51 protein-coding genes (2 of these 51 cut by a window edge) are annotated in these 57671 nt (G+C 72.8%); 25 read left to right on the top strand and 26 right to left on the bottom strand.

Annotated features, from left to right (window positions below):
* A protein-coding gene (locus F4692_RS05285) for a hypothetical protein (protein WP_179618543.1) crosses the window boundary here: on the top strand, positions 1 to 268 show its 3' portion. Its footprint begins 191 nt before the window's first position; only the last 268 of its 459 coding nucleotides appear in the window; the start codon falls outside the window, past its left edge; the stop codon is at positions 266 to 268.
* A 60-nt stretch (positions 269 to 328) separates the two neighbouring features.
* Complete coding sequence (locus F4692_RS05290; RefSeq protein ID WP_179618544.1) at positions 329 to 1687, top strand: glycoside hydrolase domain-containing protein; 1359 nt, start codon at positions 329 to 331, stop codon at positions 1685 to 1687.
* A gap of 107 nt (positions 1688 to 1794) precedes the next feature.
* On the opposite strand, the gene F4692_RS05295 is transcribed toward F4692_RS05290, so the two are convergent.
* From F4692_RS05295 to F4692_RS05320, 6 genes are read right to left on the bottom strand one after another with little or no spacing between them, the layout of a single operon-like run.
* Complete coding sequence (locus tag F4692_RS05295; RefSeq protein ID WP_179618545.1) at positions 1795 to 2250, bottom strand: DUF3817 domain-containing protein; 456 nt, start codon at positions 2248 to 2250, stop codon at positions 1795 to 1797.
* Positions 2247 to 2915 carry a phosphoribosylformylglycinamidine synthase subunit PurQ gene (gene purQ, locus F4692_RS05300; RefSeq protein WP_179618546.1) on the bottom strand — a complete coding sequence of 223 codons (669 nt, stop codon included), beginning with the start codon at positions 2913 to 2915 and terminating at the stop codon, positions 2247 to 2249. The genes F4692_RS05295 and purQ overlap by 4 nt, the downstream gene beginning before the upstream one ends.
* Positions 2912 to 3178: a phosphoribosylformylglycinamidine synthase subunit PurS gene (gene purS, locus F4692_RS05305; RefSeq protein ID WP_179618547.1), complete on the bottom strand. Its 267-nt coding sequence runs from the start codon at positions 3176 to 3178 to the stop codon at positions 2912 to 2914. The genes purQ and purS overlap by 4 nt, the downstream gene beginning before the upstream one ends.
* 60 nt (positions 3179 to 3238) lie before the next feature.
* On the bottom strand, positions 3239 to 3802 hold the full coding sequence (locus F4692_RS05310; RefSeq protein WP_179618548.1) for a hypothetical protein: 564 nt from the start codon (positions 3800 to 3802) through the stop codon (positions 3239 to 3241).
* Positions 3799 to 5553, bottom strand: a complete 1755-nt coding sequence (locus F4692_RS21540; protein ID WP_179618549.1) for a M91 family zinc metallopeptidase — start codon at positions 5551 to 5553, stop codon at positions 3799 to 3801. Before F4692_RS21540 ends, F4692_RS05310 begins: the two co-directional genes overlap by 4 nt.
* Positions 5553 to 5897: a hypothetical protein gene (locus F4692_RS05320; RefSeq protein WP_179618550.1), complete on the bottom strand. Its 345-nt coding sequence runs from the start codon at positions 5895 to 5897 to the stop codon at positions 5553 to 5555. The genes F4692_RS21540 and F4692_RS05320 overlap by 1 nt, the downstream gene beginning before the upstream one ends.
* A gap of 136 nt (positions 5898 to 6033) precedes the next feature.
* Between F4692_RS05320 and F4692_RS05325 the strand changes: the two genes are divergently transcribed.
* Positions 6034 to 6861 carry a DUF72 domain-containing protein gene (locus F4692_RS05325; RefSeq protein ID WP_308645162.1) on the top strand — a complete coding sequence of 276 codons (828 nt, stop codon included), beginning with the start codon at positions 6034 to 6036 and terminating at the stop codon, positions 6859 to 6861.
* Here the strand turns inward: F4692_RS05325 and F4692_RS05330 are convergent.
* From F4692_RS05330 to F4692_RS05355, 6 genes are all read right to left on the bottom strand, one after another.
* Entirely contained in the window at positions 6777 to 7928 is a 1152-nt protein-coding gene (locus tag F4692_RS05330) for a hypothetical protein (RefSeq protein WP_179618552.1), read from the bottom strand. The two genes, F4692_RS05325 and F4692_RS05330, sit on opposite strands and share 85 nt — an antisense overlap.
* Positions 7929 to 8147: 219 nt before the next feature.
* Positions 8148 to 8333, bottom strand: a complete 186-nt coding sequence (locus tag F4692_RS05335) for a hypothetical protein (protein ID WP_179618553.1) — start codon at positions 8331 to 8333, stop codon at positions 8148 to 8150.
* The gene (locus F4692_RS05340) at positions 8333 to 9898 is read right to left on the bottom strand and encodes a long-chain-fatty-acid--CoA ligase (protein WP_179618554.1); all 1566 of its coding nucleotides are present in this window, start codon (positions 9896 to 9898) and stop codon (positions 8333 to 8335) included. Before F4692_RS05340 ends, F4692_RS05335 begins: the two co-directional genes overlap by 1 nt.
* A 32-nt stretch (positions 9899 to 9930) precedes the next feature.
* Positions 9931 to 10491 (bottom strand): SRPBCC family protein, encoded by a 561-nt coding sequence (locus F4692_RS05345; RefSeq protein WP_308645163.1) that lies wholly within the window; start codon positions 10489 to 10491, stop codon positions 9931 to 9933.
* Positions 10380 to 11285, bottom strand: a complete 906-nt coding sequence (locus F4692_RS05350) for a phosphoribosylaminoimidazolesuccinocarboxamide synthase (RefSeq protein WP_179618556.1) — start codon at positions 11283 to 11285, stop codon at positions 10380 to 10382. The genes F4692_RS05345 and F4692_RS05350 overlap by 112 nt, the downstream gene beginning before the upstream one ends.
* 9 nt (positions 11286 to 11294) lie before the next feature.
* Positions 11295 to 11753, bottom strand: a complete 459-nt coding sequence (locus tag F4692_RS05355) for a hypothetical protein (protein WP_179618557.1) — start codon at positions 11751 to 11753, stop codon at positions 11295 to 11297.
* Between the two features lie 147 nt (positions 11754 to 11900).
* Here F4692_RS05355 and F4692_RS05360 point away from each other — a divergent pair, with 147 nt between their 5' ends.
* From F4692_RS05360 to F4692_RS05375, 4 genes are read left to right on the top strand one after another with little or no spacing between them, the layout of a single operon-like run.
* Positions 11901 to 12815 (top strand): hypothetical protein, encoded by a 915-nt coding sequence (locus F4692_RS05360; protein WP_179618558.1) that lies wholly within the window; start codon positions 11901 to 11903, stop codon positions 12813 to 12815.
* Positions 12812 to 13555 (top strand): hypothetical protein, encoded by a 744-nt coding sequence (locus tag F4692_RS05365; RefSeq protein WP_179618559.1) that lies wholly within the window; start codon positions 12812 to 12814, stop codon positions 13553 to 13555. Before F4692_RS05360 ends, F4692_RS05365 begins: the two co-directional genes overlap by 4 nt.
* A gap of 25 nt (positions 13556 to 13580) precedes the next feature.
* Positions 13581 to 13997 carry a hypothetical protein gene (locus F4692_RS05370; protein ID WP_179618560.1) on the top strand — a complete coding sequence of 139 codons (417 nt, stop codon included), beginning with the start codon at positions 13581 to 13583 and terminating at the stop codon, positions 13995 to 13997.
* On the top strand, positions 13994 to 14512 hold the full coding sequence (locus tag F4692_RS05375; protein ID WP_179618561.1) for a hypothetical protein: 519 nt from the start codon (positions 13994 to 13996) through the stop codon (positions 14510 to 14512). Before F4692_RS05370 ends, F4692_RS05375 begins: the two co-directional genes overlap by 4 nt.
* Before the next feature lie 24 nt (positions 14513 to 14536).
* On the opposite strand, the gene F4692_RS05380 is transcribed toward F4692_RS05375, so the two are convergent.
* A complete protein-coding gene (locus tag F4692_RS05380) occupies positions 14537 to 15085 on the bottom strand; it encodes an antibiotic biosynthesis monooxygenase (protein ID WP_179618562.1) in 549 nt (182 codons plus the stop codon).
* 132 nt (positions 15086 to 15217) lie between these two features.
* Between F4692_RS05380 and F4692_RS05385 the strand changes: the two genes are divergently transcribed.
* A complete protein-coding gene (locus F4692_RS05385) occupies positions 15218 to 16216 on the top strand; it encodes a sulfotransferase family protein (protein ID WP_179618563.1) in 999 nt (332 codons plus the stop codon).
* Here the strand turns inward: F4692_RS05385 and F4692_RS05390 are convergent.
* Complete coding sequence (locus F4692_RS05390) at positions 16200 to 17078, bottom strand: hypothetical protein (protein ID WP_179618564.1); 879 nt, start codon at positions 17076 to 17078, stop codon at positions 16200 to 16202. The two genes, F4692_RS05385 and F4692_RS05390, sit on opposite strands and share 17 nt — an antisense overlap.
* A 41-nt stretch (positions 17079 to 17119) precedes the next feature.
* A complete protein-coding gene (locus F4692_RS05395; protein ID WP_179618565.1) occupies positions 17120 to 17389 on the bottom strand; it encodes an acylphosphatase in 270 nt (89 codons plus the stop codon).
* 35 nt (positions 17390 to 17424) lie between these two features.
* Here F4692_RS05395 and F4692_RS05400 point away from each other — a divergent pair, with 35 nt between their 5' ends.
* On the top strand, positions 17425 to 18858 hold the full coding sequence (locus F4692_RS05400; protein WP_308645164.1) for an MFS transporter: 1434 nt from the start codon (positions 17425 to 17427) through the stop codon (positions 18856 to 18858).
* A gap of 9 nt (positions 18859 to 18867) precedes the next feature.
* Here the strand turns inward: F4692_RS05400 and purB are convergent, their stop codons facing one another.
* From purB to purD, 3 genes are read right to left on the bottom strand one after another with little or no spacing between them, the layout of a single operon-like run.
* Positions 18868 to 20286 (bottom strand): adenylosuccinate lyase, encoded by a 1419-nt coding sequence (gene purB / locus F4692_RS05405; RefSeq protein WP_179618566.1) that lies wholly within the window; start codon positions 20284 to 20286, stop codon positions 18868 to 18870.
* A gap of 3 nt (positions 20287 to 20289) precedes the next feature.
* Positions 20290 to 20835, bottom strand: coding sequence for a ribonuclease FAU-1 family protein (locus F4692_RS05410; protein WP_179618567.1), 546 nt, complete (start codon positions 20833 to 20835; stop codon positions 20290 to 20292).
* On the bottom strand, positions 20828 to 22096 hold the full coding sequence (gene purD, locus F4692_RS05415) for a phosphoribosylamine--glycine ligase (protein WP_179618568.1): 1269 nt from the start codon (positions 22094 to 22096) through the stop codon (positions 20828 to 20830). Before purD ends, F4692_RS05410 begins: the two co-directional genes overlap by 8 nt.
* Before the next feature lie 143 nt (positions 22097 to 22239).
* On the opposite strand from purD, the gene F4692_RS05420 reads away from it, so the two are divergent.
* Positions 22240 to 24393 (top strand): protein kinase domain-containing protein, encoded by a 2154-nt coding sequence (locus F4692_RS05420; RefSeq protein WP_179618569.1) that lies wholly within the window; start codon positions 22240 to 22242, stop codon positions 24391 to 24393.
* Positions 24394 to 24406: 13 nt separating this feature from the next.
* Here F4692_RS05420 and F4692_RS05425 read toward each other — a convergent pair whose 3' ends face one another.
* A complete protein-coding gene (locus tag F4692_RS05425; protein ID WP_179618570.1) occupies positions 24407 to 25693 on the bottom strand; it encodes an adenylosuccinate synthase in 1287 nt (428 codons plus the stop codon).
* Positions 25694 to 25850: 157 nt separating this feature from the next.
* On the opposite strand from F4692_RS05425, the gene F4692_RS05430 reads away from it, so the two are divergent.
* Positions 25851 to 26768: a diacylglycerol/lipid kinase family protein gene (locus tag F4692_RS05430; protein WP_179618571.1), complete on the top strand. Its 918-nt coding sequence runs from the start codon at positions 25851 to 25853 to the stop codon at positions 26766 to 26768.
* A 10-nt stretch (positions 26769 to 26778) separates the two neighbouring features.
* Here the strand turns inward: F4692_RS05430 and F4692_RS05435 are convergent, their stop codons facing one another.
* A complete protein-coding gene (locus tag F4692_RS05435; RefSeq protein WP_179618572.1) occupies positions 26779 to 27771 on the bottom strand; it encodes a helix-turn-helix transcriptional regulator in 993 nt (330 codons plus the stop codon).
* Positions 27772 to 27953: 182 nt separating this feature from the next.
* On the opposite strand from F4692_RS05435, the gene lysS reads away from it, so the two are divergent.
* The 6 genes from lysS (at position 27954) to F4692_RS05465 (ending at position 35214) form a co-directional block, all read left to right on the top strand.
* On the top strand, positions 27954 to 29657 hold the full coding sequence (gene lysS / locus F4692_RS05440) for a lysine--tRNA ligase (protein ID WP_179618573.1): 1704 nt from the start codon (positions 27954 to 27956) through the stop codon (positions 29655 to 29657).
* Positions 29658 to 29896: 239 nt separating this feature from the next.
* The gene (locus F4692_RS05445) at positions 29897 to 30949 is read left to right on the top strand and encodes a type IV toxin-antitoxin system AbiEi family antitoxin domain-containing protein (RefSeq protein ID WP_179618574.1); all 1053 of its coding nucleotides are present in this window, start codon (positions 29897 to 29899) and stop codon (positions 30947 to 30949) included.
* 167 nt (positions 30950 to 31116) lie between these two features.
* On the top strand, positions 31117 to 31536 hold the full coding sequence (locus F4692_RS05450) for a DUF3151 domain-containing protein (protein ID WP_179618575.1): 420 nt from the start codon (positions 31117 to 31119) through the stop codon (positions 31534 to 31536).
* Between the two features lie 99 nt (positions 31537 to 31635).
* The gene (locus F4692_RS05455) at positions 31636 to 31920 is read left to right on the top strand and encodes a DUF3311 domain-containing protein (RefSeq protein ID WP_308645165.1); all 285 of its coding nucleotides are present in this window, start codon (positions 31636 to 31638) and stop codon (positions 31918 to 31920) included.
* Positions 31917 to 33647: a monocarboxylate uptake permease MctP gene (gene mctP, locus F4692_RS05460; protein ID WP_179618576.1), complete on the top strand. Its 1731-nt coding sequence runs from the start codon at positions 31917 to 31919 to the stop codon at positions 33645 to 33647. Before F4692_RS05455 ends, mctP begins: the two co-directional genes overlap by 4 nt.
* Positions 33648 to 33732: 85 nt before the next feature.
* The gene (locus tag F4692_RS05465; RefSeq protein WP_179618577.1) at positions 33733 to 35214 is read left to right on the top strand and encodes a DHA2 family efflux MFS transporter permease subunit; all 1482 of its coding nucleotides are present in this window, start codon (positions 33733 to 33735) and stop codon (positions 35212 to 35214) included.
* Positions 35215 to 35220: 6 nt separating this feature from the next.
* Here the strand turns inward: F4692_RS05465 and fbaA are convergent, their stop codons facing one another.
* Complete coding sequence (gene fbaA, locus F4692_RS05470) at positions 35221 to 36255, bottom strand: class II fructose-bisphosphate aldolase (protein WP_179618578.1); 1035 nt, start codon at positions 36253 to 36255, stop codon at positions 35221 to 35223.
* Between the two features lie 158 nt (positions 36256 to 36413).
* On the opposite strand from fbaA, the gene F4692_RS05475 reads away from it, so the two are divergent.
* Genes F4692_RS05475 through F4692_RS05485 form a run of 3 tightly spaced genes read left to right on the top strand, consistent with a single transcriptional unit; the run spans position 36414 to position 38839 of the window.
* Positions 36414 to 37520, top strand: a complete 1107-nt coding sequence (locus tag F4692_RS05475; RefSeq protein WP_179618579.1) for a hypothetical protein — start codon at positions 36414 to 36416, stop codon at positions 37518 to 37520.
* Entirely contained in the window at positions 37517 to 37999 is a 483-nt protein-coding gene (locus tag F4692_RS05480; RefSeq protein WP_179618580.1) for a SigE family RNA polymerase sigma factor, read from the top strand. Before F4692_RS05475 ends, F4692_RS05480 begins: the two co-directional genes overlap by 4 nt.
* Before the next feature lie 54 nt (positions 38000 to 38053).
* Positions 38054 to 38839: a septum formation family protein gene (locus F4692_RS05485; protein WP_179618581.1), complete on the top strand. Its 786-nt coding sequence runs from the start codon at positions 38054 to 38056 to the stop codon at positions 38837 to 38839.
* Between the two features lie 22 nt (positions 38840 to 38861).
* Here F4692_RS05485 and F4692_RS05490 read toward each other — a convergent pair whose 3' ends face one another.
* Positions 38862 to 39554, bottom strand: a complete 693-nt coding sequence (locus F4692_RS05490) for a TrmH family RNA methyltransferase (RefSeq protein ID WP_257029506.1) — start codon at positions 39552 to 39554, stop codon at positions 38862 to 38864.
* A 37-nt stretch (positions 39555 to 39591) separates the two neighbouring features.
* Between F4692_RS05490 and F4692_RS05495 the strand changes: the two genes are divergently transcribed.
* Entirely contained in the window at positions 39592 to 40362 is a 771-nt protein-coding gene (locus tag F4692_RS05495; RefSeq protein ID WP_308645166.1) for a DedA family protein, read from the top strand.
* 198 nt (positions 40363 to 40560) lie between these two features.
* Positions 40561 to 51711 carry a DUF11 domain-containing protein gene (locus tag F4692_RS05500; RefSeq protein WP_179618583.1) on the top strand — a complete coding sequence of 3717 codons (11151 nt, stop codon included), beginning with the start codon at positions 40561 to 40563 and terminating at the stop codon, positions 51709 to 51711.
* Here F4692_RS05500 and pyrE read toward each other — a convergent pair.
* Positions 51698 to 52228, bottom strand: coding sequence for an orotate phosphoribosyltransferase (pyrE, locus tag F4692_RS05505; protein ID WP_179618584.1), 531 nt, complete (start codon positions 52226 to 52228; stop codon positions 51698 to 51700). The genes F4692_RS05500 and pyrE overlap by 14 nt on opposite strands.
* Positions 52229 to 52238: 10 nt before the next feature.
* Positions 52239 to 52928: a class E sortase gene (locus F4692_RS05510; RefSeq protein ID WP_179618585.1), complete on the bottom strand. Its 690-nt coding sequence runs from the start codon at positions 52926 to 52928 to the stop codon at positions 52239 to 52241.
* Between the two features lie 42 nt (positions 52929 to 52970).
* Between F4692_RS05510 and F4692_RS05515 the strand changes: the two genes are divergently transcribed.
* A complete protein-coding gene (locus F4692_RS05515; protein ID WP_179618586.1) occupies positions 52971 to 54155 on the top strand; it encodes a pyridoxal phosphate-dependent aminotransferase in 1185 nt (394 codons plus the stop codon).
* 12 nt (positions 54156 to 54167) lie between these two features.
* Here F4692_RS05515 and F4692_RS05520 read toward each other — a convergent pair whose 3' ends face one another.
* Together F4692_RS05520 and F4692_RS05525 are read right to left on the bottom strand one after the other, a co-directional pair.
* Complete coding sequence (locus F4692_RS05520; RefSeq protein ID WP_179618587.1) at positions 54168 to 54935, bottom strand: DUF2304 domain-containing protein; 768 nt, start codon at positions 54933 to 54935, stop codon at positions 54168 to 54170.
* A gap of 33 nt (positions 54936 to 54968) precedes the next feature.
* Entirely contained in the window at positions 54969 to 56042 is a 1074-nt protein-coding gene (locus tag F4692_RS05525; RefSeq protein WP_179618588.1) for a hypothetical protein, read from the bottom strand.
* 143 nt (positions 56043 to 56185) lie between these two features.
* Between F4692_RS05525 and F4692_RS05530 the strand changes: the two genes are divergently transcribed.
* Together F4692_RS05530 and F4692_RS05535 are read left to right on the top strand one after the other, a co-directional pair.
* The gene (locus tag F4692_RS05530; RefSeq protein WP_179618589.1) at positions 56186 to 57082 is read left to right on the top strand and encodes an ATP-binding cassette domain-containing protein; all 897 of its coding nucleotides are present in this window, start codon (positions 56186 to 56188) and stop codon (positions 57080 to 57082) included.
* Positions 57079 to 57671: the 5' portion of an ABC transporter permease gene (locus tag F4692_RS05535; RefSeq protein ID WP_179618590.1), read on the top strand. It continues 235 nt past the right edge of the window; only the first 593 of its 828 coding nucleotides appear in the window; the start codon lies at positions 57079 to 57081; its stop codon lies off the right edge, out of view. The genes F4692_RS05530 and F4692_RS05535 overlap by 4 nt, the downstream gene beginning before the upstream one ends.

The raw sequence follows: 57671 nt of genomic DNA on the forward strand, positions 1-57671 counted from the left end.
GCTGGTCGAGAAGATCAAGGGCGGCGAGGACACCTGGGAGAACGTGTTCTCCGGCGAGTCCCCCCACGGCAACCTGCTCCAGGGCCACCTCACCGCGATGTTCGAGGAGCACAAGGAGGACATCGCGCTCGCGTTCGAGGAGCTCATCGAGGAGGAAGAGGCCAAGGGCAACTTCATCTTCGACGACGTGCCGACCAGCGACTCCCGAACGCCGCCCTCGAACTACACATCTGTAGTTCAGACGAAGCGCTGTTACCCGTGTGACTGATGTGGTTCTCTGGCACCTGCCTGCCCCCGCCACACCTTCCCCGCACCGCTGGAGCTCCCCATGCGTCGCCTCGTCCTGGCCGCCCTCACGCTCGTCCTCGTCGCCCCGGTCCTCGGGTCCTCGCCCGCGACGGCCGACGACGCTCCCACCGCCTCCAGCCCACGCAAGCAGCTCGCGTCGCAGCGCCAGATCGCGCTCGCCACGCCCGGCGACTTCACCGGGCACGGCTTCGACCAGTGCCTGGCCCCCACCCAGGCCGCGATGGACACGTGGTGGAGGAAGTCGCCCTTCTCCGCCGTCGGCATCTACATCTCCGGCGACTCGCGCGCGTGCCGCTCGCAGCCCAACCTGAGCTCCACGTGGGTCGCCACCCAGGTTGCGCGCGGGTGGCGGCTCCTGCCGATCGCCCTGGGGCCGCAGGCGTCGTGCCAGCCCCGGTTCCCGCGCTACGCCGACGACTTCACGATCTCCCCCAAGCCCGCCGGCGGGTACGCCGCGGCTGCCGCCCAGGGCACCGCCGAGGCGGACAAGAACGCGACCGACGCGACGGCGTACGGCATCGGCCCGGGCAGCACGATCTGGTACGACCTCGAGGGCTTCAACCTCGCCGACACCCACTGCCGCGAGTCCGCGCTCGTCTTCACCTCGGCGTGGGTGAGCCGGATCAAGGCGCTCGGCTACGTCGCCGGGTTCTACTCCAGCGCGAGCTCGGGCATCAAGATGCTCGACGACGCGCGTCGGCTGCGCCCCGGCCAGTTCGCCCTGCCGGACCGGATCTGGATCGCTCGCTGGGACGGCAGGGCCGACACCTCGACGACCTACATCCCCGAGGACGGCTGGCGCCCCGGTGGCCGGATGAAGCAGTACCGCGGCGGCCACAACGAGACGTGGGGCGGCGTGACGATCAACATCGACAGCAACTGGATCGACCTCGGCTCCGGCTCGCAGCCGCGGCCCGAGGGCCGGTGCCCGGGCACCCGCCTGGGCTACTGGAAGTACCCGACCCTCTCCCCCGGCGCCGCGAAGGCCACCCGGGTCAAGGTGCTGCAGTGCCTGCTCACCGAGCAGGGGACCTACTCCGGACCGGTGAACGGCGCGTACGACGGCGCGACCGTCGCGGCGGCCCGCGCGTGGCAGACGGCGCGGAGGTTCACCCCGACCGACCGCTTCGAGAAGCGGCACTGGGTGGCGCTGCTGTCGGCGGGCGCCCGCACGGTCGTCAAGCGCGGCTCGGCCGACGAGTCGGTCCACCGCCTCCAGCGGGCGCTCAACGCCGCGGGCGCGGGGCGCTTCCGGGCGACCGGGGTCTTCGACGCGAAGACCGAGGCGGCGCTGCGGACCTACCAGTCGCGCCTCAATATCTCAGTGTCCGGCGTCGCCACCCCGCAGACCTGGAACAAGCTGCAGCGCGGGCTGTGAGGGCGGGCGTCCGTTTCCCATCATGAGCGGCCATATGGTCGCTCAGGCGCAGGCGTGACGCCGCTCGGGCGACCATATGACCGCTCAAGTCAGGAAATGGACGACCCTCAGACCGGCGGACCGACGACCAGGGCGACCCCGGTGAGCCCCGCGACGGCGAGCAGGCCGACGAGCGCGCCCTGGGCGGGGCGGCGGATCAGCCAGGCGGCGGCCTTCTCGAGCGGCCCGGCGGGCGCCTCGGACCGCAGCCGCCAGGTGTCGCCGAGCAGGCCGGCGCGCTCGGCGTACGACTCGAAGGGGACCGTCGCGAAGGGCGGTACGGCGCAGAGCAGGCCGAGGGCGAGGCGGCCGATCGACCAGCGCTGGTCGATCGCGAGCAGCACGGTGGTCAGGCCGTAGGCGATGAAGACGACGCCGTGCACCATGCCGAAGACCTGCACGCCGAGCTCGGTGGTCTCGGTGACGTACTTGAGGAACATGCCCGTCAGCAGCAGCGCCCACGTCACCGCCTCGGCGCGGGCGACGAGACGGTAGAGGCCGACGGGTCGCGAGAGCCGGTTCATGCGAACGCGGCGGCGGCGAGCGAGGTGAAGAAGCCGAGCCCGTCGGTGCCGGGGCCCGTGAGCTCCTCGACCGCGTGTTCGGGGTGCGGCATCAGCCCGACGACGTTGCCGCGCTCGTTGGAGATGCCGGCGATGTCGCGCAGCGAGCCGTTGGGGTTGTCGTCGAGGTAGCGCGCGACCACGCGCCCCTCGCCCTCGAGCAGGTCGAGCGTCGCCTCGTCGGCGACGAAGCCACCCTCCCCGTTCTTGAGCACGATGGTCACCTCGTCGCCAGCGGTGTAGGCCGACGTCCAGGGCGTGTCGACGCGCTCCATGCGCAGCCGCTGGTCGCGGCAGACGAACTTGCGGTGGTCGTTGCGGATCAGCGCACCGGGCAGGAGGTGCGACTCGCAGAGGATCTGGAAGCCGTTGCAGATGCCGAGCACGGGCATGCCCTTGCCGGCGGCCTCGATGACCGAGGTCATGACCGGCGCGAACCGCGAGATCGCGCCGCAGCGGAGGTAGTCGCCGTAGGAGAACCCGCCGGGCAGCACGACCGCGTCGACGCCCCGGAGGTCCTCGTCGCCGTGCCAGAGGGCGACGGCCTCGTTGCCACCGATGGCGACCGCGCGGCGCGCGTCGACGTCGTCGAGCGAGCCGGGGAAGGTGACGACGCCGACCTTCATGCCCACGCGCCCTCGGACTCGCCCTGGAGGTGGACCTCGAAGTCCTCGATCACCGGGTTGGAGAGCAACGTCCCCGCCATCGCGCGGACCTCCTCGAGGAGGGCGTCGCTGGGCTCGCCCTCGAGCTCGATCTCGAAGCGCTTGCCCTGGCGTACGTCGCTCACGCCGGCGAAGCCGAGGCGAGGGAGCGCGCCGAGGACGGCCTTCCCCTGGGGGTCGAGGATCTCGGGCTTGGGCATGACATCGACGACGTAACGAGCCACGGGGGCGCTCCTGCACTGCATGGGCGGGACGGATGCAGCACCCATCCTAGGGACGTTCGCTCACCCGAGCGGGACGGGGTCCGAGCACAGGACGTGCTGCGCTACGACGGCGCCGCCGCCGTGGGCGAGCAGCACCACGCCGTCGACACGTTCGAGGCCCCAGGACGGCTGGGGCTCGCCGGTCACGACACCCAGGCAGTACTGCACGGACGTGACCGGGTCGGGGAGGCGGATCGGGCCGAAGCCGATGTCGTCCCCCCACGGTGAGGAGCGCACCAGCGGCAGCGGGACGGCGACCTCACGCGCCAGCGACGCGCCGGCCGCCAGCTCGGTCGCGCCGACCCGCGGCGGCCGGGCCCACGACATCCGGTCCGTCTCGGGCAGGGGGAACAGCCGGGAGGCGACCTGCACGAGACCGTCGCCGGCACCCACGACGTACGCCGTCCGCGGGTCCCAGGCGAGCGACGCACCGGAGGGCCGCGGCACCCGGTCGACGACCAGCAGCGGCTCGTGACCGGCGTTGGTGAGCGTCCAAGCGACCACGAGCAGACCGGCGCGCCCCGTGCCCTCGACGCCGACCTCGACGCCGAGCTCGACGTCGGGCCGCGCGGCGTACGCCGTCACTGGCCGTAGTGGTCGCGGTTGGGCAGGCCCATCTCGTCGCGGATGCCGTTCTCGGTCAGCCCGAAGTCGTGGTCGGGGTCGATGACCTCCGGCGTCGACGGGTCGTTGTCGTGGTCGATCGGCAGGCCCGTGGCCTGGCGCTCGCCGGTCTTGTAGCCGTGGTCCGTCGTGTCGTCGCCGTTGTAGGGCGTCGGCTCGAAGGTGCCGTTCATGTAGTCGTAGACGTGCGCGAACTCGTGGTAGAGCACCACGACCGGCGGCGCACCGCGGAAGTCGTCGAGGCGGGTGTTGTAGTTGATCACCGAGTTGGTGCCGTCGGTCGACGCGGTGCTGTTGTCGGGGTCGGCGGGGTTGTGGTACTCGCGGATCGTCAGCGTGTCGGGGCCGTCGGCGATGTGGCCCTGCAGGTTGGCGATCATCTGCTGGCCCTCGGGCGAGCTGGCCAGCATCTGGAGATCGGCCTGGACCCGCTCGACGAACTCGGGGCTGCCCTCGATCGTGATGCCGGCCAGGCCGTCGGGGATCTCGATCGTGACCGTGGACTCGACGTCGGTGTTGACGTCACCGGCCTCGCCGTTGGCGGTGTCGGTGCCGGTGCCGCCCTGCGTGGTGTCGTTGCCGCGGCCGGCGTAGGAGACGTCGTCTCCCGATCCGCCGCGGAGGGTGTCGTCGCCGTCGCCGCCCGACAGGATGTCGTTGCCGTGGCCACCGGACAGCGTGTCGTTGCCGGTGCCGCCCTCGAGGTAGTCCTGCTCGGCGCCTCCGACGAGGAGGTCGTCGCCGCTGAGGCCGTAGAGGGTGTCGCGGCCCTCCCCTCCCGAGACGACGTCGTTGCCGCCCTGGCCGTTGAGGTAGTCCTGGCCCGCGCCCCCGGAGACGCGGTCGTCGCCCGCGCCGGCGTCGATGTTGTCGTCGTCGTCGAGGCCCAGGAGGGTGTCGTTGCCGTCGCCGCCGGTGAGGTTGTCGCGGCCACCGCTGCCGATCAGCGTGAAGCTGACGCCCCCGCCCTGCGGCACCGTGATCGTGTCGTTGCCGTCGCCGCCGCGGACCACGACCTCCTGCCCGGCGGGGACGGTGTGGCTGGTGCCGTTGACGGTGACGGTCTGCACGCCCGTGACGGGGTCGACGCTGATCGAGATGTCGTCGTCGCCGTCGGTGCCGTTCACGATGACGCGGTCGCCGACCACGACGATGCCGACGTCGTGGCTGCCGGTCGGGACGGTGAAGCCGTCGGTGGTGCCGTCGGCCACCGACGCCCACTCACCCGCGGTGCGGTTCCAGGCGTCCGTGGCGGCCGTGAGGGCGGCGGCGTCCTCGGCGAGCTCGGCGTCGAGCCGGGCGCGCACCTCGGTGGCGCGGTCGATCGCCGCCTGGACGCGGGCCGACTCGGCGTCGTCGCGCGGCTGGAAGGTCACGGACCCGGCGGAGACCGTCGACGGGACGTCGGCCACCCCCGCCCACGAGCTGTCGAGCTGGGACTGCGCCTGGCGTACGGACCCGGCCGCGCGCTGCAGCGCGGTCGAGACCCGCGCGGCGGAGTTCGTCGCCTCGTCGATCGACGTCACCAGCGTGCGGCGGTGCGCGTCGTAGGAGGTCGCGCTTTCGCCCTCCCAGGTCCCGAGGACCCCGCTGGCGCGGTTGTTGACCGAGGTCGCGGACTCGTCGACGCGCTCGGCCATGTCGAGCCACGCCGCCGCAGCAGCGTCGAGCGTCTCGGGACGGGCCGCGAGGTCCCAGATCCCGCTGGCCATCAGACCGCCCTCCGGCCGCCGCCGGCGCCGCCCTGGAGCCCGGCCTGCCCGGCGCGGTAGGTCGCCGCCGTGGACTCGTCGGTCGTGCTCATGTCGAAGGCGACGGCGTAGAGGTCGTCCATGTCCTGCTCGAGCACGGCCACGAAGCGGCCGAACACCAGGTCGGCCGACTCGGCCGTCGAGGTGTGGGCGGCGAGGAAGCTGCCGCCGCCGGCGGTGTTGCCGGCCGCACCCGCTGCCAGGGCGAGGACTCCCTGGGCACCGGTCCAGGCGTCCAGGACCTCCTGGGACGCGCTCAGGCAGGTGCCGGCGAGCTCGGAGAGCTGTTCGGGAACGGTGTACATGGCGGTCCTCGTCCTTCGCTGGTCGTAGCCGGGAACTACCCGCCCCACGCCCGGCCGAAACGCGGGCATGCCCTCCCGGACCTTCGGGTACGCAGCAGACCGGCACCCACGCGGTGCACCGGGAGGAGGACGGCACGTGGCGCGGATCGGCATCTCCGGCTGGCGGTACGCCGGCTGGCGCGGGCGGTTCTACCCGCCCGGGCTGCCGCAGCGCAGCGAGCTGGCGTACGTCGGCGAGCGGCTGACCGCCGTCGAGGTCAACGGGTCCTTCTACTCGCTGCAGCGGGCGTCGAGCTGGCGCTCCTGGGCCGAGCAGGTGCCCGACGACTTCGTCTTCGCCGTCAAGGGTCCGCGGTTCATCACCCACATGAAGAAGCTCACCGACGTCGAGGCACCGCTGGGGACCTTCCTCGCCTCCGGCGTCCTCACGCTCGGCGAGCGGCTCGGCCCGCTGCTGTGGCAGCTCCCGCCCAACCTCGGCTTCCACCCCGACCGGCTCGCCGCGTTCTTCGACCTGCTCCCCCGGCGTACGTCCGACGCCGCGTCGTACGCCGCCGCGCACCACGACGCCGACAAGCTCAAGGAGCCCGCCGTCACCACGGCACCGGTCGACCGGGCGCTCCACCACGTGCTCGAGGTGCGGCACCCGTCCTTCCGGACCCCGGAGTTCTGCGAGCTGCTGCGCGCGCACGACATCGGCATGGTCGTCGCGGACTCGGCGGGCACGTGGCCGATGTTCGACGAGGTCACGAGCTCGGTGGTGCACGTGCGCCTGCACGGCGACGAGGAGCTGTACGCCAGCGGCTACTCCGACGCCGCCCTCGACCGCTGGGCCGAGAAGGTCCGCGGCTGGGAGGCCGACGGGCTCGAGGTGCACGTCTACTTCGACAACGACGCCAAGGTGCACGCCCCGTTCGACGCCCTCGCGCTGCAGGAGCGGCTGGGGATCACTCCCGCCGGCTGACCGGGGAACCACCTGCACGCCTCGGGCCCCCGATCCCCCTGCGGTCGGTTCCCCGGCCGGTCGTACGCCCGGTGGTGCTCGCGCATGATCGTGTCGAGGGCGAGCTCGTCCGCGTCGGGCAACGGCTGTGCGGGCACGAACGCGCCGAGCCGCCAGAGGCGCTCGGGCCCGGGCAGCCGGAGCGAGCGGTCGTACGCCCCGCGCATCCGCTCGCGCCACACGCGCTCGCTGTCACCGGCCACGATGACGAAGCCCTCCAGGCCCAGCCCCCGCAGGGCGTGTGCGCGCGCCTCGTCGCGTCGCTGCCGCTCCCGGCTGCGGTGCGCGGCCCCGTTGTACTCCCCGTAGGTCCCGGCGACGTCCTCGAGGAGGTCGACCACGGCGACCACACGGCCCGTCAGGTCGAGCACCTCGCGGTTCATCAGCGGGCGCGGCAGGCCCAGGTCGCCCTCCCACACCTGCAGCATCTCCGACTCCTTCGGCGAGCGGCACTCCCCGCACGCCCGCTCGAGGGCGTACGCCACTGCCTCGTGCCGACTCGCACGGGAGGCGAGGTCGCGGACGACCGCGAGGTCGACCACCCGCGCCGCGAGCGCCATGTCGACCATGACGCCCGCGAGCCGTGCGGACGTCGCGCGGCGCACCTCGTGGAGCAGGGCGGTCTCGCTCGGCGCGCACGGGACGCCGTACCTGTCGACGGGCTCGGGCAGACGACGACGCGTGCGCTCCACCCGCACCCCTGCCCCGCGGATGCGTGAGGCGTGCGGCAGCAGCACCGGCACCTCGCCGCCCTGGACCCACTGCCCGTCGAACCACGCAGCCCCGGCGAGCCTCAGCGCGGCCCAGCCGGTCACCATCCCGCCCGCGGGCAGGCGGACCGCCGCCTCGAGGATCCGCTGCTCGACGGTCGGCTCGACGTCGGACGGGACCACGAGCCCGTGGCTGGTCGTACGCCAGCGCGGTCCCGCCGCCGTCCCCCGTCGGGGTCCGGACCGTCCCGTGGGGTCCACCCGGACCGGGCGGACGAGGACCGTCGGCGGAGGGCAGCGTGGGTGGAAGTCGGACACGGGTGATGCCTGCCCGCCACCGGACGCCGTACACCCACCAGCTCCTTGCCTGTGGACGAGCGGGTCGGGGAACCATCCGCAGGCTCTGACGGCCCGACGGCCTGCACCTCGTTCCCCGGACACGACCACATCCCCACTCAAGCGGTCATGTGGTCGCTCAAGCGGTCATGTGGTCGCTCAAGCGGTCATGTGGCCGCTCATGTCGCGCCCCGGCCGGGCTCACTCCCGCCGGCGCGCCGCCACGAGGACGAGCGCGACGCCGAAGCCCGCGAGGATCGGGCCGATGATCGCCCACGTCGTCTGGCCGGACATGGCGCTGCCGCCGACCACGTCGAGCCCCTGGAGCGTCCAGAGCGCGCCCATGAGGACCATCACCACGCCGAGCGCGATGCCGAGCGGGCGCATCAGCTGAGCTCCCGCTTCAGGATCTTGCCGGTCGCGGTCATGGGCAGGGCGTCGACGAACTCCACGACGCGAGGGTACTTGTAGCCCGCCATCTGCTCCTTCGCCCAGGCGACGAGCTCGTCCTCAGTCACCGTGGCCCCGTCGTTGCGGATCACGACGGCCTTGATCTCCTCGCCGTGGCTCTCGTGCGGGACACCGATGACGGCGGCGAGCGAGACGTCCGGGTGGGTGAGGAGGACCTCCTCGATCTCGCGGGGGTACACGTTGTAGCCGCCGCGGATGATCATGTCCTTGGACCGGTCGACGATGTAGTACCACCCGTCGGCGTCCTTGCGGCCGAGGTCGCCGGAGCGGAACCAGCCGTCGACGATCGCCTCCGCGGTCGCGTCGGGACGTCCGTAGTAGCCCTTCATGATGTTGGGGCCCTTGATCGCGATCTCGCCGACGACGTCCTCGCCCTCGCCGAGGTCATCCCGCACGCCGGGCTCCGGGTTGATGAGCTTCATCTCGACCCCGGGGATGGGCTTGCCGATCGAGCCCACACGCACCGGCTCGCCGTACACCGAGAAGCTCGCCACCGGGGACGTCTCCGACAGGCCGTAGCCCTCCAGGATCGTGACCCCGAAACGGCGCTCGAAGTCCTTGTGCACCTCGACCGGCAGGGCCGAGCCGCCCGCGACCGCGACCCGCACCGTCTCGGCGACCGTACGCACGTCGACGCCCGAGTCGTCGAGCGCGCCGAGCAGCCCCCAGTACATCGTCGGGACGCCCGCGAAGAAGGTGACGCGCTCCTTCTCCATCAGCTGCAGCGCCGGGCCGGCCTCGAAGCGGGGCAGCAGCACGACGGTGCCGCCGAAGGCGAAGCCGGCGTTCTGGATGACGGTCTGGCCGAAGGAGTGGAACAGCGGCAGCACGCACAGGAGCGTGTCCGGGCGCTCGGCCGAGGCGCCGAACAGCGCGTCGCTCGCGGTCGCGTTGGAGATCATGTTGCGGTGCATCAGCTCGGCGCCCTTGGGCTGGCCGGTGGTGCCCGACGTGTAGAGGATGACGGCCGTGTCGTCGCCGTCGACCTCGACGGTCTCGAATCTCGGCGCCTGACCGGCCATCGCGCGGCCGAGCGTCTCGGTGCCCTCGATCGGCGACTCGGCGGCCGGGTCCGCGGTGATCACGAAGAAGTGCTCGCACGCGTCGGTCTGCTCGAAGCCCGCGTGTCCCTCCGCCCCGATCGGCAGGTCGGGCGTGCCCTGGAAGCAGAAGTACGCCTTCGCGTCCGAGTCGTCGAGGTGGTAGGCGACCTCGCGCCCCTTGAGGAGCACGTTGAGCGGCACTACGGTCGCGCCGGCCTTGAGGATCCCGTAGTAGACGATCGGGAAGTACGGCAGGTTCGGGCAGCTCAGCGCCACCTTGTCCCCCGGCTCGATGCCGCGCGAGACGAGCAGGTTGGCCACCTGCGACGCGGCGGCGTCGACCTGGGCGTACGTCAGGCGGGTGTCGCCAAGGACGACGGCCGTACGGTCGGGATAGGCCTCGGCGGAGCGCTCGAGCAGCGAGGAGAGGTTCGGCATGCGGCCAACCTACTCACCGGGCGTGAGCGGCGTCACTCGTTCGGAGGACCCTCGAGCCGGGCTGCGATCCGGTGGCCCGCGGTGCGCAGGTCGGCGGCGATGGCACGCTTTGCCAGCAGGCCGGAGCTGCCGGCCGCCACGGCGTACAGCCCCGAGCCGGACACCTCCCCCTCGGCGGTCACCCGGCACCCGCCGGACATCGCGGTGAAGCGCAGCCGCAGGCTGGCCCGGACGCCGCGCCACGTGCCGACCTCCGCCCACGTGCGGTAGGGCACGAGCTCGGTGACGACCAGGCTGGGCCGCACGCCGACCACCGTGAGCTCGGTCCAGGCCTGGCCGAGGTGCGGCTCCTCGTCGTCGGGGACGTCCACCGAGAGCAGGCTGGACTGCCACTCCGGGCGGTTGCGCGGGTCGACCAGGTAGGTGAAGGCCTGCTCCGGCGTGTGCGGCATCTCCACCGACGCGGTGAAGCTCCGCGTGGTCAGAACGTCTCCCCGGTGAGCAGCTCGTAGGCCTCGACGTAGCGGCGGCGGGTGCGCTCGACCACGGCGTCGGGCAGGGGCGGCGGGGCCTCGCCGGAGTGGCGGTCCCACCCGGACTCGCCGGTCAGCCAGTCGCGGACGATCTGCTTGTCGTACGACGCCTGCGCCCGGCCGGGCTGCCAGTCGGCGGCCGGCCAGAAGCGGCTCGAGTCCGGGGTGAGCACCTCGTCGGCGAGGATCGTCGTGCCGGTGCCGTCGGGGCCGGTGCGCCGGCCGAACTCGAGCTTGGTGTCGGCCAGGATGATGCCGCGCTCGCGGGCCAGGGCGTGCGCCTTGTCGTAGACCTCCATGGTCAGCATCCGCAGCTCCGCGGCCGCGTCGTCGCCGACGGCCTCGACGACCGCCTCGTAGTCGACGTTCTCGTCGTGCTCGCCGAGCTCCGCCTTGGTCGCGGGCGTGAAGATCGGCTCCGGCAGGTGGCTGCCGTCCTGGAGGCCGGCCGGGAGGGGGATGCCGCACACCTCGCCCGTACGCCGGTAGTCGAGGAGGCCGGAGCCGGTGAGGTAGCCGCGGGCCACGCACTCGACGGGGAACATGTCGAGCTGCTCGCAGATGACCGCGCGTCCCGCGACGGACGCGGGCACGTCGGCCGAGACGACGTGGTTGCCGACCAGGCCGGACAGCTGCTCGAACCACCACAGCGACATCCGGGTGAGGATCTCGCCCTTGTCGGGGATGGGGGTCTCGAGGACGAAGTCGTAGGCCGAGATGCGGTCGCTGGCGACCATGAGCAGCCGGCCCTGGTGCTCACCGGAATCGACGCGGTAGAGGTCGCGGACCTTGCCGGAGTGGAGGTGCGTGGTGCCGTCGATGACGGGGGCGGTGGGGAGCTGGAGGTCGGCCACGTCCTGAGCCTAACGGCGGCGCGACCACCAGCGCCTCGGACCGTCCGCGTCCGCCGCGTCCCCACCCGTCAGCGTGGCGATCGCCTCCCGCAGCCCCAGCGTGAGCCCGGCGGCGACGGGCGGCGTGACGAAGGTGTCGCCCGGGTCGAGGTCGAGGTCCTCGAGCGCGTCGGACAACGCGCCGAGCGGTCGGCGTACGACGTCCTGCGAGGGCTCCAGGTGCTGGTCGAGGAACCGCGACCCGGGCCGTGTCGCCCTCCGCTCGGTGGCCAGCTCGGCGCAGCGGCTCCCCAGGCCGTCCCACGGGGACGGCTCGCCCGCGCCGATGGCCACGGCCACCTCGACCATCGCGACGGCCACCGCGTCGAAGGCCTCGTCCTGCCACTCCGCGGCGCCGAGGGCGATCGTCACGCAGCGGTCGAACTCGGCGTCGAAGACGGTGCGGAAGGTGTCCGCGGCGGGCTCCATGGGCGCCATCCAACCAACCAGACGGGCGAGAGGGTGCCGATTCGGCTCCGGAGCCGGCTCGACACGCCTAGTCTCGTCGTCGCGCGTTTCGGCGTCCGCAGGCGGGGTAGTGGTGCCTCGTCACATCACCAGGGGGTTGGATCAAGCGTGCTCCGCATCTCGTTCCCGACGCTCGGCAGCGCCGCCGCACTGTGCGGTGGCCAGGCCGACCACGTCGCGTCCATCAAGTCCTACGTCAGCGACGTCTGCGACCGCCCGTCGGCGTTCAAGGGCGTCCTGACCCTGTTCGAGGGGTCCTACAACGCGGGGGTCAACGCGGCTCTCGACGGACTGCAGAACTCCGTGCAGATCGGCGACAAGATGCGCACCGAGCTGCGCGCCACGCGCGACGACTTCGTCGAGGCCGACCTCGCGTCCTACAAGCGGATGCGCGACGCGCTCGGCGACCTCGCGGCGATCGCGCCCTACCAGCTGCCCACCGGAGACGACGACTACCACCGTGGCGGCACCCCGCCGGCGGCGACGCCCGGCAAGGACGAGGACCACGACGGGCTCGACGCCGGCGACTACCGCGACGCCGCCCGCGACCAGTTCTTCCGCGACACCCAGCGCGAGACCGACCAGCCCGACTGGGCCAAGAGCCACAAGGACCGCTACCAGGACTGGTGGGACAAGGTCACCGACAAGGACGGCGACGAGCGTCGGGTCGACGAGAACGCCCGCGACCGGCAGAGGGACGACGCGCGCTCGGCGGGCGAGCGCGCCCGCGACGAGGCCAAGGCCGACGGCGCCAGCCGCGCCGAGGCACGCGACCAGGGCAAGGAGACCCGTCGCGACACCAACCAGGACCACCGCGACTTCAACGACGGACGCGACACCGGTGGCCGGACCGGCGCCTACGCCAACGACCTCTACAACGAGGGCAACGACCTCTACGAGAACGTCAACGACCTCGGTGACCACGTCGGCAACATCGCGGAGAACCACGAGCAGGCCGAGGACCTCGACGACTTCCGCGACCGCGACGAGGACAAGGACCTCCGGGACTGGGGTGCTCGATGACCGTCAGCGAGCGCTACGACGCGAGCCAGGCCGTCAACGGGGGTCGCCCCGACGGCGGCATGGGCGACTACATCGACAGCCTGCGCGACGACTGCGGGCTCATCATCGGCGCGATCCTGTGGGCGGTGAAGAAGTTCGCGCACCGCGACCTGCTCGCCGAGCTGCTCGAGCCGATCGCCGGTGACTTCAACGCCATCTCCTCGATGCAGAAGGGCTGGCTGCAGGTCGCGAGCGCCAGCGGCGCCGTCGGCGACAACTACGACGCGCTGCGCTCCCAGCTGGCGCCGGTCCTCGACGGCCAGTCGGCGGACGCCATCGACGCGATCCTCGACCGCATCGCGGAGGCCCACCAGGGCCAGGAGGACGCCGCCGAGCTCATCTCCGAGCAGCTCGGCAACATGCTCGAGGTCGCCCAGGCGACCGCGGAGTGCGTCTGCGCCGCGCTCGAGTTCATCGACTCGTGCATCCAGGAGATCCTCGCCGACGCAGCGGTGCCCTTCGCCGGCTGGGTCAAGGCCGGCGTCTCGGCTCCGGGCAAGGTGCGCCGGGTCATCCAGCTGATCAGCCAGGGCAAGGACGCGATCGAGAACCTGCTGCGCTTCGCCAAGGTCGCCATCACGGCCATGAAGTACCTCAACGCGCTCTTCGACACCGCCAACGCCGTCCTCAACGCCATCGAGGTCGGCGGCGACGTCGACAACTCGACCAACGTCGACGACACGGCGAACGCCGGCTTCTAGCCGGACTCCTAGAGTGGGGACCACCATGGACCGCAACGACCCGCAGCTCCAGGCAGCCGTACGCCGCTCCAACGAGGCGAAGAAGGCAGCCGTGGCCGACATCCGCGCCCTCACGGCGTCCATCAAGCGCAGCCACGCCCAGTTCAAGGCCGAGGCCGCGGGCCGCCGCTCCGAGCGCGAGGAGGCCAACCGCCGCGGCGACAACGGCCCCGACGTGCAGCGCGTGCAGCAGCGCGTCGACCGCGGCGAGACCACGTGGGAGGCCGTGCGCGACGGCTCCGACGACCACCCCAGCAGCATCCGGGTGCGCCAGATGATCACCGCCAACCTCGACCAGCTCTCCGAGGCCATGGCCCGCGACCCCGAGGTCCTCGAGCAGCAGCGCGACCTCGACGCCCGCAACGAGGAGATCGACCGCCTGCGCGGGCCCGAGGGTCGATGAGGACCGACCGCCGCGCCACCCCGCTCCTCGTGTGGGTGCTCTCGCTGGTCGTGCTGGCCGGGTGCGGCGTGATGCTCGCCCTGGGCGCGCGCGACACGGTGCGCCACGTCACCGCCGACGACCAGCCCGCCACCATCACCGAGGTGGGCGGCACCGGCTCGCGGGTCAGCACCAACGACCGTCGGCGCTCGCGCAGCATCGGCTTCCGGCTCGAGGACGGCTCGGAGCACGCGGCGGCAGCCGAGGGCCGGTGGTTCTGGTGGCCGAGCCCCGGCGACACCATCCACGTGCACCGGACGTCGTCGGGCGACTGGGAGATCAGCGAGGAGTTCTCGTGGCTGCGCACCCTCGGCTACGGCGCGCTGTTCCTCCTCCCGTGGCTCGTCGCGCTCCTCAAGGCCTGGGAGTGGGCGCAGCGGAGGTGGCGGCCCGAGCAGTGGGCCGCGAAGGAGCGGGAGTCGCGCGATCGCGTACGCCGTCGCCTCGACCGTCGCCGCACGTCCCGCGAGCGCTAGTCGACCGAGGGGCCCCCGCGCGCGTCAGCGGTGCAGCCACCAGCTCATCCGGCGGGTGATCCACGGCAGGAAGACGTACGTCATCAGCGGCGTCATCACCGTGGTCACCAGCACGACGCGCGGCACCAGCGGCCAGCCGGCGATCGTGTGCGAGGCGATGACGTTGGCCGTCAGGCTCAGCGGCAGGAACACGAGGAAGATGACGACCATCTGCTTCCACCGCGGCGGGGCGGCAGGTGCCGCGCTGAGCAGCTCGACCGACGCCGGCTCGTCGAACCAGCCCTCGATGCCCGTACGCCGCTCGCGCCGCGACTCCTCCACGTCGCCCGCGGCGGCCTCGAGCCACCACGCGCGCTGCGGGGAGGCCTCCCAGGCCGCGAGCGACTCGGCGTCGGCGAACCGGTAGAGCATGTGCCAGTCGGGGGACTCCGCGCTCGGCCGGACCCAGCCCGACCCGAGGAAGCCGTCGAACTTCTCGGCCATCGAGGTGCCCGCCTGCATCCAGGCCAGCATCTGCGTCGTGTGCGACGGGTCGACGTGACGGGTGACGGACACGGTGACGGGGGCGGTCATGGGTCCGATTCTCCGGCCGGAGGACCGGCTCGGCGAAGTCGAGGACGGCGAGATCCCGGCCACGTGGGACTGGCGTCTCATTTGTTGAGTCATTTACTGTGCTTTGAGTCAGCACCCACCCCAGGAGGGATCGTGCCCCGAGCACCACGCCCCGACTTCCTCGTGATCGGCGCCCCCAAGGCCGGCACCACCGCGCTCCACGCGGCGCTCGCGCAGCACCCGGACGTGTTCGTGTCCGACCCGAAGGAGCCCAAGTACTGGCTCTGCGACGGCGCGCCGCCGCCCGCGTGGTGCGGTCCCGGCGACAAGCACTCCCAGCAGGAGTGGATCTGGCGCGCCGACCGCTACTACCCGCTGTTCGCGCCCGCCGCCGAGCACCAGGTGCGCGGCGAGAGCACTCCGTTCTACCTCTGGAGCCGCGGGGCCCACCGCCGGATCGCGGAGGACCTGCCGGACGTACGCCTGGTCGCGGTCGTGCGGGACCCCGTCGACCGGGCGTACAGCAACTGGATGCACCTCTGGTCCGACGGTCTCGAGCCGGTGTCGGACTTCGTCGCGGCCTTCGACCGGGAGGCCGAACGGGTGCGCGCCGGGTGGGCACCGTTCTGGCGCTACCGAGGGCTCGGGAGGTACGGCGAGCAGCTGGCGCACCTGCACCAGCACGTCGACGCCGACCGGATCCTCGTCCTTCGCTACCGCGACCTGGTCGACGAGCCGCGGGCGACCGTGGACCGGGTGAGTCGCTTCCTCGGGATCCGTGAGGGCATGGTCGACGCGATCCCGCGCGACAACTCGCGCAGCTTCGTCGCGCCGGGCTGGCGGCCTCGGCTCCTCGGACCGGTGGTCCGGGCCGGGGCCCGGCTCGGCCAGTTCGCCCCGCCCGAGGTCTGGCGCACCGTGCACCCGCTCTCCCTCGGCCTTCTCAGCGACCACCGCGGCGCCCACCGACCACGGCTCGACGCCGACACCCGGCAGCACCTGCTGGAGGGATACGCCGAGGACATCGGACTGCTGTCCGAGCTGACGGGTCAGGACTTCGGCGACTGGCTCTCCCCCGAGAGCCGCGGCTCCTTCCAGGAGCGGGCCACGGTCACCAGCCTGCTGGACCGCGGGGTCAGCGCACGCACGTGACCAGGTCGTGCGACCCGTCGGGTCCGGCGGCCTCGACGTAGTAGCGCACGCGCCCGTCCGGCAGTGGCACGGCGGTGGCGTAGCGGAAGGCGCCGTCGGAGTGCGGGGAGCTGATGGGCGGCTGCGCACTCCGGGTCAGTGCCGCACCGTCCCACGTGGCGACCCCGGTCGTCTCGTACCAGTTGGACGCGGCGTCCGGTCGCCCGTCGTACAGCACCGTGCCGTCGGGCAGCACGGCGCTCACCCGGGCACCGCGGGCGTCCCACACCCCCGGGCGTCCGGCGAGGACCTCGCCGCGGTCGATCCAGTCGAGCCCGTCGACGCTGGTCAGCCGGCGCGTCGTCATCCGGTCCTCGTGGCCGGGCAGGTCGAGCGGGTGGCAGCACAGCCACATCTCGTAGCCGTCGTCACGGGTCGTGACGACCGGGTCCTTCACGCCCGTGTCGCGGTCGCCGTCGTGGACGCGGCGACGGACCCCGTCCGGCAGCCCCTTGACCGTGTCCGCGGTGAGGCTGTCGACCCACCAGTGCTTGGAGTCGGGCGTGGCGCAGGAGAGGTAGAGCCGCCAGCCTCCCTCGCGCAGCGGCACGAGCACGGACCGCTCGAACGACTCGGCCCCGAAGGACTCGCGCGACACCTCGGCGACCTGCTCGAAGGTGACACCGTCGGCCGACCTCGCGACGACGACGGACACGCCGCGCCCGTCGGTCAGCGGACGACGCACGCGCCACGTCAGCCAGATGACGCCGTCGACGAGGACGGCGCTCGCCGCCCCCGCCCAGTTGCCCGCGCCGGGCCCGGGCGCAGGCACCACGACCTGCACGTCGTCGTAGGTCGGCGGGGCGGCGGTCGTCGTGCTCATGCCACCACGATAGTCGACCAGATCACTCGAGTTCGGCTCCGTCAGCCGGTGACCTCGAACGACGTCGCGCCGCTGGGCGCCGCCTCGCGCACGGCGACGCCGCTGACCCGTGCCGACGGCGGTCCGTGGTGGCACCACGCGACCAGGTCGCTGACCGCGACGTCGTCGCCCTCGGCGTGCAGCAGGACCGACCCGTCGACCTCGTTGCGCACCCACCCGCTGACCCCGAGGCGGAGCGCCTCCTCCTGCGTGTGCCACCGGAAGGCGACGCCCTGGACCCGGCCCGTGATCCGCGCCTCGACCGCTGCCATGCCCCGATCATGCCCTGGGTGCAAGGCTGGCGGGCGTGAGCCAGGACGAACGCACCGCCCCCGCCGCCGCGCAGGGGACGTACGAGCCCGATCCCCGTCGCTGGCGGGTGCTCGCGGTGTCCCTCGTCGTGGGCTTCATGTCGCTGCTCGACGTCACGATCGTCAACGTGGCGATCCCCTCGATCCGCGAGGGGCTCGACACGAGTGCCGCGACGGTGCAGTGGGTGGTGTCCGGCTACGCGCTCGCCTTCGGCATGACGCTCGTCGCGGGCGGCAGGCTCGGCGACGCGCACGGTCGCCGGCGGATGATGACGATCGGGCTCATCGGCTTCGTGGTGTCGAGCGCCGCGGTGGGCCTGGCCCCCAACGCCGCGTGGATCGTCGTGGCCCGGCTGGCGCAGGGGGCGAGCGCCGGGCTGCTCACGCCCCAGAACTCCGGGCTGATCCAGCAGCTCTTCCGCGGCGAGGAGCGAGGCCGGGCGTTCGGGATGTTCGGCTTCACCGTCGCGGTCGCCTCCGCGACCGGTCCGCTCATCGGCGGCGCGCTCATCGGCCTGTTGGGCGACGAGAACGGCTGGCGGTCGCTCTTCCTCGTCAACGTGCCGATCGGCCTGGTCGCGCTCGTCCTGATCCGCCGGATGGTGCCGGACAACGAGGACGCCGGCGACCGGGACCCGCGGGTGGACCTGACCGGCGCGCTGCTGCTCGGGTTGACCGTGCTCGCCGTGCTCTACCCGCTCGTCAGCCTGGAGGGTGGCGCCGGGCTGCCGCTCGTCCTGCTGGTGGCGTTCCCACCGCTGGCCTGGGCGTTCGTGCACTGGGAGAGGCGGACCGTACGCCTGGAGCGCCCGCCGCTGCTCGACGTCTCGCTGCTGCGCAGCCTGCCGGGCTACGCCAACGGCCTCCTGGTCGGCACGCTCTACTTCACCGGGTTCACCGGCATCTTCCTCGTGCTCTCGGTGCACCTGCAGGAGGGCGAGGGGTTCAGCCCGCTGCGTACGGCCCTGCTGATGACCCCGTTCGCCGTCGGGGCCGCGGTCACCTCGCCGATCGCCGGTCGGTTCGTCGGCAGGCTCGGGAGGAAGGTCACGCTGGTCGCGCTCAGCGTGATGATGACGGGGACCGCGCTGGCGGCCTGGCTGGTGACCTCCCCGAGCGACGACCTCTGGTGGACGCTCGCGCCGGCGATGCTGCTCGCCGGCATCGGCGGCGGCGGCGTCATCTCGCCGAACTTCACCCTCGCGCTCGCCGAGGTGCCGCCCGAGATGGGCGGGGCCGCCGGGGGCGCACTGCAGACCGGCCAGCGCATCGGCTCGGCGTTCGGCGCCGCCCTCCTGATGACGGTCTACCAGGCCGTCGCCGCGACGACCTCCGCGCCGGTCGCGGCACGCAGCGCCCTGCTCGCGGCCCTCGCCGTGCTGGCCGTGGCCCTGGCCGCCGCCGTACGGTCGTGGCGGCTCGGGGACTGACCGGGCGACCTAGAGGATCGCGCCGGGGACGTAGGCCGCGGCCTCCGGGTGCCGGGCCGCGAGCGCCTCGACGCGGGCGACGACCGCCCGGGTCTGGGCGACGGCCGCCCCGGTGAACTCGATCGGGTCCGCGACGAGGGCGTCGATCTGGTCGCGGGTCAGGCCGAGTCGTCCGTCGGCGGCGAGCTTGGTGAAGACGTCGTTGTCGGCCTGGCCCGCGCGCATCGCGAGCGCGGTCCCGACGGCGGCCTCCTTGATCGCCTCGTGCGCGGCCTCGCGGCCCACCCCGTTGCGTACGGCCGCCATCAGCACCTTGGTCGTGGTGAGGAAGGGCAGGTAGCGGTCGAGCTCGCGCTGGATCACGGCCGGGAAGGCGCCGAACTCGTCGAGCACCGTGAGGAAGGTCTGGAAGAGGCCGTCGGTGGCGAAGAACGCGTCGGGCAGGGCGACCCGGCGCACGACCGAGCAGGAGACGTCGCCCTCGTTCCACTGGTCCCCGGCCAGCTCGCTGACCATCGACAGGTGGCCGCGGATGATCACCGCGAGGCCGTTGACCCGCTCGCAGGAGCGGGTGTTCATCTTGTGCGGCATCGCCGACGAGCCGACCTGGCCCTCCTTGAACCCCTCGGTGACCAGCTCGTGGCCGGCCATCAGGCGCACGGTCGTCGCCAGGTTGGAGGGGCCGCTGACCAGCTGGACCAGCGCCGCCACGACGTCGAAGTCGAGGGATCGCGGGTAGACCTGGCCGACGCTGGTCAGCACGTCCTCGAAGCCCAGGTGGCGCGCGACGCGCTCCTCGAGCTCCTCGAGCCGGGAGGCGTCGCCGTCGAGCAGGTCGAGCATGTCCTGGGCGGTGCCCATCGGGCCCTTGATGCCCCGCAGCGGGTAGCGCGCGAGCAGCTCCTCGATGCGCTGGACGCCGATGAGCATCTCGTCGGCGACGGTCGCGAAGCGCTTGCCGAGGGTCGTCGCCTGCGCGGCCACGTTGTGCGAGCGGCCGGCCATCACGGTGGTCTCGTGCTCGGCGGCGAGGCGGCCGAGGCGCACGAGCGCGGCGACGGCGCGGTCGCGCACGACCTCGAGCGAGCGGCGTACCTGCAGCTGCTCGACGTTCTCGGTGAGGTCGCGCGAGGTCATGCCCTTGTGGATGTGCTCGTGACCGGCCAGCGCGGAGAACTCCTCGATGCGGGCCTTCACGTCGTGGCGGGTGACCCGCTCGCGCGCCGCGATCGAGTCGAGGTCGACGGTGTGGACGGCCGCCTCGTAGGCCTCGACGACGCCGTCGGGCACGGCGATGCCGAGGTCGCGCTGGGCCTTCAGCACGGCGACCCACAGCTGACGCTCGAGGACGATCTTGTGCTCGGGGGACCAGATCTCGGCGAGGTCGGCGCCGGCGTAGCGGGTGGCCAGGACGTTGGGGACGGTCACGGCTCAGATTGTCCCATCCGCCGGGGTCCAGTCGTCCCACGGTGCCCACCAGCGGTCGCCGCGCTCGAGCAGCTCGGCGACGTGCGCGGCCTCGGCCAGCACGGCGAGCAGCTCGTCGTGCGTGATACGTCCGGAGGCGAGGCTGGGGGCGAGGTCCTGGACGTCCTTCCAGCGCCACGCCCCGTCCGGGTCGATGACGATGTCGAGCTGGAGGTCGTTGACGTCGACGCCGTCGGCGGTGCGTACGACCGGTGTCTCGAAGTTGACGTACCAGGAGAGGAACGCGCCCTCGGCGTCGAAGAACTTCCACACGCTGTACCAGTCGCCCGGGCGCCGCAGCTTGAGCACGGTCGTGCCCGTCCACGCGTCGAGGTGGCCCCACGGGTGCGGGACCGGGTGGTCCGGGAACGTCATCGGCGTGCCGTCGCGCTGGAGGCTGACGAGGATCGCGTCGTCGGCGACGACCAGCTCGTCCCACGACGCCCACTCGGCGCCGTGCAGCACCTCGCGGACCCGGATCGCGGACCCGGGGGCTGCGTGCTCAGCCACGCGACTCGGCCCCCTCGACGATGCCCAGGGGCTCGGCGGCGATGTCGCGCCGCCACTGGGCGCCGGCGAAGCCGATCGAGGAGACGCCCTCGTAGGCCTTGGCCCGCGCGTCGGCGACGTCGCCGCCGACGGCCCGGACGGCGAGCACCCGACCGCCGGCGGTGACCAGCCCGTCGGTCGTCCTGGCGGTGCCGGCGTGGATGACGTCGACGTCGGTCTCGACCGCCAGGGTCTCGGTGCCCACGATCACGTCGCCCGAGCGGGAGCCCTCGGGATAGCCGGCGCTCGCCATGACCACCGAGACGGCCGCGCCCGCGGCGAAGGTCGGGGCGGGAGCGGAGGCGAGGTCGCCGTCGGCCGCCGCGCGCAGCAGGGTGCCGAGCGGCGAGGTGAGCAGGGCCAGCACCGGCTGGACGTCCGGGTCGCCGAAGCGGCAGTTGAACTCGATGACCTTCGGGCCCGCAGCGGTGAGGGCGAGGCCGACGTAGAGGCACCCGACGAACGGCGCGCCCCGCTGCTGCATCTCGGCGAGGGTCGGCGCGACGACGTCGGCCATGACCGCCTCGACGATGCCGTCGGGCAGCCAGGCGAGCGGGGCGTACGACCCCATCCCGCCGGTGTTGGGGCCCCTCCCGCCGTCGAAGATGCGCTTGAAGTCCTGGGCCGGCAGCAGTGGCCGGCCGACGGTGCCGTCGCAGACGACGAACAGCGAGAACTCGGGCCCGTCGAGGAACTCCTCGACCACGACCCGGTCGCAGCCCGCGGCGTGCGCGAGGGCCTCGGCGCGGTCGCCGGTGACGACCACGCCCTTGCCGGCGGCGAGCGCGTCGTCCTTCACGACGTACGGCGGCCCGTACGCGTCGAGGGCGGCTGCCACCTCGTCGGGCGTGGCGCAGGTGCGGGAGCCGGCGGTGGGCACGCCCGCGGCGGCCATCACCTCCTTGGAGAAGGCCTTGGACCCCTCGAGCCGGGCCGCGGCCCGCGACGGACCGAAGACGGCGACGCCCGCGTCGCGCACCGCGTCGGCGACGCCCGCGACGAGCGGCGCCTCCGGACCGACGACGACCAGGTCGGCGCCGAGCGACGTCGCGAGCGCCGCGACCGCGGCACCGTCCATCGGGTCCACGTCGTGGAGTGTCGCGACGGCCGCGATGCCCGGGTTGCCCGGGGCGGCGTGCACCTCCTCGACGGCGGGGTCGAGCGAGAGGGCGAGGGCCAGCGCGTGCTCACGCCCCCCGGTTCCGATCACGAGGGTCTTCACGGGTCGCGAGCCTATCGAGGCGTCCGGCCTCCCCGGTTCCGGGAGGTTTGGCCGGACACCCACCGGGCACGCGGTCGGCGCAGGACGTCGTCGGACGTCGAGGACGGTCGAGGCACGGTCGAGGAGAAGGAGCAGCTGTGGCGATGCAACCGGGGGACACCTTCGGCCGGTACGAGGTCGAGCAGGCGCTCGGACGCGGCGGGATGGGCGTCGTCCACCTCGCGCTCGACACCCGGATGCAGCGCCGGGTGGCGCTCAAGGTGATGTCGCAGCAGCTCGCCGAGGACGCCGAGGGCCTGGCGCGGTTCCACCGGGAGGCCGAGACGCTGGCGCGGCTCGACTCCCCGCACATCGTGACGATCTTCGACCACGGCGACGTCGACGGCACGCCCTACCTCGCGATGCAGCACGTCGCCGGGGGCGACCTCGGCACCCAGCTCAAGCAGCGCGGCCCGGTGCCGACCGCGATGGCCGCCGCGATCTGCGCCCAGGTCGCCGAGGCGCTCCACGACGCCCACTCCGCCGGCATCGTCCACCGCGACGTCAAGCCGGCCAACGTCCTCGTGCGAGACCCGGACGCGGCCGAGCCGTTCGTCTACCTCGGCGACTTCGGCATCGCCCAGGCACAGTCGGGCGAGGGGCTCACCCGCGCGGGCAGCGTCGCCGGCAGCTGGGCGTACCTCGCCCCGGAGCGCGCGCACGGCGCCCCAGCGACGCCGGCCAGCGACGTCTACGCCCTCGGCTGCCTGCTGCACGCGTGCCTGACCGGGCGCGCGCCCTACGCCGGGTCCGACGTCGAGATGGCCGTCGCGCACGTCAACGAGCCGGTCCCCCAGCTGCCCGGCACCGACGAGGCGACCGTCGAGGTCAACCGCATCCTCGCCAGGGCGATGGCCAAGGACCCGGCCGACCGGTACGCCACGGCGGGCGAGCTGCGCAGCGACCTGCTCGCCCTCTCCCGCGGCACCCACGACTCCGGTGCCTCGCCGGTGCCCTCCACCCCGACGCCCGATCCCGGCGGGGCGCACGTGCCGGCCCCCACGTCCGGGTCCCCGTCCGGCTCCGCGTCCGGCTCCGTGCCCGGCTCCGTGTCCGACACCCGAACCGGCACCGGGCGGCGCACCGGCCGGATCGCGGCCATCGCCGCAGCGGTGCTGGTCGTGGTCGTCGGCGGGACGCTCGGCGTACGCGCCCTGGGCGGGGACGACGACACCACCGCCACCCCCGACGGCGCGGGCACGCCCGCAGAAGCGGTCGAGGACCCCGTCGCCGGGGACTGGGACGGCGACGGCCTCGGCGACGTGCGGGTCGGACGGACGGTCTTCCGCGACGGCTTCGAGCCGCTGCCGGTCGTCCTGCTCGCGTCCGACGGCTCGGCGCTGGGCGAGGCGGCCGAGGACATCGGCACGATCGAGCGGCCCAAGACCGGGGACGTGGACGGCGACGGCCGGCCCGACCTGGTGCAGTTCGAGGCCAGCGAGGACGAGACCGAGGTGACTGCGACGGTCTGGCGCGGCACCGGCGACGGGGTCGACGAGCCGACCCGCCACACCTTCCGGTGGCGCACCGACTACGGCTTCTACGGCGTCGGCGACTTCGACGGGGACGGCCGCTCCGACCTGCTGATGACCCGCAACCGCGGCGAGAAGTTCATGGTCGTCGCCGTGGCGCGCAGCACCGGCGACGGGTTCGAGGACCCCGTCGAGTTCGCCGCCCGCGGCGGCCGTGCCAACGAGGACGACCTGTTCGCGATCGGCGACTTCGACGGCGACGGGCGCGACGACCTCGCCGCGCAGGTCTTCAACGGCGGCGACGCCGTCGGCGTGCGCTTCCGGGTGCTGCTGAGCACCGGCGAGCGCTTCCGCAAGACGCCGACCACCCGCATCGAGGACGGCCGCTACGGCGTCGCCGACTTCACCGCCGCCGACATCGACGGCGACGGCGACGACGAGCTCGTCCACCTGATCACCGACCGGTGGGGCGAGGACGAGTACGGCGCGACGGTCGCGGTGCAGCGGTTCGTCAACGGCACCTTCGGCACCCCCGAGGAGCTCGTCGCGCCGACCAGCGGCGGGCCGGACATCCCCTACCTCGACGTCGCCGCGTCCGACGTGGACGGCGACGGCGACGAGGACGTCGTGCGGCTCCACTCCTACGACGACGAGTCGGGCACCGCCCTGGTCGAGGTCCACCTCGCCGACGGCGGCACCCTGCAGGAGCCGGTGGCGTGGGGCGAGGTGCCGTGCACCACCGACGGCTGCGAGTCCGAGAGCGCCTCGCTGGTCGACAACGAGTAGTCGTCGGCGGGGGTCAGCCGCCGTGGACCACCACGGTCTGCTCGCGGCCCGGCCCCACGCCGACGCCCCAGATCTTCGCGCCGGAGATGTCCTCGAGCGCCCTGACGTAGGCCTGCGCGTTGGCGGGCAGCTCGTCGAAGGAGCGGCAGCCGGAGATGTCGGACTGCCAGCCGTCGAAGTACTCGTAGACCGGCGTGGCGTGGTGGAACTCGGTCTGCGTCATCGGCATCTCGTCGACACGCTGGCCGTCGATCTCGTAGGCCACGCACACCGGGATCCGCTCCCAGGCGCCGAGGATGTCGAGCTTGGTGAGGAACAGCTCGGTGAGGCCGTTGACGCGGCTCGCGTAGCGCGCGACCACGGCGTCGTACCAGCCGCAGCGACGCGTACGCCCGGTGGAGACGCCGATCTCGCCGCCGAGCTGCTGCAGCTGGACGCCGTCCTCGTCGAACAGCTCGGTCGGGAACGGGCCCGAGCCGACGCGGGTGGTGTAGGCCTTGATGACACCGATGACCCGGTCGATGCGGGTGGGGCCGATGCCGGCGCCCACGCACACCCCGCCGGCGACGGGGTTGGACGACGTGACGAACGGATAGGTGCCGTGGTCGACGTCGAGCATGGTCGCCTGCGCGCCCTCGAACAGCACCGTCTGGCCGGCGTCGAGCGCCCGGTTGAGGAGCAGCGAGGTGTCGCAGACCATCGGACGGAGGCGCTCGGCGTAGGACGTGAGCTCCTCGACGACGGCGTCGACCTCGATCGCGCGGCGGTTGTAGACCTTGGTCAGCAGGTGGTTGCGGACGTCGAGGGCCGCCTCGACCTTCTGGGTCAGGATCTTCTCGTCGAAGAGGTCCGCGATGCGCACGCCGACGCGGTTGGTCTTGTCGGCGTAGGCCGGGCCGATGCCGCGACCGGTGGTGCCGATCTGCTTCTTGCCGAGGAAGCGCTCGGTGACCTTGTCGATCGTCGCGTGGTAGCTCGCGATGACGTGGGCGTTGGCGCTGACCTTGAGGTCGGCCACCTCGACGCCGCGGGCGATCAGGCCGTCGAGCTCGCGGAAGAGCGCCTCCGGCGAGACCACGACGCCGCCGGCGATCACCGAGGTGGCGCCGGGGGTCAGGATGCCGCTGGGCAGCAGGTGGGTGGCGTACTTCTCGCCGTTGACCACGATGGTGTGGCCGGCGTTGTGACCACCGCTCGTGCGGACGACGTAGTCGATCGGGTCCGTGGTGGCCAGCAGGTCGGTGGCCTTGCCCTTGCCCTCGTCGCCCCACTGGGCGCCGAGCACGACGATCGCGGGCATCCCAGCCCTCCTCTGTCTCGTTCGGCAGAACCTGAAATGCGAACAGCCCCGGCACAAGGCACCGGGGCTCTTGCGGCCACACGCTACCGCACCCGGGGCGTACGTCCCTGCTCGCGTCCGGGGGGTGCGACCGGGACCGGTCGGCTAGGGTCCGGGCGTGCAGTCCTTGCTCGTCATCACCAACGCCGACGCCGGCACCTCCGACGAGGAGCGGCTGTCCGAGGCGCTGGCCGTGCTCCGCGAGCGGGCTTCCGTCGAGGTCGCCAAGACCTCCAACCCCGGCGAGCTCGACGGCGTCCTGCACCGCGCGGGCGGGCGTACGGTCGTGGTGGCCGGCGGGGACGGCAGCCTGCACGCGGTCGTCACCGCGCTGCACAAGCGCCACGAGCTCGCCGACGCGACCCTGGGCCTGCTGCCGATGGGGACCGGCAACGACTTCGCGCGCGGCAACGACATCCCGCTCGAGATCGCGGACGCGGCGCGGCTGGTCCTCGACGGCGAGGCCCGACGGGTCGACCTGATCGTCGACGAGACCGGCAACGTGGTGGTCAACAACGTGCACGTGGGTGTCGGCGCCCAGGCCAGCCGCAAGGGCGCGAAGTGGAAGACCCGGCTCGGCGCCGTCGGCGTCGGCAAGGTCAACCTCGGCAAGCTCGGCTACCCGATCGGCGCGGCGCTCTCGGCCTTCCACCCGCCCAACTGGCGGCTGCGGGTCGAGCTCGACGGCGTCGTCGTCAACGACGTCGACCGGCCGGTGCTGATGGTCGCGATCGGCAACGGCGGCAACGTCGGAGGTGGCACCGAGCTCAACCCCGACGCAGACACCGAGGACGGCCGGCTCGACGTGATGATCAGCCGTGCAGTGAAGCCGCTGGCGAAGGTGGGCTACGTCGTCGGGCTCAGCAAGGGCGAGCACGAGGAGCGCGACGACGTGCTCAGCCTGCGCGGGACGTCGGTCAAGGTGAGCGGCGACGAGTTCTGGCTCTCTGCGGACGGCGAGATCTCCGGCCCGGAGCGCAGCCGCAGCTGGCGGCTGGAGCGCGCGGCGTACGCGATGATCCTGCCGCCCGCCTGACCTCCGCCCCCTAGATCCACCCGCGGCGTACGGCCTCGGCCCCGGCCTGGAAGCGGGTGTCGACGCCGAGCTCGGTCATCAGCGAGGCCACCCGGCGCCGGACGGTGCGCAGGCCGATGCCCAGCTTGCGGGCGATCACCTCGTCGGTCGCGCCGGCCATCAGCTGCTCGAGGAGGAACTGCCTGCTGCCGGGGCTGACGTCGCCGCGCGACTCGAGCTCGGGCACCGGCGCCGCGGCCGCCCACATCGACTCGAACCACATCGTGAGGGCCGCGACGATCGAGCGCTGCCGCACGTGCACGCGCGGCTCGTCGGTGAACCCGAGCGGCTCGGGCAGCACGGCGTGCGCGTCGCCGAAGACGAACATGCGGGTGCGGAGCTCGGAGACCACGCGGACCTCCTCGCCCAGGGCGGCGCGCGTGCGCAGGGCTTCGGGCGCCTCGGTGAGGGCGCGCACCGGGTAGATGGCACGCGAGCGGCGCCCCGTGCCGATCGCCTCGGCGATCAGCTCGCTCACCGCGGACTCGCGGGGCATCGCCCACGCGTCCGGGCGCAGCCACAGCATGTCGCCGCGGCTGGTGCGCACCATCAGCTGCAGCAGCTCCAGCGGGTTGCCGCCGGACGTCAGCTCGCCGTCGAGCGGCTGGACCTCGCTGACGAGCTGGCTTCCCGGACGCGTCGCCGAGGCGACCAGGTGCGGGACCGCGCTCGAGATCTCGGCCAGCCGGGCGGCCGACGTGGCGGCGGTCCGGGCCTCGTGCAGCACGAGCCGCGAGACGGCCTCGGCGAGCGGGGGCACCACCACGCGGTCGTCCTGGAGCGTGACGAGCCCGCGCTCGAGCAGGGGACGCAGGTCGCGCAGGAGGACGGTGGGGTCCGCCTGCACCAGCTGCGCCACCCCGGCGGTGGTGTGGCCGGAGATCGGCGCGAGCCGGAAGTAGAGCTGCTCGGCGGCGCGGTCGAGCCCCAGCGCGGCGAGCACGGAGGACTGGTCGGCGGACACCGTGGCAGTTTAGTGCCAGCGGCACTCAGGATCCGCGTGGCAGGGACCGGCCAACGGATACTGGCTCGGCCGGCTGACGCGGGGGTGTGAGCCGGCCTGCTCCGTGAGGGGCGACCAAGGCGTCGGAGCCGCCGCGGGGGACGGCTCCGACGCCCGTCTCGTGCCCCGATAGCCTTGCGCGCATGGCACGAGGTGGACGGCAGGGGCAGGGCGACCCGATCGACTGGGTGACGCGGGCGGCGGACGACGCCGTACGCCACGCCGGCGAGGGCAACCCGGTGACCGTCGCCTCGGGTGCCTCCCCCAGCGGCCCGATCCACCTGGGCAACCTGCGCGAGTTCATCACGCCGCACTTCGTGGCCGAGGAGCTGCGCCGCCGGGGCGTGCCCGTGCGCCACCTGCACTCGTGGGACGACTTCGACCGCTTCCGCAAGGTGCCGGCAGGGGTGCCCGCGGAGTGGGCCGAGCACATCGGCCGGCCGCTGACGGCCGTGCCGGACCCGTGGGAGTGCCACGCCAGCTGGGCCGAGCACTTCAAGGCCCCCCTGCAGGACGCGCTGCGCGACCTCGGCGTGGAGATGGAGGAGGTCTCGCAGACGGAGATGTACACCTCCGGCGCCTACCGCGAGCAGGTCCTCCTCGCCGTCTCACGGCGCGACGAGATCGAGGCTGTGCTCGCCCAGCACCGCACCAAGAAGGTCGCGCCGGCCGAGGACGCCTCGGACCAGGAGGCCGCGGACCTCGCCGACTCGGTCGCCAACGAGGACGACGCGCCCGTCTCCGCGGACGCGATCGCGCGCTTCCCCTACCGCCCCTACTGCCGCCAGTGCGGCCGCGACACCGTCACCACGACGGCGTACGACGACGCCACGACCACGCTGTCGTACACCTGCGCGTCCTGCGGCTTCTCGGGCACCACAAATCTGTCCACCGACGCCGACGGCAAGCTGGTGTGGAAGGTCGACTGGCCGATGCGCTGGGCCTACGAGTCGGTCAACTTCGAGCCCGCCGGCCGCGACCACATGACGCCCGGCTCGTCGTACACCGTCGGCACCGAGATCGTGCGCTCGATCTTCGACTGGAAGGCCCCGGCGCGCGTGATCTACGCGTTCGTCGGTTTCGCCGGCGTGCAGAAGATGTCGTCCTCGGCCGGCGGCGTGCCGACGGCGACCGACGCGCTGCGCATCCTCGAGGCGCCGATGCTGCGCTGGCTCTACGTCCGCCGTGCGCCGACGCAGGCCTTCGACATCGACTTCGGTCCCTCGGTCGTACGCCTCTACGACGAGTGGGACGCGCTGGGCCGCAAGGCCGCCACGACGTCCGACGTCGCGACCCTCGCGTGGCACCGCGCGTCGTCGACGGCGTCCGCCGGACGCCTGCCGACCCCGGCCGTGCCCGTGCCCTTCCGCACCCTGTCGTCGGTCGCCGACGTGACCGCCGGGTCCGCGGACCTGATCTCGCGCATCATCGAGTCGTCGGGCTTCCCCCACGACTCGGTCGCCGACCTCGAGCCGCGGCTGTCCCTGGCTATGCAGTGGACCGCCGAGCACGTGCCCGCGTCCGAGCGCACGACCGTACGCACCACGCCCGACGCCGCGCGGCTCGCGTCGCTCACCGAGGACGAGGAGCTCTGGCTGCGGATCTTCCTCGACCGGCTGCCCGCCGAGCCCGACCTCGACTCCGTCACGTCCGTCGTCTACGGCGTGCCCAAGGTCGCCCGCGGCCTCGGCTTCGACGACGCCCCGACCGAGCAGGTGAAGGCCGACCAGAAGGAGTTCTTCCGGTTGCTCTACAACCTCCTCGTCGACGCCGACCGCGGCCCCCGGCTCCCGACCCTCGTGCTCGCCCTCGGGACGGCGAAGGTGCGGGAGCTGCTGGGCGCCTGACGGGGCGGGCGTCCGTCCATCCGTCGGTCCGTCTGTCCGTATCCCCTCATGAGCGGCCATATGGTCGCTCATGATGTGGCATACCGTGCGCCGAGCGGCCATATCGGGCGCCCAGTGCACGACCACGATCGTTCCTGCGACGCGCCAGCCAGCGTCCACAGGCCCGGCCCGCAAGCCGGCGTCCACAGCCAGCGCGGCCTCAGGCTGCGGCGTACGGCCGCCGCGCGCAGGGTCGTCCCATGCGACAAGCACTCGTACACGTGGCCCAGGCGCAAGGTGGACTCTTCTCGCGCCAGCAGGCCCTGGGCGCCGGCTACACCGAACGCGAGATCAAGGCGCTCACCCGACTGGGAGGCGTCTGGGTCGTGGTGCGGCACGGCATCTACTGCCAGCGCATCGACGTCGACGACCTGGCAACCCAGGAGCGCTGGCTGCTGAAGGACAGGGCAGCCGCGCTCGCGGCGGAGAGCGAGGTGATCCTGTCCCACGACTCGGCCGCTCGCGTCCTCGGGATCGACACGCTCGAACCGCCGTCACCGGCCAGCCACCTCACCCGCCACGGACCGAACGGCAGCAGGACCAACGGCGACCTCGTGCGTCACCACGACCTCCTGCCGCTGTGCATCGAGCAGGTCGACGGCCTCGTCGCCACGTCGTACGCCCGAACGGCGCTCGACATCGGACGGTGGCACGGCTACCGGCACGGCCTGGTCGCGGTGGACAGCGTCCGGCACATGGGCGTACCTCTCGCCGACCTCGAGACGGAGCTGTCCCGCATGGAGCGGCACCCCCACATCGCTCGCGCACGTGCGGCGGTCCGGGACTCCGACGCCGGGGCCGAGTCGGTGCTCGAGACCCTGGGACGAGAACTGGTGGCTTCGCTCGGCCTCGGCGACATCGAGACCCAGTTCGCCGTGCGCCTGGCGGACGGTCGAGTCGTCTGGTGCGACTTCCGCGTGGGATGCCACATGTTCGAGTGCCACGGCCTGGTCAAGCTCGTCCCCATCTCCGACGGCGGGGTCGCCGCCGAGCCGGCCGAACGGGTGCTGTGGAAGCAGCAGGCGCGGGAGACCGCCATCGCCGCCGAGGGACTCGGAGTCTCGCGGATCGTGTGGGCCGACTGCTTCGGGGCGGGTCGCGAGCGCGCAGCAGCACGTCTGCGCAAGGAGTTCGCCATCACCGCGTCCCGACACGGACGGGCGCTGCCCCCGCACCTGCGCGAGCTCGCAGACCGGCACCCGCGACGTCCTGCGAAGCGACTCTGGATCCCCGACCTGGCGCCGGCCGCCTGACCATGCGCGCGATCGAGCGGCGCTCATGATGCGATGTGGCCGCTGGTCGCACGGCATGCCCCATCATGAGCGTCCATATGGTCGCTCATGAGGGGATGTGGCCGCCCGCGCGGAGCGGCGGCGCCCACCACCGCGAGCGCGCAACCACGACATCTAGGCTGACCCCCATGACCTCGAGCTTCGGCGGCGACCTGATGGCCGGTCCCCCGCCCACCCACCTGCCCGCCGATCCCGCCGACGCCGAGCTCGCGGGCGGAGAGGCGCCCGCGGCGGTCGTACGCCGTCACCCGGCGTCGCCGGCCGCGTGGGCCGCGCTGGCGCAGCAGGCGCAGGACGCGGGGGCGGACGACGTCACGGTGTACGCCTACGCGCGCGTGGGCTACCACCGCTCGCTCGACATGTTGCGACGCAACGGGTGGAAGGGCCATGGGCCGGTGCCGTGGGAGCACGAGCCCAACCGCGGCTTCCTGCGGGCGCTCGCGCTGCTGGCGCTCATGGCCCGCGCGATCGGCGAGACCGACGAGTGGGAGCGCTGCTCGACGTTCCTTCGCGACTCCAGCGCGACGGCGGCCGACGAGCTCCTCTGAGGGGGTCGAGGGCGACCGTTCGTCGCGCCAGGAGGACCGCTCGCCGCGCCCCTCCCAGGGGTGGGTGACGACCGTCACCGCGGGAGTAGTGTCTCGCGGGTGAATTCCGGGAACACACCTCCACAGTCGCGTCCCGCACCGGACGTCCCCCCGACCGACAAGCGCAAGATGGCCCTCGCCGGCGTCCTGCTCGCCGTACCGATCGTGGTGCTGCTCTGGGTGCCGCACTACGCGAAGATCGAGCCGAGGCTGTTCGGCTTCCCCTTCTTCTTCTGGTACCAGTTCCTCTGGGTCTTCCTCTGCTCAGGGATGACGTACGCAGCCTTCCGGCTCACGCTGTCGGCGCGCGGCAAGACCACCCACAAGGTGGGTGAGGACCGATGACGCCGCAGCTCACCGTCCTGGCGGCGGACACCGGCGGCGTCAACGGCGTCGCGCTCGCGGTCCTCATCGTGCTGTTCCTCCTCGTCACGGTCGCCGGCTTCATGGCGACCCGCTTCAAGCGCGCCGAGTCGATGGAGTCCCTGGAGGAGTGGGGCCTGGGCGGGCGCACGTTCGGCACCTGGATCACGTGGTTCCTGCTCGGCGGCGACCTCTACACGGCGTACACGTTCGTCGCCGTGCCGGCCGCGATGTTCGCGACGGGTGCGGTCGCGGGCTTCTTCGCCGTCCCCTACACGATCATCCTCTACCCGATCATCTTCATCTTCATGGCGCGGCTGTGGTCGGTGAGCCACCGCCACGGCTACGTCACGCCGGCCGACTTCGTCCGCGGACGGTACGACCACCGCGGGCTGTCGCTGGCCGTCGCGATCACCGGATTCGTGGCCACCATGCCCTACATCGCGCTCCAGCTGGTGGGCATCCAGGCGGTCCTCGAGGTCGCCGGGCTCGGCGGCGGCGACAACATCGTCGCCAAGGACGCGCCGCTCTTCATCGCCTTCGCCGTGCTGGCGGCCTACACCTACTCCAGCGGCCTGCGGGCGCCGGCGGTGATCGCGTTCGTCAAGGACATCCTCATCTACCTCGTCATCATCGTGGCGGTCATCTACCTGCCCGGGAAGGTCGGTGGCTGGGAGGCGATCTTCGGCGCGGCGCAGGACAAGATGGACGCCAACAACGCGGCCGCCGTCGAGGCCGGGCTCAACCCGTCCTCGTCGTTCGTCCCGGGCTCGGGCGCGTTCTGGGCGTACGCCACCCTGGCGCTCGGCTCGGCGATGGCGCTGTTCATGTACCCCCACTCCATCACCGCGTCGCTGTCGTCGAACTCGCGCAACACCATCCGGCGCAACGCCTCGATCCTGCCGGCGTACTCGTTCGTGCTCGGGCTGCTCGCCCTGCTCGGCTGGGTCGCCATCGCCGCGGGCACGCAGCCGATCGGCCTGGACGGCGAGCCCAACGCGCAGCTGGTGATCCCGCAGCTGTTCGAGGACATGTTCCCGTCGTGGTTCGCCGGCGTCGCGTTCGCCGCGATCGCGATCGGTGCGCTGGTGCCGGCCGCGATCATGTCGATCGCCGCGGCCAACACCTTCAGCCGCAACATCTACAAGGAGTGGATCAAGAAGGACGCGACCCCGGCGCAGGAGGCGAAGGTCTCCAAGCTGATGTCCCTGCTCGTGAAGGCGTTCGCACTGGTCTTCGTGCTGACGCTCGACAAGCAGAACGCGATCAACTTCCAGCTCCTCGGCGGCATCTGGATCCTCCAGACGTTCCCGGCGATCGTGTTCAGCCTCTTCACGCGGTGGTTCCACCGGTACGGCCTGCTCGCCGGCTGGGCGGTCGGCATGGCGTACGGCACGGTCCAGGCCTACAACGTGGTCAACCCGGTGACGGGCAAGCACTTCGGTGGCTCGTCGGCGATCATCCCGGGCATCGGCGAGATGGGCTACATCGCCATCACCGCGTTCGTGCTCAACGTCGCGATCGCCGTCGTGGTGACCGCGGTGATGCGCGCGACGAAGGTCTCCAACGGCAACGACGAGACGATCCCGTTCGACTACTTCGCCGACGCCGACGACCCCCGCGTCCAGAAGGACATCGCCGAGCACGGCGCGCACGACGAGCCGTACGGCGACCCGGACGACATCGCGGGCAACGCACCCGCGCGGTAGGCCGAGCCACACGCACGGCAGGCACGGTACGCACCACCCGGGGACCGGCAGCACCGCTGTCGGTCCCCGGGTGTCTACTGGGCAGGTGACCGCCACCCAGACCGAGGCTCCCGTGCGCGCCGAGCCGTGGCCCGCGCTGTGGGCGCTGTGCGTCGGCTTCTTCATGATCCTCGTCGACACCACGATCGTGAGCGTCGCGACGCCGGCGATCATCGAGGACCTCCAGGCGGGGGTCAACGAGGTGGTCTGGGTGACCAGCGCCTACCTCCTGGCCTACGCCGTGCCGGTGCTCATCACCGGCCGGCTCGGGGACCGCTACGGCCCGAAGAACCTCTACCTCGTCGGCCTCGTGGTCTTCACCCTCGCCTCGCTCGCGTGCGGCCTGACCACCACGATCGAGGGCCTCATCGCGGCCCGCGTCGCGCAGGGCATCGGCGCCTCGATGATGACGCCGCAGACGATGGCCGTGATCACCCGGATCTTCCCGGCCGAGCGGCGCGGGTCGGCGATGGCGCTGTGGGGCGCGGTGGCCGGGGCTGCCACGCTCGTCGGCCCGATCGCGGGCGGCGTGCTTGTCGACTCGCTGGGCTGGGAGTGGATCTTCTTCGTCAACATCCCGGTCGGCGTGGTCGCATTCGTGCTCGCGTGGCGACTCGTGCCGCGGCTGGAGACCAACGACCACCGCTTCGACTGGCTCGGCGTCGCGCTCAGCGGCGCCGGGATGTTCCTGCTCGTCTTCGGGATCCAGGAGGGCGAGCAGTACGACTGGTCGACCATCACGGGCCCGATCACCGTCTGGCGGATGATCGTCGCCGGGCTCCTCGTGCTCGCGGCGTTCGTGTGGTGGCAGGCGCGCAACCGCAGCGAGCCCCTGGTGCCGCTCGGCCTGTTCGCCGACCGCAACTTCTCGGTCTCCAACCTCGCCATCACGACCGTGTCGTTCGCCTTCACCGCGATGGGATTCCCGCTGATGCTGTGGGCTCAGCTGGTGCGGGGCTACTCCCCCACCGAGGCCGGGCTGCTGCTCGCCCCGATGGCGATCGTCTCGATCCTCGCGGCGCCGGTCGCCGGGCGGCTCACCGACCGGGCGCACCCGCGCGTGCTGACGCTGGCGGGCTTCGCCGTCCTGGCCGTCTCGTTCGTCCTGCTCAGCCTGGTCCTGGCACCCGACACCCCGCTGTGGCTGCTGGTGCTGGCCTTCGGGCTGGTGGGCCTGGGCAGCTCGTTCCTGTGGGGGCCGCTGGCCACCACCGCCAACCGCAACCTGCCCCCGCAGCGCGCCGGGGCGGGGTCCGGCGTCTACAACGCGACCCGGCAGGTCGGCGCCGTCCTGGGGTCCGCGGCGATCGCGGTGCTCATCGACGCGCGGCTCGCGGCCAACGGGCTGCAGTTCTCGCCCTCCGAGGCGGGGGCAGGGGGCGGCTCGCTCCCGGACCAGGTCGCCGGCCCCTTCACGGACGCGATGGCGCAGTCCCTGCTGCTGCTCCCGGCCGTGCTGGTGCTCGGGCTGGTCGCGTCGCTGTTCTTCGAGCGGCCCCGCCACCTCGGCGAGGCCGCTCGACGCTGACGGGCCTCAGCCGGCGAGCGAGGTGCCCGCGGAGCGCAGGTTCTGGCAGGCCTCGACGATGCGCTCGGCCATGCCGGACTCGGCGGCCTTGCCCCAGGCGCGCGGGTCGTACTGCTTCTTGTTGCCGACCTCGCCGTCGACCTTCAGCACGCCGTCGTAGTTCGCGAACATGTGGGCCGCGACCGGGCGGGTGAAGGCGTACTGGGTGTCGGTGTCGACGTTCATCTTCACGACGCCGAAGTCGACCGCGTCGCTGATCTCCTGCGCCGTGGAGCCGGAGCCGCCGTGGAAGACGAGGTCGAAGGGGCGGGCGTCGGCACCGAGGCCGAGCTCGGCGGCGGCGGCCTCCTGGGCGGACTTGAGGATCTCGGGACGCAGTTTGACGTTGCCCGGCTTGTAGACGCCGTGCACGTTGCCGAAGGTCAGGGCGGTCATGTAGCGACCGCGCTCGCCGGCGCCGAGGGCCTTCACCGTCGCGATGGCGTCCTCGGGGGTCGTGTAGAGCTGGTCGTTGATCTCGTTGGCGACACCGTCCTCCTCGCCACCGACGACACCGACCTCGATCTCGAGGATGATGTGGGCCGCGGCGCACTTGGCGAGCAGCTCCTCGGCGATCTCGAGGTTCTCGCCCATCGGCACGGCCGAGCCGTCCCACATGTGCGACTGGAACAGCGGCAGCTCACCGCGGGCGACGCGCTCGGCCGAGATGTCCAGCAGCGGGCGGACGAAGCCGTCGAGCTTGTCCTTGGGGCAGTGGTCGGTGTGCAGCGCGATGTTGACGGGGTAGTTCTTGGCGACCTCGGCGGCGTAGGCGGCGAACGCGACGGAGCCGGTGACCATGTCCTTCACCGACGGGCCGGAGAGGTACTCGGCGCCGCCGGTGGACACCTGGATGATGCCGTCGGAACCGGCGTCGGCGAACCCCTTCAGCGCCGCGTTGAGGGTCTGGGAGGACGACACGTTGATGGCCGGGTAGGCGAAGGACTTCTCCTTCGCGGCGTCCAGCATCTGTGCGTACACCTCGGGGGTGGCGATGGGCATCGGGGAATCTCCTCGGAAGCAGTCAGACAGGCGCAGCCAACCCTAGTGGCTACCGGTGAGTCAGGATCTTCGTGCGGCGTCGTCTCAGCAGGTGACAACCGAACCGCCCCGCACTCCGTGTCACCAGGTGGCAGGCTCACCGGGGGAAGGACGCCACCATGACCACCCAGATCGACTGGCAGCACGAGATCGACAGCGCGTTCGGCAGCGGCGACGACCGGCCCGTCGGGCACTACGTCGCCGCGGGGCAGCGAGCCGTACGCCGCCGGCGCCGCGTCGCGCTCGGCGGTGCGCTCGCTGCGGCCGCGGTCGTCGCGGGCGTGGCCTGGGGGGCCGCGCCCGGGAGCGGCCCGACCCGGTCGCAGGCACCGCCGGTCGCGACCGACCCCAGCGTCACCACGGAGGACGCCGCGGACGGCTGGCCCGCGGACGAGCCCCCCGCCCGCTTCTTCGGCGGCGGCGTGGAGGTGCGCGAGGGGGCGGTCGTCCACGACCGGCGCGACGACCTCTACCCGGGCAAGGGCACGGACTCGGCGGCCCTCGACGTGAGCTACGGCGGTGAGCGCTGGTGGGTCGCCGTCGAGTGGGGCGGCGACGGTGCGGCGTCCAACGCGGTCCGGTCCGACGAAGGACTCTTCGCGAGCTTCGACGCCTTCGTCGCCGAGAAGATCCGCGGCGGAGGCATGATCTACCGCCCGGAGCCCCCGGAGAACGGGGCCGGCGACTGGCTCGGCGGGCTGGTGCAGTGGGACGGCCGGAAGCTGACCGGGCGCAGGGGCGTCGAGGTCGTCCGGACGGTGCAGGACCCCGTCGGCGACGGCGCCTCGATCGGGGTCGTGCTGAGCAGGAACGGCACGACGACCTGGATGCTCGTCACCGACGGCGGGGGCGGCGCGTCCTGGACCGAGGAGGCCGGATCGGGTTGGCCGACCTTCGAGGAGTGGCTCGCCGACCAGGTCGCGACGGTCGAGGGGGACGAGGCGCCCACCCCGGTGCGGCTCGACGGCATCACCGTGGTCGGCGCGCTCGCGGGCGTCGAGGTGCTCGACCAGCAGGCCGACCCCGACCTCCGTGCCTACGGGACCGCCGCGGCGGGCACCCGGTCGGCGGTGGCGAGCATCGAGTGGAAGGACCGGCGCTGGTTCGTGCTCGTCATCGACGACTCGGTGACGACGGTGGCGGCCGACAAGGCCGGTGGCGCGAGCACCCTGGACGACTTCGTCGCCTTCATGGCGGACCGCGCCGACGTGGGCGGCATGCGATGAGGCACGACGCCGCGTTCTCGGAGTTCGTCGCCGCCCGCCAGACCCACCTGCGCCGGGTGGCGTACGCCCTGTGCGGCGACTGGCACCGCGCCGACGACCTGCTGCAGACCGCCCTCACCAAGCTCTACGTCGCCTGGCCGCGGATCCGGCACGAGGGCGGCGAGGAGGCGTACGTCCGCCAGATCATGGTGCGCGCCAACATCGACGAGTCGCGCCGACCCTGGCGCCGCGAGCGCCCGAGCGCGGAGCTGCCCGAGCGGCCCGCCGCCCCGGGGACCGACGTCGAGGACCGCTCCGCGCTGTTCGACGCGCTGCAGGCCCTCTCCGAGCAGCAGCGCAAGGTCGTCGTGCTGCGCCACTGGCTCGGTCTGTCGGTGCGCGAGACGGCCGCCGAGCTCGGCATCAGCGAGGGCACGGTGAAGAGCCACAGCAGCCGCGGCCTCACCGCGCTCGAGGAGGTGCTGGCCCGCCAGGCGTGACCACACCCGCAGGTGGGCTGGCCCCGCTCCGGCGTCAGGCCTACGTTGACGGGCATGCCACACCGTCGCGCGCGCACCACGGGTCCGGTCCTCACCGTCGCAGCCAACCTCGCGGTCGGCCTCGTCGCTGGCCTCGTCGCCGGCCTCGTCGCTGCGTTGGGCGCGGCCGCCCCGGCGTCGTCAGCGGCGGCGGACCCGCTCTTCCAGGCGCCCGCGGTCGCGCAGTGCTTCGACATGAGCGCCGACGAGCTGGCCGGGGCGTCCTACGCCGAGGCGGCCGTCGACTGCGCCGGTCCGCACACGTCGACGACGATCGCGGTGGCCCTGCTGCCGGACGGGCTCGCCTACGACAGCCGTGGTCTCGAGAGGTTCGCGCTCGAGACCTGCTTCCCCGCCCAGCGCAGGGTGCTCGGCACGTCCACCTCCAGGATGCGCCTGAGTGCCTTCAACGTCGGCTGGTTCGTGCCCACGCCCGAGCAGCAGGCGACCGGCGCGCGGTGGGTGCGCTGCGACCTCGTGCTCGGCGCCCCGACGGCGCCGCAGCAGCTCCCGGCGAGGCTCCGGCTCGGCAAGCCCCCCTACGACACGGCGGTCTCGCGCTGCCTGGCCGGCCGCGACTTCCACGTCACCGTCTGCTCCAGCCGCCACACCCACCGCGCCACCGCAGCCCTCACGGTGAAGGGCGCGAGGTTCCCGAGCGAGAAGGCGTGGCAGCGGCTCGGCACGCAGCGCTGCCGCGGCGCCGTGAGGTCGCGGTCCTACCGGTTCGGCTGGCCGTCCAAGGCCTCCTGGAAGGCGGGCGACCACACGCTGATCTGCTACACCCGGACTCGGCACTGAGCCTCCCGGCGCTGCCACCGCGTCACCCGCGCCAGGCGTCCTCGCCGCCGAGGTCGGCGTGCGCCCGGACCCAGCTGTGCATCGCGATCGCGGCCGCCGAGCTGGCGTTGATGGACCGCGTCGACCCGAACTGGGCGATGGAGAAGGTCCCGTCGCACGCCTCGCGTGCGCCCTCGGAGAGCCCCGGGCCCTCCTGGCCGAAGAGGAAGCAGACCCGCTCCGGCAGGTCCATCGTCTCGAGGTGCAGCGAGCCGGGGAGGTTGTCGATGCCCAGCAGCCGCACCGGCCCGCCCGCGTCGGCGGGCAGCGCGTGGAGGTACGCCGCCAGCGCGGCGGCGTCCGGGTGGTGCCGTACGTGCTGGTAGCGGTCGGTGACCATCGCCCCGCGACGGTTCCAGCGACGGTTGCCGACGATGTGCACCTCGGCGGCGAGGAACGCGTTGGCGGTCCGGACGATCGTTCCGATGTTGAAGTCGTGCTGCCAGTTCTCGATCGCCACGTGGAAGCCGTGCCGGCGGGTGTCGAGGTCGGCGACGATCGCGGCCATCGACCAGTAGCGGTAGCGGTCGACCACGTTGCGCCTATCACCCTCGCGGAGCAGGTCGGCATCCCAGTGGTCCCCCTCGGGCCACGGCCCCTCCCACGGCCCGACGCCGACCTCGGGCGGACCGTGCGGCATCGGGTCGTAGGGAGCCCGCGCCTCCTCCTCGTGCATGCGGGGAATGCTAGGCGCGCGGCCTAGGGTGTCGCGCGTGAGCGCACTCCTCGACCCCGCCGGGCTGGTGACGCCCCTCCTGCTGGGCATCGACTGGATGGACCCCAACTGGCTGCTCGACCGCTTCGGTGCCGAGCTGTTCTGGCTCAGCCTGGTCATCGTCTTCGTCGAGTGCGGGCTGTTCTTCCCGATCCTGCCCGGCGACAGCCTGCTCTTCGCGCTCGGCCTCTTCATCGCCAACTCCGACAACGCCGACGCGACGCTCACCCTCGACGTGTGGGCGGGCGTACCCCCCACCGGGGAGCTGCTGCTCGCCCTCCTCCTGCTGACGGGGGCGGCGTTCCTCGGCAACGTCGTCGGCTACGAGATCGGACGCAAGATCGGGCCGCCGCTCTACGAGCGCGACGGACGCATCATCAAGCGGAAGTACTTCGACCAGACGACCGCCTTCTTCGACCGGCACGGCAACAAGGCCCTCGTGATCGGGCGCTTCGTGCCCTTCGTGCGGACGTACGTCACCGTGGTGGCCGGCGTGACCCGGATGGAGCGGCACCGCTTCTTCATGTGGAGCGCGGTCGGCGCGGTGCTGTGGGTGCTCTCGATCGTGCTGCTGGGCTACTTCCTCGGCGCCGCCTTCCCCGCCCTCGGCGAGAGCATCGACAAGCTCGTCATCGTCATCGTCGCGTTCTCGGTCGTCCCGATCGTCGTCGAGTGGTGGCGCCACCGGCGGACCAACGCCGCCGGCGCCGAGATCGGCCCGCACGACGGCGGCCCGGACCGCGACATCACCGGCCGCGACCTCGACTGACGCTCCACGGGATCCGTACGCCTGACGTACGGATGATGCACAGGCGGGACACCCCCTCCCCAAACAAGTGTTCACTGGATTAACGTCAGCCCCGTTCACAACATCACATCCACGGGGGTCCACCTCGGACGACCTCAGTCCTGCGTGACGGAGATCGCGACGTCCGAGCCGGCTTCCTCCACGCACGAGGAACCCCCCATGACGGCTGCACGCTCCCCCCTCCAGTCCCTCGTGCGCATCTGCTCCGCGCTCGTCCTCGTGGCCGTGAGCCTCGCGCTCGCCGTCGTCGTGCCGGCCGAGAAGGCCGACGCGGCGGTCATCCGTCCGTTCACGACCGTGTTCTCGCAGCAGACCAACGGCTCGATCCAGATCACCGGCAACACGGTAATGACGTGCGGCGCGACGACCGCCTGCCAGCAGGCACAGAGCGGCGCCACCGCGGCCAGCAACAACAACTTCACGATGACCTACCTCGACGTCGACGCCGACGCGAGCACCACCCGGTCCTCCTCCGCGGACCTGACCATCCCGTCCGGCGGTCGGGTGCTCTACGCCGGGCTGTTCTGGGGTGCCGCCCGTGCCGCGGGCAACAGCGGGTCGGCCGCGACCGGGACGGCCGAGGCGATCAAGTTCCGCACCCCGGGCGCCGCCGGCTACACCACCCTCACCGCCGACCGGATCGACAACCAGACCACCGGCAACCTCGACTACTCCGCCTACAAGAACGTCACCGCGCAGGTGCAGGCCGCGGGTGCCGGCACCTACTGGGGCGCCGACATCGCCGCGGCCACCGGGGTCGACCGCTACGGCGCCTGGAGCCTCGTCGTGGCCGTCGAGGACCCCAACGCCCCGCTGCGCGACCTCACGGTGTTCAGCGGCTACGCCACCGTCACCAACAACGACATCATCGACACCTCGATCTCGGGCTTCCTCGCCCCTCCGTCCGGGGCGGTCGGCGCCAAGTTCGGCGGCGTCACCTACGAGGGTGACAACGGGCTCACCGGCGACTACTTCCAGGTCAACTCGACCCGCCTCGCCGACTCCCTCAGTCCCTCGGCCAACTTCTTCACCAGCCGGGTCAGCGCCAACGGTGCCAACCTCACCAACCGCAACCCCAGCGCGGTCAACAACCTGGGCGTCGACGCCAAGGTCGTGGACGCACCCGGCGTCGTGCCCAACGGCGCGACCTCGGCCAACCTCCGCTTCGCGACCAGCGGCGACTTCTACTACCCGGCGGCGCTGACGACGCAGATCGACCTCTACGCCCCGACCATCCAGGGCTCGAAGACCATCACGAACCTGTCGGGCAACAACCCCGCGAAGGTCGGCGACGTCGTGGAGTACTCGATGACGTTCAGCAACGTCGGCGACGACGCTGCCACCAACACCGTCCTCACGGACCCGGTCCCGGCCAACACCACCTTCGTCCCGGGCTCGATCCGGGTCACCGCGGGCGCCAACCAGGGCACCAAGACCGACGCCACCGACGCCGACCAGGGCGAGTACGTCGCCGCGAGCCGCACCGTGCGCGTACGCCTCGGCACCGGAGCGAGCGGTACGGCGGGCGGCACCCTCGCGCCCTCGGCGACGACGACGGTGGCCTTCCGGGCCACGGTCACGCCTGCCGGCGCGGGCACCACCCTGACCAACACGGCGTCCCTGTCCTACCGCGCGGCGACGATCGGTCGCGACTACACCTACAACACCGCCGAGGTCGCCACACCCGTCTCCGAGCAGGCCGATGTCGCGATCACCAAGACCGCCTCGCCCGAGCCCGTCACGGCCGGCAACCAGGTGACCTACAACCTCGCCGTCCGCAACAACGGCCCCAACCCGGCCTCGGGCGTGCAGGTCGTCGACACGCTGCCGGCCGGCGTCACCTACGTGTCGAGCAACCCGTCCTCCGGCAGCTGCTCGATCTCCGGCCAGACCCTGACGTGCGGCCTCGGCACCATCGCCAACGCCGCGACGGCCACCGTCTCGGTGGTGGTGCGGGTGCCACCGGGCTCCGACGCCACGTCGGTCACCAACGTGGCACGCGTCTCGACGACGACGTCCGACCCGGACGCCACCAACAACAACGCGTCCGCGACGTCGACGATCGTGCGCCAGGCGGACGTCGCCCTGACCAAGGCAGCCGCACCGACCAACCCCGTGCCGGGCACCGACGTCACCTACACGCTGACCGCGACCAACAACGGCGCGTCGCGCGCCGCCGACGTCACGGTCACCGACACCCTGCCGTCGTCGCTCACGATCGGGACGACGAGCAACGGCTGCACGGTCACCGGCAGCCAGGTCTCCTGCGTCGCCGGCGGCCTGGACCCGGGCCAGTCCGCGACGTTCACCGTCGTCGCGACGGTCCCGTCCAACGCGGGCACCGCCCCGCTCACCAACGCCGCGCGGGTCACGTCGAGCACCCCCGACCCCACGCCGGGCAACAACGCGGCGACCGCCACGATCACGCCCGTCGCGCCGCGGGCCGACCTGGTCGTGACCAAGCAGGCCGTCACGTCGCCGGTGGTCGCCGGGCGCGCGGTCCAGTACCGCGTGGTCGTCGCCAACGACGGCCCCTCCGACGCGCCGGCCGTCACCCTCTCCGACCCCCTTCCGGCCTCCCTGTCCGGTGTCACCGCCACCTCGACCGGGGGCTCGTGCGACGTCGCGGCCGGCACGGTGTCGTGCGCCTTCGGCACCCTGCCCTCCGGCCAGTCGGTGACCGTGACGATCGACGCCCAGCTCGCCGCGAACGCGACCGGCACGCTGGTCAACTCCGCGACCGCCTCGACCACGGCGATCGACCCCGCCCCGGGGAACAGCACCGGCACGTCGTCGGTGGCCATCACCGCCAGCGCCGACCTCGCCCTGACCAAGACCGCGGGCGCCGTGGTGGACGGCGGTGAGGCGACCTACACCCTGGTCGCCACCAACAACGGTCCCTCCGTCGCGCGGTCGGTCACGGTCGCCGACCCGGTCCCGGCGCCCCTGACCTTCAACGGGTTCACCACCTCGCAGGGCACCTGCGCCTACGCCGCCGGCACCCGGACGCTGACCTGCGCCGTCGGCGACGTCCCCGTCGGGAGCTCCGTCACGGTGACGGTCCGCGCCCAGACCCCGGGCGACGGCAGCGCCCGCGGGGTGTCGAACACCGCGACCGTCTCGTCTCCGACGCCGGACCCGACCGCCGCGAACAACAGCGCCACCTACGTCCTGCCCACCACCGCCCAGGCGGACGTGTCGCTGTCCAAGTCGGTGTCCCCCAACCCGGTCGTCGCCGGCCAGCAGGTGACCTACACCCTCACCGCCCGCAACAACGGCCCGTCGCAGGCCACGGTCGTCACTGTCACCGACACCGTCCCGGCGCGGGTCGGCAACGTGTCCGCGACCGCCTCCGGGGGTGCCGTCTGCGCACCCACCAGCGGCAACACCGTCTCGTGCACGGCCGGCGTCCTCGCCAGCGGAGCGGCGTTCACCGTGACCGTGACGGGCACGGTGTCGCCCGGAGCCGCGACCGGCGCCATGGCCAACACCGCGTCCGTCACCTCGGCCACGCCCCAGGACCCGAGCCCCGGCAACAACAGCGCGAGCGCCTCGACGGACGTCGTCGCCCGCGCGGACGTCGCCGTCACCAAGACCGGGTCCGGCACGGCGAACGCCGGCGGCGAGGGCACGTGGACCCTCCGGGTGCGCAACGACGGGCCGTCGGCGGCGACCGGCGTGGTCCTCAGCGACGCCCTGCCCGCCGGCGTGACCTTCGTGTCCGCGACCAGCACCCGGCCCGGCGTCACCTGCACCGGCGAGGACGGCCTGGTGACCTGCCCCGTCGGCGCGCTCGCGCTCGACGAGCAGGTCGAGGTCACGGTCACCGGGGCGATCGCGCCCGGACTGACCGCGGGCACCGCCCTCACCGACCGGGCGGGGGTGTCGGCGACCACCCCCGACGCCACGCCGGGCAACAACACGGCGACCCACACGACGACGGTGACCGAGCTGTCGGACGTCCGGATCGCGAAGGCGTCCGAGCCGACCACGCTGGTGCCCGGCGCCGACTCGGTCTACGTCCTCACCGCCACCAACGCGGGCCCGTCCGACGCCCGCGACGTCGTCGTCACCGACACCCTCGACCCGGACCTCACGATCCGCGAGGCGGTCATCGAGGGTGGCGCGTGCACCGTCGCGGGCCAGCAGGTCAGCTGCACCCGCCCCGTGCTGCCGAGCGGCGCCACCGCCGTGGCACGCATCCGGGTCCTGCTGGACGCCGACCGCACTTCTGACGTCGTCAACGCGGCGCAGGTGACCAGCAGCACGGACGCGACGCCGGGCAACAACGCCGACTCGATCACGAGCGCCGTCACGCCGAGCTCGGACGTGACGATCGTGCAGAGCGCGTCGCGCGGCCAGATCGCCGCCGGCGAGGGCGTCACCTACACCCTGACCGTGGTCAACAACGGGCCGTCGCAGGCCTCCGGCGTGACGGTGGCCGACACCCTGCCGGCCGGCATCGTGCCCGCGACCGCCACCTCGTCCGCCGGCACCTGCACGATCACCGGCCAGCAGGTGTCGTGCGCCCTGGGGGCCCTCGAGCCGGGCACGCCCGTGACCGTCACCATCGTCGCCTCGACCAGCCCGGGCGCCGCCGCCGGGCCGCGCGAGAACACCGCGACGGTGAGCTCCTCCAGCCCCGACACCGACACCACCAACAACTCGTCGCAGTCCACCGTGACCATCGGCGCCGAGGCCGACGTGCAGCTGACCAAGGCCCCGAGCACGGACACGTTCGTGCCCGGTCGCCAGGTGAGCTGGAGCATCGTGGTCAACAACGCCGGCCCGTCCACCGCCCGCGGGATCGTCGTCACCGACACCGTGCCCGCCGGGGTCACCGTGACCAACGCCTTCCACGGCACGGGGACGCCCTGCACCGTCGTCGGCCGGGAGGTCACGTGCGACCTCGGCGACCGCGTACCCGGCCAGCGGGTCGTCACGATCGTCGGCACCCTCGCCTCGGCGTACGCCGGCGAGACCCTGGCCAACACCGCGCGGGTCACGACCACCTCGACCGACCCCGCGCCCGGCAACAACACCGCCACGGCCACCGCCGGCATCGTCCGCCAGACCGACCTCGAGATCATCAAGACCATCTCCGACCCCAACCCGGTCGCCGGGCAGCGGATCACCTACACCCTCTCGGTCTACAACAACGGCCCGTCCGACGCGGTGAACCCCCAGCTCATCGACCAGCTGCCCAGCGGCCTCACCGACGTGGTGGTCAACCGCCCGACGCTCGAGGGCGTCCCGGCGACGGCCGAGTGCGAGCTGCGCCAGCCGGTCAACCCGGGAACGGTCGACAACCCCACCGCGCCGACGGTCTTCTGCAACGGCCCGACCTTCCGCGCCGGGCTCCCCGCACGCGTCATCGGCAGCATCGAGGCGACCATCGCCCCCGGCTTCACCGGCACCCTCACCAACACCGGGCGGGTCAGCTCGGACACCATCGACCTGGTCGCCGCCGACAACGAGTCCACCGTGACGACGCAGGTCGCAGCCGGCGCCGACGTGTCGATCACCAAGAGCGTCAGCCCGAGCACCCCCGTTCCCGGCCAGCCGGTGACCTGGAGCGTGACGGTCCGCAACGACGGACCGTCCACCGCCCGCAACGTCGTCGTGCGCGACGACGTCGTGGACGCGATCACCGGCCTCACCGCCTCGACCGGCTCGACCCCCAACCCGTGCACGGTGGCGGCCGGCAACGACGTGACCTGCGCGCTCGGCGACCTCGCGCCCAACAGCAGCGTGACGATCACCATCGGCGGCGGGATCCCGGCGGGCTTCACCGGCTCGCTCGACAACACGGCGACCGTCAGCTCGCCCACCGACACCACGCCCGGCAACAACAGCGCGACCGCCACGTCGACCCCGACCGGCCGCGCCGACGTGTCGATCACCAAGACCGTCACCCCGGCCACGCCCGTGCCCGGCCAACCCGTCACGTGGACCGTGGTGGTGCGCAACGACGGTCCCTCGACCGCCCGCGACGTCGTCGTGCGCGACGACGTGGCGGACGCGATCACCGGCCTCACCGCCTCGACGGGGGCCACCCCCAACCCGTGCACCGTCGCCGCGGGCAACGACGTGACGTGCGCCGTGGGGGCCGTCGCGCCCGGGTCGGCCGTCACGGTGACGATCTCCGGCGGCGTGCCGGCGGGCTTCACCGGCGGGCTCGACAACACGGCGACGGTCACCTCCCCGACCGACACCACCCCCCAGAACAACACGGCCACGGCGACCAGCACCCCCGTCGCCCGCGCCGACGTCGGCATCACGATGACGGTCAACCCCGTACGCCCGGTGCCGGGGCAGCCGGTGACCTACACGCTCGTCGTCACCAACAACGGTCCCTCGACGGCCCGCGACGTCACGGTCGAGGACCCGGTCCCCGGCGCGCTGACCGGCGTACGGGCCACGAGCGGCACCACGCCCGAGCAGTGCGACGTCACCGGCAACCTCGTCGCCTGCGGCCTGGGCGACCTCGCACCGGGCGCCACCGTGACGATCACGGTGGTCGGCGACCTGCCGCCGGGCTTCACCGGCGACCTCGTCAACACCGCGACCGTCGCGTCGCCGACCGACACCACCCCGGGCAACAACACGGCGACCGTGAGCGGCTCCACCGACCCGCAGGCCGACGTGTCGATCACCAAGGCGCTGTCCCCGACCAGCCCGGTGCCGGGACAGGACGTGACCTACACCCTCGTCGTCACCAACAACGGCCCCTCGGTCGCGCGCGCCGTCACGCTGGACGACGACCTCGACGACGCCCTCACGGGGCTGCGGGTGACGACGACCAGCACGCTGCCGGACGCCTGCGAGGTCGTCGCCGGCAACGACGTCGAGTGCTCCTTCGGCGACCTGGCGGCCAGCGGTCCGGGGTCGAGCGTCGTCGTGACGATCACCGGCGGCCTGCCGGCCGGCTTCACCGGCGACCTCGACAACACCGCGACCGTCGCCTCGGTCACCGACAGCACGCCGGGCAACAACTCGGCGACGGCGGACGGCACTGCAGCCCCGCGCGCCGACGTGTCCATCACCAACACCCTCTCGCCCAACCCCCCGGTGCCCGGCCAGCCCGTCACCTACACGCTGGTCGTCACCAACAACGGCCCCTCGGTGGCGCGTGGGGTGACGGTGCGCGACGACGTGGACGACGCCGTCACCGGACTGATGGCAACCGGCGCGAGCTGCACGGTGGCCGCCGGCAACGACGTCACCTGCGCCGTGGGCGACCTCGCCCCCGGAGCGAGCGTGACGATCACCCTCACCGGCGGCCTGCCGGCCGGCTTCACCGGCCCGCTGGACAACACCGCGACCGTCTCCACGACGACCCCGGACACCAACCCCGCCAACGACAGCGCGGACGCCGACGCCGTCGCCGAGGCCCGCGCCGACGTCTCGGTCTCCAAGGTCCTGACGCCCTCGTCGCCCGTCCCGGGACGCGACGTCAGCTGGACCCTCGTGGTGTCCAACGCCGGCCCCTCGGTGGCCCGCGACGTCCAGGTGGCCGACGAGGTCGACGACAGCATCACCGACCTGGAGGCCAGCGCACCCTGCACCGTCGACGCCGACAACGACGTCAGCTGCGTCCTCGGCGACCTCGCGCCGGGCGCCAGCCGGACGATCACGCTCACCGGCGGGCTGCCCGCCGGGTTCACCGGCGCGCTCGCGAACACCGCGACCGTGACCTCGCCGACCGACACCACGCCGGGCAACAACACCTCGACCGTCAGCGGCACCGCCGCGCCGAACGCCAACGTGGGCATCACCAAGACGGTGTCCCCGAGCAACCCGGTCCCCGGGGAGGACGTCACCTGGACCATCGTCGTGGGCAACACCGGACCGTCGGTCGCCCGTGACGTGGTTGTCCGCGACGACGTCGACGACGCGATCACCGGCCTGACGGCGACCGCCCCCTGCGCCGTCGCCGCCGGGAACGACGTGACGTGCGACCTCGGCGACCTCGCCCCGGGCGACCAGGTGGTGCTCACCCTCGAGGGGGCCGTGCCGCCCGGCTACACCGGCGAGCTCAGCAACACCGCGACCGTCAGCTCGCCGACCGACGACACACCGGCGAACAACACCTCGACCGCGAACCCCACGACCTCTCCGGGTGCCGACCTGTCGATCGTCAAGACGGCGTCCCCCGTGAGGCCCGTGCCCGGCCAGGACGTCACCTGGACCGTCACCGTGACCAACGCCGGACCGTCCGTGGCACGCGGCGTGGTCATCACCGACGACGTCGCCGACGCCCTCACCGGCGTGACGGCGAGTGCGCCGTGCCAGGTCGGCACGGGCAACGCGGTCACCTGCGACCTCGGGGACGTCGGGGTGGGCGGCGTCGACGCGACCCGCACCGTCACGATCACCGGTCGCGTCCCGTCCGACTTCACCGGCGACCTCGGCAACACCGCGACGGTGACGTCCCCGACCGACACCAACACCGGCAACAACACGTCCTCGACCGAGGGCACGGCCGAGCCGGTCGCGGACCTGTCCATCACGAAGACCGCCACACCGGGCGACCCCGTCCCCGGCACCGACACCACATGGACGGTCACCGTCACGAACGCCGGCCCCTCCGTGGCGACCGACGTGGTCGTGCGCGACGACGTCGCCGACGCCCTCACCGGCGTGAGCGCGACCTCCGACCGCACCCCCGACACGTGCGAGGTGACGGCCGGCAACGTCGTCACCTGCCCGGTCGGCACGATGGCCGTCGGCGACACGGTGACGGTGACGATCACCGGCCGGGTGCCGGCGGACTTCACCGGCGACCTCGACAACACCGCCACGGTCTCCTCGCCCGACGACGACGCCACCGGCAACAACGCGGCGAGCACGAGTGGCACCGCCGACCCGCAGGCCGACGTCTCCCTCGCCAAGACCGCCACCCCGGTCGACCCGGTGCCGGGGCAGACCGCGACCTGGACCCTCGTCGTCGGCAACGCCGGCCCGTCGGTCGCGCGCGACGTCGTGGTCACCGACGACCTGCTCGACCAGCTGACCGGCGTCACGGCCACCGCACCCTGCCAGGTCGGCGCCGGCAACCTGGTCACCTGCGACCTGGGCGACCTCGCCCCGGGCGGGACGCGCACGCTCACCCTGAGCGGCACCCTGCCGGCCGGCTACACCGGGGCGGTCGACAACACCGCGACGGTGGACTCGCCGACCGACACCACGCCCGGCAACAACGAGGCGAGCACCGACGGCGACGCCGACCCGCAGGCCGACGTCTCCATCACCAAGACCGCCACCCCGGTCGACCCGGTGCCGGGCGAGGACATCACCTGGACGATCGGCGTCACCAACGCCGGCCCGTCCGTGGCACGCGACGTCGTGGTCACCGACGACGTCCTCGACGCCATCACGGGCCTCACCGCGACCGGGCCGTGCACGATCGCCGCGGGCAACGTGGTCACGTGCGACCTCGGCGACGTCGCCCCGGGCGGGTCGCGCACCGTCACGCTCGTCGGGCGGATCCCGTTCGGCTACCGCGGCCCGGTCGACAACACCGCGTCCGTCGCGTCGCCGACCGACGTCACGCCCGGCAACAACGAGGCGAGCACCGAGGGCGACGCCGACGCGCAGGCGGACGTGTCGATCACCAAGACCGCCAGCCCCGAGGACCCGGTGCCCGGCGGCGAGGCCGGGTGGACGATCGTCGTCACCAACGCCGGACCGTCGACCGCACGCGACGTCACGATGGAGGACGACCTCCTCGACGACCTGACCGGTGTCACGGTGTCCACCGACCAGCCGGGCACGCCCTGCACGGTGGGCGCCGGCAACGTCGTCCTCTGCATCCTCGGCGACCTCGACCCGGGGACCAGCGCGACGGTGCAGGTACGCGGCACGGTCCCGCCGTCGTACACGGGTCCGGTCGACAACACGGCCACCGTGGACTCGCCCACCGACAGCACGCCCGACAACAACGAGGCGACGACCCAGGGCGACGCACAGCCGGCGGCGGACGTGTCGGTGACCAAGACGCTCGACCCGTCGCGGCCGGTCCCCGGCGGCCAGGTCACCTGGCTCGTGCAGGTCACCAACGCCGGGCCGTCGACCGCGCGCGACGTCGCCCTGACCGACGACGTGCCCGCCGCCGTGTCGGGCGTGACGGTCTCGTCGAACGCCTCGCCCGAGGCCTGCCGCGCGAACGCGAACGCCGTCTCCTGCGACTTCGGCGACCTGGCCCCCGGCACGACCCGGGTCGTGACCGTCCGGGGCACGCTGGACGCCGGGTTCACCGGCGACCTCGCCAACACCGCACGGGTGGCCTCGCCGACCGACTCCACGCCGGCGAACAACGCGGCGACGGCGACCGGGCAGGCCGCTCCGCGCGCGGACCTGTCGATCACCAAGACGATGGCGCCGGCGAAGCCCGTCGCCGGGGGCGACGTCACGTTCACGATGGCCGTGCGCAACGCCGGGCCGTCGACGGCCCGCCAGGTGGTCGTCGCGGACACGCTGATCGACCCGCTCGCCGGGGCGACGGCGACGGTGACGGGCGGCGGCACCTGCCGCGTCGAGGGACAGCAGGTCACGTGCGACGTGGCCGCGCTGGCCGCCGGCGAGGGGGTCACGGTCACGGTCCGGGCCACCGTCGACGCCGGCTACCGCGGCGAGGTGAGCAACGTCGCGACCGTGCGCGCGGCGACGCCCGACCCCGACGAGGCGAACAACGTCGCCCGGGTCACCGAGTCCGGCACCGGCAGCTGCGTGCCCGACGGCAGGCGCGGCAAGGTCGTGGTCTGCCCCGACCTCGACATCGAGAAGAAGGCGTCCACGCAGCAGGCCGCGCCCGGCGACGAGGTGTCCTGGACGGTGACCGTCACCAACGCCGGCCCCTCGGCGGCCCAGGACGTGGAGGTGCTCGACGAGCTCGACCGCGACCTGCGGCTCGTCTCGGTCGACGTCGTCACCGGCCGCGCCGAGGTGAGGACCTCGCCCCGCCGGGTCATCGCGGTGTTCGAGACCCTCCGCCCCGGTGCCGAGGGCGTGCTGCGGATCGTCACCCGGCTGAGCGACGACGCGACGGGCTCGGTGCCCAACGTCGCCGTGGCCTCCACCGACGACCCCGCCGTCGGCGACGTCGAGGTGCAGGACGAGGCGGACGTCGAGGTCCTCCCGGTCGACGACGACGGAGGCGACCCGGGCAACACCGGTGACCCGGACGACGACGGCGTGCTGCCCGACACGGGCCTGCCCGCCGGCGTCGTGCCGCTGGCCGCGCTCAGCGTGCTGCTGGTGGCCCTCGGCCTCTGGATGGTCCGCCGGTCGCGGGTCAGCCGGCGCTGACGGCGTCGAGGTCCGCCCGGGTCAGCACCGGGCGGACCTCCAGGCCGACGTCGGCGAGCGGGTTCTCCCCCGCCGGCGAGCGGTCGATGGCGCACACGACGACCTCGACGGTCGCCCCGGCGGCGCGCAGCTCGCGCGTCGCGTCACGCACCGCACCACCGGTCGTGACGACGTCCTCGATGATCGTGATCCGACGCCCGGCGACGTCCGGGCCCTCGGCGAGCTTGCAGGTGCCGTACTCCTTGGCCTTCTTGCGGACGAAGAGCGCCGGCAGGCCGGTCTTCGCCGAGACCATCGTGGCGATCGGGATGCCGCCGAGCTCGAGGCCGCCGAGCAGCTCGGTGTCCTCCGGCAGCAGGTCCAGCATGCGGGTCGCGACCCGGTCGAGGAGCGCAGGCTGGCTCTCGAAGAGGTACTTGTCGAAGTAGGTGTCGGCGACCTGGCCCGACCGCAGGGTGAACTCCCCGGTCAGGCGGCAGACCGCGTCGATGTCGCGTGCGAGCGTCTCGTCAACCACGGCCAGCAGCCTAGCGAGCCGTACGCTCCCGCGACTCGAGGTGCCCGAACGCGACGAGCCGGTCGTCGGTGTGGAACAGCTCGGAGCAGGTGGTGAGGGTGAGCAGCCGCTGGCCGGGCTCCTGCGCCGGCTGCACCCCGCCGTCCGGGTTCGCCGGCAGCGCGTCGAGCACCCAGCCGGCGGTGAACGGGACGGTCAGGTCGTCGCCGCCACTGTCGAGCACGTAGGTGTAGGTCCACTCCCGGGTCTCGACGACGACCTCGTCCCCCGGCGCGAGCTCGGGCATGCCGCGCAGCGGCTCGCCGTGGGTGACCCGGTGGGCCGCGACGGCGAAGTTGCCCTTCCCGCCCGGCGCGGGGCCGTTCGCGAACCGCCCGAACCCGGCTGCGAGGACGTCCTCGGACGTGCCCTCGAGCAGCGGGACGGCGTAGTCGTCGCCGAACCGGGGGATGCGCACGATCGCGGACACCCGGCCCCTGTCGGTCCGGACCGGACCGGACGAGGCTCGTCCGTCCTCCTGGGCCCACGCCCGTCGCACGTCCTCGACGAGGGCTCGGTGCGTGCGCTGCGAGACCACGTTGGTGCCCCACACCTGCCAGGCGACGTACGCCCCCAGCACGAGGCCCGCGACGACCAGCAGCGCGCCGACCCGACCGAGCCAGCGGCCGCCCGCGCTCCGGGCTGCAGGGGGCTCGGCCATGCCTGCAGTCTGCCAAAGCCAGCCGGTGGCTAGCCTCGAGCCATGGCCCTCTCCGTGCCCCTGTCCACGCGCCTCGCCCACATCCCGCCGACCGTCTTCAGCGAGATGTCGGCGCTCGCGGTGCGCACGGGCGCGATCAACCTGGGCCAGGGCTTCCCGGACGTCGACGGCCCCGCGTCCGTGATCGCGGCGGCGGAGGAGGCGCTCGCCTCGGGCGCGAACCAGTACGCCCCGGGCATCGGCGTCCCGGCCCTGCGCGCGGCCGTCGCGCGCCACCAGGGGCGCCACTACGGCCTCGAGGTGGACCCCGACCGCGAGGTGGTCGTGACGACCGGCTGCACCGAGGCGATCGCGGCGGCCCTGCTCGGCCTGGTCGACCCGGGCGACGAGGTGGTGGTCCTGGAGCCCTACTACGACTCCTACGTCGCGATGCTCGACATGTGCGGCGCGGTCCGCCGCCCGGTGACCCTGCGCGCGCCCGACTTCCGTCCGGACCCCGAGGACCTGCGCGCGGCCGTCACGAGCCGTACGAAGGCGATCCTGCTCAACACGCCGCACAACCCGACCGGCACCGTCCTGACCCGCGAGGAGCTGCAGCTCGTGGCGAACCTCGCGATCGAGCACGACGTCCTCGTCCTCACCGACGAGGTCTACGAGCACCTCGTCTTCGACGACGCCCGCTCCGCCGAGGGGCACGTGCCGATCGCGACGCTGCCGGGCATGTGGGAGCGCACCCTCACCCTGTCCAGCGCCGGGAAGTCCTACTCCGTCACCGGCTGGAAGGTCGGCTGGGCCACCGGTCCCGCTCCGCTGGTGCAGGCGGTGCTCGCCGCCAAGCAGTGGCTCACCTTCACCTCGGGCTCGCCGCTGCAGCCGGCCGTCGCGCACGCGCTCGACCACGAGCCCGACTGGCCGCGCGCGCTCGCACGCGACCTGCAGCAGCGTCGCGACCTGCTCTGCGAGGGGCTCACCGCCGCCGGGCTGTCCCCGCGTGTGCCGGAGGGCACCTACTTCGCGACCACCGACGTCAGCCACCTCGGCTGGGCGGACGGCCGCGAGCTCTGCCTCGCCCTGCCCGAGCGCGCGGGCGTCGTCGCGATCCCCACCCAGGGGTTCTACGACGACCCGGAGGCAGGACGCCAGCTGGTGCGCTGGGCGTTCTGCAAGGAGCCCGACGTCATCCGCGCGGGCGTACGCCGCCTGGCCGAGGCCGACCTGCAGCGCTGACCCGCACGACCGTCACCGACCGGGGTAGTCCTGCGGCGGGTAGTCCGTGCCGGACCCGCCGTCGGTGGAGTCGTAGGTCGGCGGCTGCTGGCCGTAGGGGTTGTCCTGCCCGCCGTGGCCGTGCTGGCCCGTGCTCGGGTACGCCTGCCCGTACGCGGCGGGGGCCTGGCCGCCGCCCCTGAACCAGTCGCCCGCGCCGCCGACGAAGAGCAGCACGATGACGGCGACCGCGGCGAGCAGCGGGACGAGGGAGATCCCGCTGGCGATGCCGAGCAGGGACAGGAGGGCCACGACGCTGCTCGAGATCACCAGCAGGATCCGCGCGACGTTGGAGCGCCGGAGCACGAACACGGCCAGGACCACGGCGATCAGCGACCACAGGATGAAGAAGCCGAGGAAGGCGAAGGTCGCCCCGAGCGCGGACTCGGGGTCGACGTTGAGGTCGCGGAACTCGGGCGAACGCTCGATCTCCCGGACGAAGTCGTCGCGAGCGACCACCATCGCCACGAGCGCGAGCCCGAAGAGCGCCGCGACCAGGCCGGAGAACGCGATCGTGATCCATGCCGCGGCCGTCACCGTGCCCGGACGACGGCCGGTGCCCGGCTTCTGGTCGTACGCCTGCGGGTAGCCCTGGCCGTAGGGCTGCTGGCCGTAGGGCGCAGGCTGCTGCTGGCCGTAGCCGGGCTGCTGGCCGTAGGGGCTCTGGCCGGTGGGCGGCGGACCGTAGGGGTCCTGCCCGTAGGGGCTGTGCGTCGGGCCGGGATCGCTGGGCTCGCTCATGCCCCTATCTCACCACGTCGGCGGTTGCGGCGATCAGCGCGCGTCGACGGCGAACCAGCGCCGGACGTCGACGCGGCGCAGGCACACCACGGTGGCCACCGCGGCGGCGGCCGGGAGCAGCACCAGCGGGGTGCTGAGCACGAGCGCGAAGCAGCCGCCGGCGCTGAAGGCGGCGCTGACCATGAGCCCGCGTCGGGCCCACTCGCGCCGGGCCATCGCGAAGCCGGCGAGCAGCAGGGCGACCAGGCACCAGACGATGAACGCCCCGGCGACCGCGAGGACCGTGCTGCGCAGCTGCTCCAGGGTCAGGCCGTCCTCGACCAGCTGCGGCTGCTGGTCCTCCAGCACGTCCATCAGGAACTCGGGCGACAGGCCGGCGATCGCCACCCACAGCAGCGACATCGCGAGGAGGCCGCCCGCGGTGACGACGGTGATGACGAACGCGGCGACCATCGCGCCCGGGCGCTGCGGCGCGGGGCGCCAGGTGCCCGGGGGCGGCGGTGGCGGCGGGGTCGACGGGTGCGGCTCGCCGAAGGGGCGGACGGCGGGCGGCGGGGTGCTGGAGGCGACCGGTGGCTGCGGCGGACGGCCCCACGGGTCACCCTGCCCGCCGAGGGCGTCGGACCGCGGGCGGCCCCGCTCCGCGTCGCGGGCCGGGGGCGGCTCCGGCGGTGTCCACCTCCCGGTGGCGAACCACTCGCGGCCCGGCTGCATCCAGAGCATGGCCGCGCCGGCGGCGACGAAGGAGCCGGCGATGCCCCCGGCGGGGATCCCGGTGACGAAGAGCGGCACGGCGAAGAGGGTCAGGGCGAGCCGCGCGGACCGGTCGGGGCTGCGGACGTACCAGCCGAGGATCGCCGTGGCGCACGCGCACACCGCGGCGACCATGCAGGAGATGCGGAGCAGCTCGGTCGTGCCGTCGACGGTGAGGCCCCACGACGAGAACGGCGCGTCGGCGAGCACCCCCTCGATCGCCTCGCGGGTCTCCAGCGAGCCCAGCGAGGAGACGCGCTCCCAGACCGTCAGCAGCACCACCACGGACGAGAACATGACGATCGCCGACGCCAGGGTGACCTGGGGCGGACGCTGCGTGGTGGGCTGGCTCACCGGGCCATTGTCCCAAGGACGACCCAACGCACGACGCGGCGGCTCCCGGGGTGCCCCTCCGGGGGTTCTCAGGGTCGCCCTCAGGGACCGGAGGGCCCCTCTCCCCGATGCGCGGGCCGGCTCGGCGGCACGAGGCTGGACCCATGATCAGCGTCGAGCACCTCACCAAGCACTACGGCCACTTCACGGCCGTCGACAACGTCTCCTTCACGGCCGCCACCGGCCGCGTGACCGGCTTCCTCGGCCCCAACGGTGCCGGCAAGTCCACCACCATGCGGATCATGGTCGGGCTGACCCGGCCGAGCACCGGTCACGTGACCATCAGCGGCAGCGACTACCGCGAGCTCGTCAACCCCGGCCTGGAGGTCGGCGTCCTGCTGGACGCCTCGGCGCAGCACGCCGGGCGCAGCGGTCGCGAGATCCTCGCGATCGCCGCCCAGACCATGGGCCTGCCGCGGTCCCGGGTGTCGGAGACCCTGGCCCGCGTCGGCCTCACCGAGTCGGAGGCCGAGCGCCGCGTTCGCAACTACTCCCTCGGCATGCGCCAGCGCCTGGGCCTCGCGACCGCCCTCATCGGCGACCCGCAGGTGCTGATCCTCGACGAGCCCGCCAACGGCCTCGACCCGGCCGGCATCCGCTGGATGAGGGACCTGCTCCGGGGGTTCGCCGACGCCGGCGGCACCGTGCTGCTGTCGTCGCACCTGCTCCACGAGATCGAGGTCATCGCCGACGACATCGTCGTGATCGGCCAGGGCCGGATCGTCGCCCAGGGCAGCAAGAGCGAGCTGCTCGCCGCGGCCGGCACGCTCGTGCGCACCGCCGACCCCGAGCGCCTCGCCCGGGCCCTGGCCGAGGCGTCGGTCACCACCACCCCGATCGACGGCGGCCTGCGCGTCGACGCCGATCCCGAGCTCGTGGGCGAGACCGCCCACCGCGCGGGCGTGGCCCTGCGCGAGCTGCGCGCCGCCGACGGCGCCGGCCTGGAGGAGATGTTCCTCGAGCTCACCGCCGAGACCGCCCGCGAAGGAGCAGCAGCATGAGCACGACGACCCTCACCACGACCCCGGCACCCTCGACCCCGGTCGACGCGTCGACCCGCCCCGCACGCGTCGTACGCCCCATCCCCACCACCCGGCTCGTCGGGGTCGAGCTGCGCAAGATGTTCGACACCCGCGCCGGCTTCTGGATGATGGCGAGCGTCGGCATCGTGTCGGTCCTCGCCACCGCGGCCGTGATCATCTGGGCGCCCGACGAGGCGATCACGCAGAACACGTTCTCGACCGCGATCGGCATGCCGCTGTCCGTGGTGCTGCCGATCATCGCCATCATGTCGATCACCGGCGAGTACAGCCAGCGGACCGGCCTCACGACGTACACCCTCGTGCCCTGGCGCGGCCGGGTCATCGCGTCCAAGCTCGTCGCCACCCTGCTCGTCGGCGTCGTGTCGATGCTCCTGGCCCTGGCCGTCGGCGCGCTCGGGAACCTGCTCGGCTCGGCCGTCACCGGGCTCGACGCGACCTGGGACATCACGCTCGCCCAGCTCGGCCTCATCGTGCTCGCCAACATCCTCGGGATGCTGATGGGCTTCATGCTGGGCGTGCTGTTCCGGTCCACCCCCGGTGCGATCGT

It is taken from the genome of Nocardioides cavernae, from assembly GCF_013410035.1.
GTDB classification, from domain to species: Bacteria; Actinomycetota; Actinomycetes; order Propionibacteriales; family Nocardioidaceae; genus Nocardioides; species Nocardioides cavernae_A.

Excerpts from the sequence above, each read along its gene's own strand:
- F4692_RS05290 (WP_179618544.1), top strand. The coding sequence starts at position 329 with ATGCGTCGCCTCGTCCTGGCCGCCCTCACGCTCGTCCTCGTCGCCCCG.
- F4692_RS05295 (WP_179618545.1), bottom strand. The coding sequence starts at position 2,250 with ATGAACCGGCTCTCGCGACCCGTCGGCCTCTACCGTCTCGTCGCCCGC.
- purQ (WP_179618546.1), bottom strand. The coding sequence starts at position 2,915 with ATGAAGGTCGGCGTCGTCACCTTCCCCGGCTCGCTCGACGACGTCGAC.
- F4692_RS21540 (WP_179618549.1), bottom strand. The coding sequence starts at position 5,553 with ATGGCCAGCGGGATCTGGGACCTCGCGGCCCGTCCCGAGACGCTCGAC.
- F4692_RS05320 (WP_179618550.1), bottom strand. The coding sequence starts at position 5,897 with ATGTACACCGTTCCCGAACAGCTCTCCGAGCTCGCCGGCACCTGCCTG.
- F4692_RS05335 (WP_179618553.1), bottom strand. The coding sequence starts at position 8,333 with ATGCGCCCGCTCGGCATCGCGCTCGGCGTGGTGATGGTCCTCATGGGC.
- F4692_RS05340 (WP_179618554.1), bottom strand. The coding sequence starts at position 9,898 with ATGCCGAACCTCTCCTCGCTGCTCGAGCGCTCCGCCGAGGCCTATCCC.
- F4692_RS05355 (WP_179618557.1), bottom strand. The coding sequence starts at position 11,753 with ATGGAGCCCGCCGCGGACACCTTCCGCACCGTCTTCGACGCCGAGTTC.
- F4692_RS05365 (WP_179618559.1), top strand. The coding sequence starts at position 12,812 with ATGACCGTCAGCGAGCGCTACGACGCGAGCCAGGCCGTCAACGGGGGT.
- F4692_RS05370 (WP_179618560.1), top strand. The coding sequence starts at position 13,581 with ATGGACCGCAACGACCCGCAGCTCCAGGCAGCCGTACGCCGCTCCAAC.
- F4692_RS05375 (WP_179618561.1), top strand. The coding sequence starts at position 13,994 with ATGAGGACCGACCGCCGCGCCACCCCGCTCCTCGTGTGGGTGCTCTCG.
- F4692_RS05380 (WP_179618562.1), bottom strand. The coding sequence starts at position 15,085 with ATGACCGCCCCCGTCACCGTGTCCGTCACCCGTCACGTCGACCCGTCG.
- F4692_RS05390 (WP_179618564.1), bottom strand. The coding sequence starts at position 17,078 with ATGAGCACGACGACCGCCGCCCCGCCGACCTACGACGACGTGCAGGTC.
- F4692_RS05395 (WP_179618565.1), bottom strand. The coding sequence starts at position 17,389 with ATGGCAGCGGTCGAGGCGCGGATCACGGGCCGGGTCCAGGGCGTCGCC.
- F4692_RS05420 (WP_179618569.1), top strand. The coding sequence starts at position 22,240 with ATGCAACCGGGGGACACCTTCGGCCGGTACGAGGTCGAGCAGGCGCTC.
- F4692_RS05425 (WP_179618570.1), bottom strand. The coding sequence starts at position 25,693 with ATGCCCGCGATCGTCGTGCTCGGCGCCCAGTGGGGCGACGAGGGCAAG.
- lysS (WP_179618573.1), top strand. The coding sequence starts at position 27,954 with ATGGCACGAGGTGGACGGCAGGGGCAGGGCGACCCGATCGACTGGGTG.
- F4692_RS05445 (WP_179618574.1), top strand. The coding sequence starts at position 29,897 with ATGCGACAAGCACTCGTACACGTGGCCCAGGCGCAAGGTGGACTCTTC.
- F4692_RS05450 (WP_179618575.1), top strand. The coding sequence starts at position 31,117 with ATGACCTCGAGCTTCGGCGGCGACCTGATGGCCGGTCCCCCGCCCACC.
- mctP (WP_179618576.1), top strand. The coding sequence starts at position 31,917 with ATGACGCCGCAGCTCACCGTCCTGGCGGCGGACACCGGCGGCGTCAAC.
- fbaA (WP_179618578.1), bottom strand. The coding sequence starts at position 36,255 with ATGCCCATCGCCACCCCCGAGGTGTACGCACAGATGCTGGACGCCGCG.
- F4692_RS05475 (WP_179618579.1), top strand. The coding sequence starts at position 36,414 with ATGACCACCCAGATCGACTGGCAGCACGAGATCGACAGCGCGTTCGGC.
- F4692_RS05480 (WP_179618580.1), top strand. The coding sequence starts at position 37,517 with ATGAGGCACGACGCCGCGTTCTCGGAGTTCGTCGCCGCCCGCCAGACC.
- F4692_RS05485 (WP_179618581.1), top strand. The coding sequence starts at position 38,054 with ATGCCACACCGTCGCGCGCGCACCACGGGTCCGGTCCTCACCGTCGCA.
- F4692_RS05490 (WP_257029506.1), bottom strand. The coding sequence starts at position 39,554 with ATGCACGAGGAGGAGGCGCGGGCTCCCTACGACCCGATGCCGCACGGT.
- F4692_RS05500 (WP_179618583.1), top strand. The coding sequence starts at position 40,561 with ATGACGGCTGCACGCTCCCCCCTCCAGTCCCTCGTGCGCATCTGCTCC.
- F4692_RS05510 (WP_179618585.1), bottom strand. The coding sequence starts at position 52,928 with ATGGCCGAGCCCCCTGCAGCCCGGAGCGCGGGCGGCCGCTGGCTCGGT.
- F4692_RS05515 (WP_179618586.1), top strand. The coding sequence starts at position 52,971 with ATGGCCCTCTCCGTGCCCCTGTCCACGCGCCTCGCCCACATCCCGCCG.
- F4692_RS05520 (WP_179618587.1), bottom strand. The coding sequence starts at position 54,935 with ATGAGCGAGCCCAGCGATCCCGGCCCGACGCACAGCCCCTACGGGCAG.
- F4692_RS05530 (WP_179618589.1), top strand. The coding sequence starts at position 56,186 with ATGATCAGCGTCGAGCACCTCACCAAGCACTACGGCCACTTCACGGCC.